This window comes from Salmonella sp. K21076 (genome assembly GCF_039650795.1).
Lineage (GTDB): Bacteria > Pseudomonadota > Gammaproteobacteria > Enterobacterales > Enterobacteriaceae > Salmonella > Salmonella enterica.
Genome location: NZ_JBCLYA010000013.1, coordinates 1 through 56,310, shown reverse-complemented (window position 1 = coordinate 56,310; position 56,310 = coordinate 1). Strand labels below are relative to the sequence as shown.

Here is a 56,310-nt window from a genome sequence, read left to right as displayed (position 1 = left end):
TCCGCCATAAGGTGGGTACGGGCGCGACGGGTGATATCGCCACGGTCCACCTGTTACCGCCAACGTTAATGGCGCAGTGGTACTTCGGCGATTCCAGCAGCAAAGTGCGTCCTTATGTCGGCGTGGGGGTGAACTACACCACCTTCTTCGATAACGACTTTAACGATAATGGTAAAAAGACCGGGCTGTCCGATCTGAGCTTTAAGGATTCCTGGGGCGCGGCAGGGCAAGTTGGGGTAGATTACCTGATTAACCGCGACTGGTTAATTGGCGCCTCTGTCTGGTACATGGATATTGATACTACAGCCAATTATAAAATGGGCGGCGTGCAGCAGCATGACAGCGTGCGTCTGGACCCATGGGTATTTATGTTCTCGGCAGGCTATCGTTTCTAATCGCGTGATGTTGTGACGAAAAAAGACCCCGCCAGGCGGGGTCAAAAAAGGACATGACACACGGATTTTACTTGTCGGAACTCACTTGTCTTCTTTCGGTTCGCCGCAGCCTAGTTCTGCGCCAGTGAGAGGATCAACGGTGGGGTCCGATTTCGTTCTTTCTGCCATCGCTTTGAGCAGCGCCATCTGCTCGCGCGGCAATTTCACTGTCGCCAGGCCATCGCCGCCATCAACAGCAGGCATCGGTTCTGCGACATAGTTGAAGTTCTCATCGCTATTCCAGCTACCTCGCGGATCGTCGCCTTGCGATATGTTGTAGTACACGTCGGTATACTGTTCTACCGGCGGTAATTTACCCGGCGGGAAGTTGTTACGAATCGAATACAGCGCCTTTTCAAAAGAGAGCTGGTGCGCGACTTCACGGGTCATTAAGAAACTGAGCGTGTCTTTTACGCCAGGATCGTCGGTCAGGTTAATCAGGCGTTCATAAATAATCTTCGCTCGCGCCTCTGCCGCGATGTTTGAGCGTAGATCGGCTGTGACTTCGCCGATAGTATCAATATAAGCCGCGGTCCACGGTACGCCGCCGGAGTTTGTCAACGCAGGGCCGCCGCCATACAGCAGAGAGGTGATATGGCTGTCATTACCATTCTGCGTCAGCGAGCGATAAAGTTCCGCTTCGCTTTCGGTGCCTTCCGCCAGCTCGCCTTTAGCGCCTTTATTAAGCATTCCTACCAGTGAGCCGATAATTTCCAGATGACTCAGCTCCTCGGTGGCGATGTCCATTAACATCTCTCTACGACCGGCATCATCATCGCTTAAACCTTGCGTGAAGTAGCGGCAGGCGGCCGCCAGTTCGCCCTGCGGGCCGCCAAACTGTTCCAGCAGCAGGTTCGCTAATCCAGGATTAGGTTCGCTCACTCGCACAGTATATTGAAGTTGTTTTACGTGTCGAAACATATTGCCTCCTGCTTATTATTTATTTTTTGGCTTCAACGCCATCTGCTTCAGATCGCAGTAAAAATTGTTCCGTTGTCTGCGGAATATGTTTGATAAGCCAGTCAGCCATTTGCATTTCTTCTTTCAGAATGGCTTCAATCGTTGGAATTGAGGCAGTGTCGCCAGCTTTTTTTGCCGCCGCCAGCAGGGAGGTATAACAAGCAATTTCGAACTGCTCGAAAACATAACCGCTAATTGAGCCTTTGACAATTTCATCGGAAGGGAACATGCCACCGATAGATTGCCCCATTGCTGCCATTTTACTCATGGAGTCTTTCAACACCGAACGGGAAATGCCATTACGGTCCAACACTTCCTCGAGCATGGTAATTTGATGTTTGGTTTCACTAATATGTTGTTCAATTCTGGCTTTTATATCAGGATAATTTTCAATACGGCTGGCCATAGATTCAAGCATCGATTCTGCCTGTTTTTCCATGGCATGGGCGTCACGAAGCCAGTCATGATAATGTTCAGTATAATTCATTTTACATTCCTCAATGCGTGATAATCTGCTCCGATAATAAAATCGGAATCATGCAAGCTGATAATTAAAAATATTATTTCGATTTGCGTTCAGCACTTTTATTAACATTGCTGACTGCTAAATCGGTAAGTTTTAAATCAGTTTGTTTTTCCTCGTCGAGGGTTTCTTTGAGCAGTTTTAATGCTTTGCTATAGCCGAGCTGCTCGGCCAGGGTGGCTAGCGTGCCGTAGCTGGCGATTTCGTAATGCTCGACTTTTTGCGCCGCGGCGATAAGCGCTGCATCGCGTACTTCGTTTTTCTCCGTACTTTCGATGACTTCATTGGCTTCTTCAATCAGCCCTTCCATAGCGACGCATTTCATTCTTTTCAGTTTAATGCCAGATTCAGATTCGACGATCTGATCAATACGTTCAATCTGACCCTGGGTTTCTTCAAGATGAGATTGAAAGGCCTGGCTTAATTTTTCATTGGACGTGGCTCTGGCAAGTTTAGGAAGAGCCTTGGTTAATTGTTTTTCTGCACTATAGGTATCTGAAAGTAGATGGATAAAAAGGTCTTCAACGGTTTTGATATTCATAAATCTAATTCTCCTGGGCAAAATACTGCGAGCCAGAAGACTCGCAGATTGCTTGATAAAAGCATGTGTTATATTTACATTACAGTAAATCAGGAATTATCGGATTTACGTCCGCCGTGACTATTCTGACCACCTTTTTTACCGGCTTCAGAAGCTCGTTGCGGATCGTTTTTGAAATTCCCGCCGCTATGCTGACCGCCTTTGCGGCCCGCTTCAGATGCTTTTTCACGATTCTCGGCGAAATTTCCTGAACCACCACGATGTTCGGCCATATTATTTCTCCTGTCTCGTTGCTTGCTGAAAAAATCGGTTTTAACCGTGTCGACACCCTATTAAAATTAGTTGGTTAAACCGATTAGTCAAATTGACGGAAATAGTTGTGATTTACCGCGTAAATAATGCACAAAAAATGGTTTAGAGATAATATATTCTATATTTTCTTTTAGAATAAGCGATTTAACAGAAAATGCTTTGCATTGTTATTAATAACAAGAGTCACTATCTGCGGCCCTGGAAACGTTAATGCATTGTTTGTTGACATTTCTTTACATAAAGGCGGGGGAAATTGACGTGAAAACGCTAAATTTTTCGGCGTGATTAGGAGTTTTCTTAGCAAAAATTGACTTCAGACTTTTTGAAAGCTGGACGGGGAATAACACCAAAAAGATTGATGATGTACGCCTGAATCGTGATTCTGGTTTGGCGCCAACCTCTCATTAAGCCGCCAGCGTTATGCTGACGGCTTAACCCGTTATGCGCGGCTGGCGGCTTTCATCGCTGAGACAAAGGACCTGAGCTCCGCCAACATCTGTTCGGGAGACGCGAGGTTTTTCTCGATAATCTTGACAATGGCTGAGCCGGAGATAGCGCCAGCCGCCCCGGCACGCACGGCCGCAGACACCTGTTCCGGCGAGGAGATACCGAAGCCCTGTAACGCAGGCGCGGCGTGGTACTCTTTAAGCTTCTCAATGAGATGATGCAACGGCAATGCGCCACGGTTTTCCGCGCCGGTGACGCCCGAACGCGAAAGCAGGTAGGTATAACCGCGGCCGTAAGATGCGACCTGGCGCAGAAGATCGTCATCCGCATTTGGCGGGCAGATGAAGATCGGCGCGATATTATGCCGTAACGCCGCCTGGCGGAAGGGGGCCGATTCTTCAACCGGGACATCTGCGACCAGCACGGAATCTACGCCAACCTGTTCACAACGGGCATAGAACGCATCTATGCCGTTATTGAACACCAGATTCGCGTACATTAGCAGGCCAATCGGAATGGTCGGGTGTTTTTCACGAATCAGCGCCAGCATTTCAAAACACTGAGCTGGCGTGACGCCAGCGGCGAAGGCGCGTAAGTTCGCATTCTGGATGGTAGGGCCATCGGCCAGAGGATCGGAGAAGGGAACCCCCAGCTCCAGAGCGTCGGCGCCAGCGTCAATCAGTGTGTCAATAATTTTCAGTGACTGTTCAATGCCAGGGTCGCCCAGGGTCACGAAGGGGACAAAAGCGCCTTCCCGGCGATCGTTGAGTTGGGCAAATAAATTTTCGTAGCGTTCCATCAGATTTCCCCTCGCGCTTTCAGGATATCGTGTACGGTAAAGATGTCTTTATCTCCGCGGCCAGAGAGATTGACCACCAGCAGTTGCTCTTTTTCCGGCTGCTCGCGCATCATTTTCAGAGCGTGCGCCAACGCGTGGGAGGACTCCAGCGCCGGGATAATTCCCTCATGGCGGCACAACGTTTTGAAGGCTTCCAGCGCCTCATCATCGGTAATGGAGACATAATCCGCGCGTCCGATGCTGTTCAGGTACGCATGTTGCGGCCCAACGGACGGGAAATCGAGTCCGGCGGAAATGGAATAGGACTCTTCAATTTGCCCGTCTGCTGTTTGCATCATCGGCGCTTTCATCCCGAAATAGATGCCAACGCGACCATGTTTAAGCGGCGCACCATGCTCGCCGGTTTCAATACCGTGACCGCCAGGTTCAACGCCTATTAGCCCGACGCTGGTATCATTAATAAAATCCGCAAACATCCCGATAGCGTTTGAGCCGCCACCGACGCAAGCGATAACGGCATCTGGCAGACGGCCCTCTTTGTCGAGGATTTGCGCTTTCGTCTCTTCGCCAATCATGCGTTGGAACTCGCGAACGATGGTAGGATAGGGATGCGGTCCTGCCGCCGTGCCGAGCATATAGTGCGCGGTTTCGTAACTACCGGACCAGTCGCGCAGCGCCTCGTTACAGGCATCTTTTAGCGTAGCGGAGCCGCTATGAACCGGGATGACCTCAGCGCCCATCAGACGCATACGGAAGACGTTCGGCGACTGGCGCTCAACGTCTTTGGCACCCATATAGATACGGCATTTCAGACCCAGCAGGGCGCTGGCGAGCGCAGAGGCGACGCCGTGCTGACCGGCGCCGGTTTCAGCGATAATCTCGCTTTTACCCATCCGTTTGGCCAGCAGCGCCTGACCCAGTACCTGATTGGTTTTGTGTGCGCCGCCGTGCAGTAAATCTTCGCGCTTTAAATACAACGTGGTACGCGTACCGGCGGTAATGTTCTGGCATTTCGTCAGCGCGGTGGGGCGTCCCGCGTAGTTTTTTAGCAGATCGGCGAATTGCGCCTGAAATTCAGGATCTTTTTGCGCGCTGACGAAGGCCTCTTCAAGCTGGTTCAGCGCAGGCATCAGGATCTGCGGCACATACATGCCGCCGAATTCACCAAAGTAGGGGTTGAGAAGTGTTGTCATGTTTTTTCCTTAATATGCGCGCAGTGTCTGAAAAACCGAGGCCAGAAGACGAGCATCTTTGATGCCCGGCTGTGACTCCACACCTGAATTAAAATCGAGACCGGCACAGCCGACTTGCGCCGCCTGGACGCAGTTATCGGCCGCCAGCCCGCCCGCCAGTAACACATCATCCAGCGGTTGCCCCTGTAGCAGTGACCAGTCGAAGCGCTGCCCGCTGCCGCCTTGCCCATTGTCGAAAATGTATTTATCGACATGGTGATAATCGCGTGCGGGAAGGGCATTGCTAACGCTCAGCGCCTTCCAGATTTGCACATTGCGCGGCAACGCCTCGCGCAGCGCGTTGACATACGCCTGGTCTTCGCTGCCATGTAGCTGTACGGCAGAAAGCGACAGGACGGCGGCTTTCTGGCAAACATCGGCGATATCAGCGTTCTTGAAAACGCCGACATACTGCAATGGCGCGCCGCTTATCACTTCTCGCGCCTGCTCAACGCTAACCGCGCGCGGAGATGAGGGCACAAAAATCAACCCGCCATATATTGCGCCAGCGTCACAGGCCGCTTTAGCGTCCTGGGCGCGGGTCAGGCCGCAGACTTTATTTTCGCCAAGCAGCACGCGACGGACGGCGGCGTTAAGATCGTCATGCGCCATTAACGCGGAGCCAATTAAAAAACCGTTGGCGAAGTGGCTCAGTTCGCGTACCTGACCATAGGTGTTAATCCCGGACTCGCTGATGACAGTCACGCCGTGGCCCAGTTTTGGCGCCAGCTGGCGGGTGCGATTCAAATCAATCGACAGATCGCGCAGATCGCGATTGTTGATACCTACCACTTTTGCGCCTAACGCTATCGCGCGCTCCCGTTCTTCGTCATTACTGATCTCCGTGAGCACGCCCATTTTCAGACTGTGCGCGACGGCGGAGAGTTGGCGATACTGTTCGTCATCCAGAACCGAGAGCATCAGTAAACAGGCATCGGCCTGATAGTAACGGGCAAGGTAGATCTGATAGGGATCGATAATAAAATCCTTACACAGAATCGGCTGCGGCGCGCTTTGGCTAACGACCGGCAGAAAATCGAAGCTCCCCTGAAAATATTTTTCGTCGGTGAGCACCGAGATCGCCGAGGCGTAATGTTGATAAATACTGGCAATACGCGCCGGATCGAAATCGTCGCGAATCACGCCTTTTGATGGCGATGCTTTCTTACACTCCAGAATAAAGGCGGTACGCGCGCCCTGGAGCGCATCATAAAAATGGCGTGTACTTGGCTGGATCTCATTTTGAAAACTGGCCAGCGGCTGTTGCTGTTTGCGGGCTTCTACTCAAATCGCCTTGTCTGCGACGATTTTCGCTAAAACGGTTTGCATTATTTACCCTCTTGCCGCCAGTGCGGTGACTCTGTCATATGCGGTGCCGTTGCGCAGAACATCAAGCACGGTTTGCGCGTTGGCCTTGAGATCTTCCTGACCATGCAGACGCATCAGCATCGCCACGTTGGCGGCGACGGCGGCCTCATGCGCGGCATCGCCTTTACCTTGTAATAACCGCGTCAGAATGTCACGGTTTTCTTCCGGCGTGCCGCCAGCCAACTGATCCTGATGGTAAGGCGTCAGGCCAAAATCCTCCGCCGTAAGTTGATAGCTTTTAATTTCGCCGTCATGCAGCTCCGCGACAATCGTCGGCGCATGGAGCGAAACCTCATCCATGCCGCCGCTATGTACCACCGCCGCGCGCTGATAGCCCAGTACCCGTAAGGTTTCCGCAATCGGCAGCACCAGTTCCGGGCTATAGACGCCAATCAATGCCAGCGGCGGATGCGCTGGGTTGATCAGCGGGCCGAGTACGTTGAACAGGGTTCGCGTTTTTAACTGTTGGCGAACCGGCATCGCGTGACGGAATCCGGTGTGATATTTCGGCGCGAACAGGAAACAGACGCCCAGTTCATCTAACGCCTGACGTGATTTATCGGCGTTCATATCCAGATTAATACCGAACGCCGCCAACAGATCGGATGACCCCGATTTGCTGGATACGCTGCGGTTGCCGTGTTTCGCCACTTTCAGTCCACAGGCCGCCGCGACAAAGGCGCTGGCGGTAGAGATATTGATACTGTTACTGCCATCGCCGCCGGTACCAACGATATCCGCAAACAGATAGTCCGGGCGCGGGAACGGGGCGGCATTTTCCAGCAACGCAGTGGCGGCGCCGGCAATTTCATTGGGATGCTCGCCGCGAATTTTCATGCTCACCAGCGCGGCGGCGAGCTGTTCAGGCTTAAGTTCGCCGCGGACGACCGCCGAAAACAACTGATGGCTCTCTTGTTGCGTCAGAGTTTGCGCCTGATAGAGTTTCTCCAGAATTGGCTGTAGGGTGTTGGTCGGTTCCAGCTTTTGCTGCGCCCAGGCTAATGTTTGCTCCAGTAGACGCGCGCCCTGTGTCGTCAGGATGGACTCAGGATGAAATTGAAAACCGCAAACGCGATCCGCATCATGACGTACCGCCATCACCATGCCGTTGAAATGGGCGTTAATGGTTAGCCCGGCAGGAACATTACTGCCGACCAGCGAATGATAACGCGCGACCGGTAGCGGATTCGCCAGACCGGCGAACATCGCCTGACCGTCATGTTCAATGCTGGAGGCTTTGCCATGCAGGATTTCTCCCGCCTGACCGACATAACCGCCGTAAGCTTCGACAATCGCCTGATGCCCCAGACAAATGCCGATGATCGGTAACTTGCCGCGTAGTCGGGTCAGCAGCTCCGGCATACAGCCTGCCTCGCTGGGAATGCCCGGACCGGGGGAGAGCATTAGCACCGGATTTTTCATTGTCGCCAGGCGATCGATAAGCGTCTGCGCCGGAATATGGTTACGGTAAATCACCACGTTATGACCGTTGGTCCGTAGCTGATCTGCCAGGTTCCAGGTAAACGAGTCGATGTTATCGAGCAGCAGAATATCAGCCATCAGAAGGTCTCCTGTGCATGATGCGCGGTGGCGATAGCACGCAATACGGCGCGCGCTTTATTACGGGTTTCATCGGCTTCAGACTGCGGAACAGAGTCCAGCACGATTCCGGCGCCCGCCTGTACGGTGGCGATACCGTTCTCCACCAGCGCGGAGCGGATAACAATACAGGTGTCCAGATCGCCGTGGGCGGTGAAGTAACCGACCGCGCCGCCATAGCTGCCGCGGCGCTGTCCTTCCGCATCGGCAATCAACTGCATGGCGCGTACTTTCGGCGCGCCGCTCAGGGTGCCCATGTTCATGCAGGCGCGATAGGCGTGCAGCGCGTCGAGATCGTGACGCAGTTCGCCCACTACCCGGGAAACCAGATGCATCACGTACGAATAGCGGTCAACTTTGGTCAGATCGGCAACGTAGCGACTGCCCGGCGTACAGATGCGCGCCAGGCCATTGCGCGCCAGATCGACCAGCATCAGATGTTCGGAAAGCTCTTTCTGGTCGGTACGCATGTCCAGCTCAATACGGCTGTCGAGATCTCTGTCCAGCGTACCATCGGCGCGGCGACCGCGTGGACGGGTACCCGCGATGGGGTAAATCTCAATCTGACGGCTGGCGGCGTCATATTTCAGCGAGCTTTCCGGCGACGCGCCGAAAAGCGTGAAATCATTATCCTGCATAAAGAACATATACGGGCTGGGGTTGCTCTTTTTCAGCACGTAGTAGGCAGCCAACGGCGACGGGCAGGGCAGTGAAAAGCGGCGCGACGGCACCACCTGAAATATCTCGCCCGCGCGGATGGCTTTTTGCAACTGGCGTACCACCGCGCCGAACGCGTCATCGCTCTGATTGCATTCACAGCGCATGTCCGGCACCGGCGTCACCGGCAACGGCGGCGCAGGCTGGGTTAACTGTTGGCTAAGGTACGCCAGGCGGGCGTTGAGGCGCTGTTTTTCCAGGTCGCTGGCGGTGAACAGACTGGCCTGAATACGGGTGCTTTTTTTCTGATGATCTATCACCATCAGCGTTTCCGCTAAATAAAAGCAGTAGTCCGGGCAGTTATTGCCAGCCTCAAGGTGTGGCAGCGCTTCAAAGCCAGCGACCAGGTCGTAGGCAAACAGACCGCCGAAAAACATAGCCTCCCGCTCTTGCGTCGGTATGTTCACCACTCCCTGTAACAGGCGGAACGCATCAAATACCGACAGAGAGCATAAACGGGCGTCTTCATCTAATAATGGGCTGACGGGCGGAAAGCGTAGAATGCGACCGGCAGGCAGGACTTCGTTCTCCACGCCAGCGGGCAGGGCGGTATCCAGTAGCGGCAATAACGAGGCGCCATTATCAGATAACGCCTGAATAGTGACAGTGTCACCTAAAGCGGTAATGCGCAGCGCGCTATCTACCAGCAGCAGGCTTTTTAAATCGTCTTTACTGTCGATATCCGCGGATTCCAGCAGCAGCGTTGCCGGGCGATCGCCGCAGACCTGGTGAAAAAGCGCCGTTGGGTTTTCCCGGTAGGCGGCATCGCAGGTCAATAGTTCGAGCGTGGGTTTTGGTGTTTGCATGGTTATTCTCATTATTTTGTTCAAAAAAAAGCCCGCTTAACAGGCGGGCCGGGTATCGTTTGGCTGATTACAGCTGTTCATACACCGCCCGCTATCAGGAAGTGCGCCACCAACCGTGTAATGCAAATGTCGCTGCCATTTTAGATACCCTCTTCATGTGAACTTTCGTACTAGTTAACTGGTTCAATGGAATAATGTCAACACCTATTTCAGTATATTTGCCGGAACCGTTATGATGTACATGACATACCTTTATCTCTATGGGAGCCGCCTTGAGCGACACGAATTACGCAGTGATTTACGATCTGCACAGTCATACCACGGCGTCCGATGGACTGTTGACGCCAGAAACATTAGTACACCGTGCGGTAGAGATGCGAGTCGGCACGCTGGCGATTACCGATCATGACACCACAGCTGCGATTCCTGCGGCAAGAGAAGAAATTTCACGTTGCGGGCTGGCCCTGAATCTGATTCCCGGCGTGGAGATTTCAACGGTCTGGGAGAATCATGAGATTCACATTGTGGGTCTGAATATTGATATTGCGCACCCGGCAATGCGCGATTTTCTAGCGCAGCAGACACATCGGCGTCAGGCGCGTGGTCGGCTCATTGCGGAGCGTCTGGAAAAAGCCCATATTCCCGGCGCGTGGGAAGGGGCATTGAGACTGGCCAATGGCGGCGCGGTGACGCGCGGCCACTTCGCCCGCTTTCTGGTGGAGTGCGGCAAAGCCACGACCATGGCGGAGGTTTTTAAAAAATATCTCGCGCGTGGGAAAACCGGTTACGTTCCGCCGCAGTGGTGTACAATAGAACAAGCTATTGATGTCATTCATCATTCTGGCGGTAAGGCGGTGTTGGCCCACCCGGGACGCTACGACCTTAGCGCTAAGTGGCTGAAAAGATTAGTGGCGCATTTTGCCGACCATCACGGCGACGCGATGGAAGTGGCGCAGTGCCAACAATCACCCAATGAACGCACCCAACTGGCGACGCTTGCGCGTCAGCATCATTTATGGGCATCGCTTGGATCTGATTTCCATCAGCCCTGCCCGTGGATTGAGTTGGGGCGTAAACTCTGGCTGCCCGCTGGCGTTGAAGGCGTATGGCAGGCATGGGAACAGCCGCAAATATCACAGTGAGGGAAGTATGAGCCAGTTTTTTTATATCCATCCGGATAACCCACAGCAACGGCTGATTAATCAGGCCGTCGACATTGTGCGTAAAGGCGGTGTTATTGTTTATCCAACCGATTCCGGCTATGCCCTTGGTTGTAAAATTGAAGACAAAGGCGCAATGGAGCGCATTTGCCGCATCCGTCATCTGCCGGACGGCCACAACTTCACGCTGATGTGCCGCGATTTGTCCGAGTTGTCGACCTACTCCTACGTCGACAACGTGGCATTTCGTCTGATGAAAAACAATACGCCGGGTAATTACACCTTTATCCTGAAGGGGACAAAAGAGGTGCCGCGCCGTCTGTTGCAGGAAAAGCGTAAAACTATCGGCCTGCGCGTACCGTCAAACCCGATTGCGCTGGCGTTATTGGATACGCTGGGCGAACCGATGCTCTCGACGTCGTTGATGCTGCCTGGCAGCGATTTTACCGAGTCGGACCCGGAGGAGATTAAAGATCGGCTGGAGAAGCAGGTGGATCTGATCATCCACGGTGGTTACCTCGGTCAACAGCCTACCACGGTAATCGATTTGACCAATGACTCCCCGGTGGTGCTGCGCGAAGGCGTCGGCGACGTTACACCTTTCTTATAAGGGCGTAAGCCTGTATACTACGCGGCCTTAAAATGGCGCGGCAACGCGCCGTTCATTCTCCTGTTCGACGCCTGTGAAGGCGACACCTGAAGGAAGCTCTATGAGCGAAAAGTTACAAAAAGTGCTGGCGCGCGCTGGCCACGGCTCTCGCCGTGAAATCGAATCCATTATTGAAGCGGGACGTGTCAGCGTTGACGGTAAAATCGCCACGCTTGGCGATCGTGTTGAAGTCACTCCCGGTTTGAAAATCCGTATCGACGGTCACCTGATTTCGGTGAAAGAGTCGGCGGAACAAATTTGCCGCGTTCTGGCCTATTACAAACCAGAAGGTGAACTGTGTACCCGCAATGACCCTGAAGGGCGGCCAACCGTTTTTGATCGCTTACCGAAACTGCGCGGCGCGCGGTGGATTGCGGTAGGACGTCTGGATGTCAACACCTGCGGGCTATTGTTGTTTACCACCGACGGTGAACTGGCGAACCGCCTGATGCATCCTAGTCGCGAAGTTGAACGTGAATATGCCGTGCGCGTGTTCGGTCAGGTGGATGAATCGAAACTGCGTGATTTAAGCCGTGGCGTACAGTTGGAAGATGGTCCGGCGGCATTTAAGACCATTAAATTCAGCGGCGGCGAAGGCATTAACCAGTGGTATAACGTGACGCTGACGGAAGGGCGCAACCGCGAAGTTCGCCGACTGTGGGAAGCGGTAGGCGTTCAGGTCAGCCGTCTGATCCGCGTTCGTTACGGCGATATCCCGCTGCCGAAAGGCCTGCCGCGCGGCGGCTGGACTGAGCTCGACCTCGCGCAAACGAACTATCTGCGTGGTCTGGTAGAGCTCCCGCCGGAAACCTCGTCGAAGGTTGCCGTCGAAAAAGACCGTCGTCGTATGAAAGCGAACCAGATCCGTCGGGCGGTAAAACGCCACAGCCAGATAGCTGGCGGACGCCGCTCCGGTGGGCGTAATAACAACGGGTAATCTCTACCGTGGTTTATAGGCCGAGAGTCATCAGACAAGAGGGTTTGTGCCGGATGGCGGCGCAAACGCCTTAATCCGGCCTACGGTTAATAATCAATTCCCATCTGGGCTTTTACGCCCGCGTCGAAAGCATGTTTAACCGGACGCAGTTCGCTGACGGTATCCGCAAAATCAAGAATATCCCGGTGACAGCCGCGACCTGTAATAATCACCGTCTGGTGACCAGGGCGCGCGTTTAGCGCGCTTATGACCTCTTCCAGCGGTAAATAGTCATACGCCACCATATAGGTCAGCTCATCCAGCACTACCATATCAAGCAGCGGATCGGCCAGCATTCGTTTCCCATGCTGCCAAACGGCCATACATGCTGCGGTGTCTGCCTCGCGATTTTGCGTCTCCCAGGTAAATCCCGTTGCCATCACCTGAAATTCGACGCCATGCGGTTCCAGCAGATTACGCTCGCCGTTGGGCCAGGTGCCTTTAATAAATTGCACCACGCCTACGTTTTTACCGTGTCCTACGGCGCGGGCGGCAGTTCCGAAAGCCGCCGTGGTTTTGCCCTTACCATTGCCAGTAAACACGATAATAATACCGCGCTCTTCCTGTGCCTGGGCGACACGGGCGTCAACCCGATCTTTTACCTTCTGCTGGCGCTGCTGATAACGTTCATCACTCATTGGGCGATTCCTGGTTTACGGCCCGGTTGGGCGTCAAAGGTCATACCGGTTTTACGGCGACTGTCGTCGCCCATAAGCCACAGGTAAAGCGGCATAATATCGGCAGGCGTTTTTAATTTCTGTGGATCTTCCGTCGGAAAGGCGCTGGCGCGCATACTGGTGCGCGTGCCGCCCGGGTTAATGCAGTTAACACGCAGAGAACGGTTCTGGTATTCGTCCGCCAGCACCTGCATCATTCCTTCAGTAGCAAACTTCGAGGTGGCATAGGCGCCCCAGTTGGCGCGTCCCTGACGGCCAACGCTTGATGACGTAAAGACCAGCGAGCCGGCATCGGACTTCAATAATAACGGTAACAGCGCCTGGGTGAGCATAAAGGTGGCGTTAACGTTTACCTGCATGACATCCTGCCAGATCTGCGGATCTTGTTCGCTCATTGGGCCGATTTCCCCCAGTAACCCGGCATTGTGCAGGACGCCATCCAGGCGGGGATAGTGCGCGGCGATGCGGTCGGCCACTTGCCGGCACTCTTCAGCGGTGCAGGTCAGCAGATCGAGCGTAAACCACTGTGGTTGAACATGTTGCTCGTCAGCAATGTGCTGCGCGACCCGACGCAGTTTCTCTTCGTTGCGTCCCAGCAGAATCACCGTTGCGCCGTAACGCGCATACGTGAGCGCGGCTTCCCGCCCAATGCCATCGCTGGCACCAGTGACCAGAATAATGCGGTTTTGCAATAGATCTTGTTTCGGTTGGTAATGCATGGCTACTCCTCAACGGTGTGGTGCACCGTCCTGCCAGGTTGTCTTATCTTCGCGTTAACTTTTCGGGTTTATGCCTGAAAGCGCCTTTTTTTTCAATCAGACAGGGGCGATAACGCCGTAAAATGAACGTCTTGTCATACTTTTTCTTCCTCAACAGGCATACGGATGAAGAGAGACTGACTTCGATGCCTGTTGTACACTGAGCGCAAGTCGCGTTATTTAATCAAGGTGGGAGTCGTGGAATTGTTGTCTGAATATGGCTTATTTTTGGCAAAAATCGTCACCGTTGTGGTGGCCATTGCCGTCATTGTGCTGCTGATCGTGAATGCTACGCAACGCAAACGTCAGCGCGGCGAGCTGCGCGTGACCAATTTGAGTGAGCAGTATCAGGAGATGAAGGATGACCTTGCTGCGGCGTTGATGGATGGCCATCAGCAAAAACTGTGGCATAAAGCGCAGAAAAAAAAGCATAAGCAGGAGGCGAAAGCCGCCAAAGCGAAAGCGAAGCTGGGGGACATTGCGACATCGGACAAACCGCGCGTATGGGTGATAGATTTCAAAGGCAGTATGGACGCTCACGAAGTTAATGCGTTACGCGAAGAGGTCACGGCGGTGCTGGCAGTGGCGAAACCCGGCGATCGGGCGGTTGTGCGTCTGGAAAGCCCCGGTGGCGTTGTGCACGGCTATGGCCTGGCGGCATCGCAATTGCAGCGCCTGCGCGATAAAAATATTCCGCTGACCGTGACGGTGGATAAAGTCGCGGCAAGCGGAGGCTACATGATGGCCTGCGTGGCGGAAAAAATTATCGCGGCGCCGTTCGCTATTGTGGGGTCAATTGGTGTTGTCGCGCAAATCCCGAACTTTAACCGCTTTCTCAAAAGTAAAGACATTGATATTGAACTGCATACCGCAGGGCAGTACAAACGTACCCTGACTTTGTTAGGCGAGAATACGGAAGAAGGGCGGCAGAAGTTTCGTGAAGATCTCAACGAAACGCACCATCTGTTCAAAGAGTTTGTGCAGCGGATGCGTCCGGCTCTGGACATTGAACAGGTCGCCACGGGCGAACACTGGTACGGTCAGCAGGCGCTGGAGAAGGGACTGGTTGATGAGATTAACACCAGCGATGAGGTTATCCTCGGCCTGATGGAAGGGCGCGAGGTGCTGAATGTGCGCTATATGCAGCGTAAAAAACTGATCGATCGTGTTACCGGCAGCGCGGCGGAAAGCGCGGATCGGCTGCTGCTGCGCTGGTGGCAGCGTGGACAAAAGCCGTTGATGTAAACCGCTATTGCCGGATGGCATTCAGCGCCATCCGGCATGGATTAATCAACCAGGTGATACTTCTCAGACAGCACATGCGCCAGGTGTTTAAACATGTTAAACACCGCGGTGCTTTTAGGGGTCGGTAACCCTTGCTCGTCTAAAAAGTAATCGCCGCTGAAAACCAGCACGCCATTTCTCTGCGTTACGCCGGTGGCGACAATACCTGCCATCGTGTCTTCATGTTCCCGAATAATTTTGTTGGCTTCAAGCAACAGTGTTTCGCGATCGATAGGTTGCGTCTCTTTATGCATTTTTTACTCCTTAAACAAGGAGATTAGTCTACGCTGAGCACTTCTGATGGGCAAATATTCTCACAGGAAATTGATGGATTTGTCATGTTGCGTTCACTGGCAAGATTTGTTTTTGCATGCTAATAAAGTTGCGTATCGAATTTTATCAGGTACAGTGTGACGCTTTCGTCAATCTGGCAACAGAATTGCTTGACATTCGACCAAAATTCCGTCGTGCTATAGCGCGTGTGTGCAAAAAAGCCTGTTAACTCAGTCACCTGAGGGTTACATTTCGTACACAAAGCCAGTACAAGGGGTTGATATCCGCAGACGCAGAGACCATATATCGTTGTCTCGTCGCCAGTGGAAGGTGAATCAACGTGCGACGCATTCCTGGAAGAATCAACTTAGGTAAAGGTGAATATGGGTAAAGCTCTTGTCATCGTTGAGTCCCCGGCAAAAGCCAAAACGATCAACAAGTATCTGGGTAATGACTACGTGGTGAAATCCAGCGTGGGTCATATCCGTGATTTGCCGACCAGTGGCTCAGCAGCTAAAAAGAGCGCCGACTCTACCTCCACCAAAACGGCTAAAAAGCCCAAAAAGGATGAACGTGGCGCTCTCGTCAACCGTATGGGGGTTGACCCGTGGCACAACTGGGATGCGCACTATGAAGTGCTGCCCGGTAAAGAGAAGGTCGTCTCTGAACTGAAACAGTTGGCGGAAAAAGCCGACCACATCTATCTCGCAACCGACCTTGACCGCGAAGGGGAAGCCATTGCATGGCACCTGCGGGAAGTGATCGGCGGCGATGACGCGCGCTACAGTCGCGTAGTCTTTAACGAAATAACCAAAAATGCCATTCGCCAGGCGTTTGAACAGCCGGGCGAGCTGAACATTAACAGGGTCAACGCCCAGCAAGCGCGCCGCTTTATGGACCGCGTGGTAGGCTATATGGTCTCGCCGCTGCTGTGGAAAAAGATCGCCCGTGGTTTGTCGGCAGGTCGCGTTCAGTCTGTCGCGGTCCGTCTGGTCGTTGAGCGCGAGCGCGAGATTAAAGCGTTTGTTCCGGAAGAGTTCTGGGAGATTGACGCTAATACGACGACGCCGTCTGGCGAGGCACTACCGCTACAGGTCACGCATCAGAACGACAAGCCATTCCGGCCGGTAAATCGCGAGCAGACGCTTGCCGCCGTCAGCTTGTTGGAAAAAGCGCGCTATAGCGTACTGGAGCGTGAAGACAAACCGACCAGCAGCAAACCTGGCGCGCCGTTTATCACCTCCACGCTACAACAGGCGGCCAGCACCCGGCTGGGCTTTGGCGTGAAGAAAACCATGATGATGGCGCAGCGTCTGTATGAGGCGGGCTACATCACCTATATGCGTACCGACTCCACCAACCTGAGTCAGGATGCGGTCAACATGGTGCGCGGCTATATTGGCGATAATTTCGGCAAGAAATACCTGCCGGATAACCCGAACCAATACGCCAGCAAAGAAAACTCTCAGGAAGCGCACGAAGCGATCCGTCCTTCCGACGTTGCTGTCATGGCGGAGTCGCTGAAAGACATGGAGGCTGACGCGCAGAAGTTGTATCAGCTAATTTGGCGTCAGTTTGTCGCCTGTCAGATGACGCCAGCACAATATGACTCCACTACGCTTACCGTTGGCGCAGGCGAATTCCGTCTGAAAGCGCGTGGGCGTATTTTGCGCTTTGACGGCTGGACAAAAGTGATGCCGGCGCTGCGTAAAGGCGATGAAGATCGCACATTGCCTGCCGTGAATAAGGGCGATGCGCTGACGCTACTTGAATTGACGCCTGCTCAGCACTTTACTAAACCGCCAGCCCGTTTCAGCGAGGCTTCTCTGGTTAAAGAGCTTGAGAAGCGCGGTATTGGTCGTCCGTCTACCTATGCGTCGATTATCTCGACCATTCAGGATCGCGGCTATGTTCGCGTTGAAAACCGTCGCTTCTATGCGGAAAAAATGGGTGAAATCGTCACCGACCGGCTGGAAGAAAACTTCCGCGAATTGATGAACTACGATTTTACCGCGCAGATGGAAGATAGTCTGGATCAGGTTGCGAATCACCAGGCCGAGTGGAAAGCGGTGCTGGATAACTTCTTCAGCGATTTTACTCAGCAGCTCGATAAAGCCGAGAAAGATCCGGAAGAAGGGGGGATGCGTCCTAACCAGATGGTGCTGACCAGCATCGACTGTCCAACCTGTGGCCGTAAAATGGGAATTCGTACTGCCAGTACGGGGGTTTTCCTTGGTTGTTCAGGTTATGCGCTTTCGCCGAAAGAGCGTTGTAAAACGACCATTAACCTGGTGCCGGAAAATGAAGTTCTGAACGTGCTGGAAGGCGACGACGCCGAAACCAACGCCCTGCGCGCCAAACGTCGCTGTCAGAAGTGCGGTACGGCGATGGACAGCTATCTGATCGATCCGAAGCGTAAATTGCATGTGTGTGGTAATAACCCGACCTGTGACGGCTACGAGATTGAAGAAGGCGAGTTCCGCATCAAAGGGTATGACGGCCCGATCGTTGAGTGTGAGAAATGTGGTTCCGAAATGCACCTGAAAATGGGGCGTTTTGGTAAGTACATGGCCTGTACTAACGACGAATGTAAAAATACCCGTAAGATCTTGCGTAACGGCGAAGTTGCGCCGCCGAAGGAAGATCCTGTTCCATTGCCGGAACTGCCGTGTGAAAAATCGGACGCGTACTTTGTGCTGCGCGATGGCGCCGCAGGGATATTCCTGGCGGCCAATACGTTCCCGAAATCACGTGAAACGCGCGCGCCATTAGTCGAGGAGCTTTACCGGTTCCGCGATCGCCTGCCGGAAAAACTGCGTTATCTGGCGGATGCGCCGCAGCAGGATCCAGAAGGCAATAAAACCGTTGTTCGCTTTAGCCGCAAAACAAAACAGCAGTACGTTGCGGCGGAAAAAGACGGGAAGGCGACGGGATGGTCAGCGTTCTTCGTCGACGGCAAGTGGGTTGAAGGTAAGAAATAACCCCGGCCTGTCGCCACTGTAGTCAAGCGGGCCGCGTAAGCGGCCCTTTTTTATATCCCCTTCATATTTCAAGTGGCTTATGTGTTGGCTACGGATTACTCGGCCCATCTATGGGCCTCGCCCTGACGGGCCGTCGCACGCGACGTTCAAATCTGCTCCCGGCTGATTTGTCGCTCACCCCAGTCCCCTGGTTATCTATGCTCCAGGGAACTCACTCGCTTGTTGCCTTTAATCACTCGAATTATTTTGGGTATAGCGGGCTTATTATTTTATCGCGCTGGCTATACAGTTCAGATATAAATGATATAGTGGTTATAGTTAACATCTTTTTTATTATTAAATCGTATTAGCAGCCCAATGATGTCTGCAGATAAACGATGGCCTGATGGCGCTAATCTGGATGATGTATTATGAAATTGCAGCAGCTTCGTTACATTGTTGAAGTGGTTAATCATAACCTTAACGTCTCCTCTACCGCTGAGGGGTTGTATACTTCCCAGCCGGGGATCAGCAAGCAGGTTAGGATGCTGGAAGATGAGCTTGGCATCCAGATTTTCGCCCGCAGTGGTAAGCATCTGACTCAGGTGACGCCCGCAGGTCAGGAGATTATTCGTATTGCGCGTGAGGTGCTTTCCAAAGTCGATGCCATTAAGTCGGTCGCCGGCGAGCACACCTGGCCGGATAAAGGCTCGCTCTATATTGCCACTACCCATACTCAGGCGCGTTACGCATTGCCAGGCGTGATTAAAGGCTTCATCGAGCGTTACCCGCGCGTTTCGCTGCATATGCACCAGGGGTCGCCAACGCAGATTGCGGAAGCGGTATCGAAAGGGAACGCCGATTTCGCGATTGCCACGGAAGCGCTGCATTTATATGACGATCTGGTGATGTTGCCATGCTATCACTGGAACCGTTCGATAGTGGTGACGCCGGATCATCCATTGGCGGCAACGTCTTCCATAACGATCGAAGCGCTGGCGCAGTATCCGCTGGTGACGTATACCTTCGGCTTTACCGGGCGTTCCGAACTGGATACCGCTTTTAATCGCGCAGGGTTAACGCCGCGGATCGTCTTTACTGCAACCGATGCGGATGTGATTAAAACGTATGTCAGGTTGGGGCTGGGCGTTGGCGTCATTGCCAGCATGGCGGTCGATCCGCTTACCGATCCTGATTTAGTGCGGATTGACGCGCACGATATTTTTAGCCACAGCACCACAAAAATTGGTTTTCGCCGTAGTACTTTTTTACGCAGCTATATGTATGATTTTATCCAGCGTTTTGCGCCACATCTGACGCGTGATGTGGTGGATACGGCGGTGGCGTTGCGTTCTAATGAAGAAATTGAAGCGATGTTTCAGGATATAAAGCTGCCTGAAAAGTAATATCACCGTGGGTTTGTGTCGTAGTGGCATGGCAGACAAAGCCGCCTTTTGCAATATCCCTCGAAGTATTACGGGTAATGATCAGCAAAATAGTGTTGAATTACCCGTCCCGCCAGTTTCTTTTTCCAAATAGTTATCTTGAGTCAAAAGATTGATTTATTCACTGGCAACGATTCGTAAATTGACTGGATTTTTGACTAAAGTTTATTTAGGATTTGTCTCATCTGATGATTAATTGTACCGATTGTTTGGTGCTGAAATGATAAGTGATACCGATAGCATGAGGTTAGTAATGCCTTCTGAAAACCAGGAACCGCGCCGCGACCCTGAGCTCAAACGTAAAGCATGGCTGGCGGTTTTTGTGGGTTCTGCGTTGTTCTGGGTAGTGGTAGCGCTTGTTATCTGGCATTGGTGGGGCTAAGTGAGCATTACGTCGGAACGCGAGCGCGTGGTCGCGCCCCCGATTCAATCTGGTGACGATGATAACACCCCGGATACGACCGTTTTTCGGTCTGTTCCGCAACACTGGACGCTCACACCGCAGCAGCGGGCATTTATTGATGCTTTTGCTGACGAGGTGTCACAAAAATAATATTCGTCTTTTTATTGGCGTTACTGTTTTATTAACGCTGTCTTATTACACCGCAGCAACCGTGTGCTGAGCGCTTCTCAGTATTGATTAAACACAGTTGGTGTTGCCTATGTTAACGTCAAATATAAAGTATTGGTCATGGACTGGCGCGTTTATATTATCGCTACTGTTCTGGGCCGAGTTAATCTGGATTGCCGTCTAATCTCGTCAAAGCCCGATAATGCGTTATTTATCGGGCTTTTTCATCTTCGTTCCTCGCCTGTTAGGTTTCTCCTCTTTTAGCAATTTGGGTTGTTATCAAAACGTTACATTTTGTTTGTGTTATCTTTAATACAACCCTGTGGAGAATCAGGGTAACGCAACCCTGTCATTAAAGGAGGAGCTATGTCGTCAACCCTACGAGAAGCCAGTAAGGATACATTGCAGGCCAAAGATAAAACGTATCATTACTACAGTCTGCCGCTGGCTGCCAAATCCCTGGGCGATATCGCCCGTTTGCCCAAATCACTTAAAGTGTTACTGGAAAACCTGTTGCGCTGGCAGGACGGCGAATCTGTGACTGATGAAGATATTCAGGCGCTGGCCGGTTGGCTTAAAAATGCCCATGCCGATCGTGAAATTGCTTGGCGGCCCGCCCGTGTCCTGATGCAGGACTTTACCGGCGTGCCTGCCGTTGTCGACCTGGCGGCGATGCGTGAAGCCGTTAAACGCCTCGGCGGCGATACGTCGAAAGTGAACCCGTTATCGCCGGTTGATCTGGTTATTGACCACTCTGTGACGGTCGATCATTTCGGCGATGATGATGCGTTTGAAGAAAACGTGCGGCTGGAAATGGAACGTAACCATGAGCGTTATATGTTCCTGAAATGGGGAAAGCAGGCATTCAGCCGTTTCAGCGTGGTGCCGCCCGGCACCGGCATTTGCCATCAGGTTAACCTGGAATACCTGGGTAAAGCCATCTGGAGCGAATTACAGGACGGGGAGTGGATTGCTTACCCGGACTCGCTGGTGGGGACTGACTCCCATACGACCATGATTAATGGTCTGGGCGTATTGGGGTGGGGCGTGGGTGGTATTGAAGCGGAAGCGGCGATGCTTGGTCAGCCCGTGTCGATGCTTATCCCGGATGTCGTCGGCTTTAAGTTAACCGGTAAACTTCGGGAGGGGATCACTGCCACTGACCTGGTGCTAACCGTCACGCAAATGCTGCGTAAGCATGGCGTCGTGGGTAAATTTGTTGAATTTTATGGTGACGGTCTGGATTCGCTGCCGTTGGCGGATCGCGCGACTATCGCTAATATGTCGCCGGAATATGGCGCCACCTGTGGTTTCTTCCCCATTGACGCCATCACCTTGGAATATATGCGATTAAGCGGACGTAGCGACGATCTGATCGAGCTGGTTGAAACCTACGCGAAGGCGCAGGGAATGTGGCGTAATCCCGGTGACGAACCGGTATTTACCAGTACGCTGGAACTGGATATGGGCGATGTCGAGGCCAGCCTGGCCGGGCCGAAACGCCCGCAGGATCGCGTGGCGTTAGGCGATGTGCCGAAAGCCTTTGCCGCCAGCGCCGAGCTGGAGCTGAATACCGCGCAAAGAGATCGCCAGCCGGTTGACTATACGATGAACGGACAGCCATATCAGCTTCCGGATGGCGCTGTCGTCATTGCCGCCATCACCTCCTGTACGAATACCTCGAATCCCAGCGTGCTGATGGCGGCGGGATTACTGGCGAAAAAGGCAGTAACGCTGGGGTTGAAGCGTCAACCGTGGGTCAAGGCTTCTCTGGCGCCGGGGTCAAAAGTGGTATCTGACTATCTGGCGCAGGCCAAACTTACGCCTTATCTGGATGAGCTCGGTTTTAACCTGGTCGGCTATGGCTGTACGACCTGTATCGGGAACTCCGGTCCGTTGCCGGAGCCTATTGAGACCGCGATTAAAAAAGGCGATCTGACGGTAGGGGCCGTGCTTTCCGGTAACCGAAATTTTGAAGGGCGTATCCATCCGCTGGTGAAAACGAACTGGCTGGTGTCGCCGCCGCTGGTGGTCGCGTATGCGCTGGCCGGAAACATGAATATTAACCTCGCGACAGACCCGCTGGGGTACGATCGTAAAGGCGATCCGGTATACCTGAAGGATATCTGGCCTTCGGCGCAGGAAATTGCCCGCGCCGTTGAACTGGTATCATCGGATATGTTCCGTAAAGAGTATGCGGAAGTGTTTGAGGGCACGGAAGAATGGAAATCGATTCAGGTTGAATCGTCCGATACCTACGGCTGGCAGTCGGATTCAACCTATATCCGCCTGTCGCCTTTCTTTGATGAAATGCAGGCCCAGCCTGCACCCGTCAAAGATATCCACGGCGCGCGTATCCTGGCGATGCTGGGCGATTCGGTGACGACCGACCATATTTCCCCGGCCGGCAGTATCAAGCCGGACAGTCCCGCCGGACGCTATCTGCAAAACCACGGCGTTGAGCGGAAGGATTTTAACTCCTATGGATCACGGCGCGGCAACCATGAAGTGATGATGCGCGGTACGTTCGCCAATATTCGTATTCGCAACGAAATGCTGCCCGGCGTCGAAGGTGGGATGACGCGGCATTTGCCGGGTACGGAAGCGATGTCGATTTATGATGCCGCGATGCTCTACCAGCAGGAAAAAACGCCGCTGGCGGTAATTGCCGGGAAAGAGTATGGGTCGGGATCGAGCCGTGACTGGGCGGCAAAAGGTCCGCGGCTGTTAGGTATTCGCGTGGTGATCGCCGAGTCGTTCGAACGTATCCATCGCTCAAGCCTGATTGGGATGGGGATCCTGCCGCTGGAGTTTCCACAGGGCGTAACGCGTAAAACGCTGGGACTGACCGGGGAAGAGGTGATTGATATCGCGGATCTGCAAAATCTGCGCCCTGGCGCGACCATTCCGGTTATGTTAACGAGAGCGGACGGCAGCAAAGAAACGGTGCCTTGTCGCTGTCGCATTGATACCGCCACCGAGCTGACTTACTACCAGAATGACGGCATATTGCACTATGTCATTAGAAATATGCTGAACTAAAGCCGTTTATCGGGCCTGCCGTAAACAGGCAGGCCCGCGCTTTAATACCGGTGGCTTACTTGCTTAGCAGGTGGCCCATTTTGGCCGCTTTAGTATCGAGATAATGCTCATTATTTGGATTACGACCCACAATGAGCGGAACGCGTTCCACGATATTAATTCCCGCCTCGGTCAGTATTTCGACTTTCTTCGGATTATTGGTCAGTAGGCGAACTTCATCCACGCCGAGTAATTTGAACATATCCGCGCACAGGGTGAAATCACGCTCATCGGCGGCAAAGCCGAGCTGATGATTGGCCTCCACCGTGTCATAGCCTTGATCCTGTAACGCATAAGCGCGAATTTTATTAAGCAGGCCGATATTGCGGCCTTCCTGACGGTGGTAAATCAGAATACCGCGTCCTTCTTCCGCAATATGCGTCAGCGCGGCTTCCAGTTGAAAACCACAATCACAGCGCAGACTAAAAAGCGCGTCCCCGGTAAGACATTCGGAATGAACGCGAGCCAGTACTGGCGTTTTACCTGAAATATCGCCAAAAACCAGCGCGGCATGGTCGTGTCCGGTTGCCAGTTCTTCAAATCCCACCATCAGAAAGTCACCCAATGGGGTTGGCAGTTTGGCTTCTGCCACACGTTTAAGCTGCATGTATTTCTCCAGATTATGCTGACGCCTGCGGTGTCGTCGCCTGTTGGCCTGTATCCCGCTATTTTGCCATAAGGCGGCGGTCATCACCTAATCACTACCACGTAATTGCTCAGGAATGGCACAAATTTGTCAATTTTCCAGTCCGGCGAGAATTTTCAGTTATGATTGTGATACTTACTTATAAAAGGAGCATCCATGCTTTCAATTGCGAGGCGCACCGCGGCAGGCGCCGCCCTGTTGCTTATCATGCCGCTTGCCGTATGGGTATCAGGCTGGCAGTGGCAGCCAGGACATCAGGTCTGGTGGCTAAAAACGCTATTCTGGATAACGGAAACCGTGACCAAACCCTGGGGCGTTATCACGCATGTGATTCTTTGTGGATGGTTCTTATGGTGCCTGCGATTTCGCCTGCGCGCCGCCATTATGCTGTTTGCGATTCTCGGTGGGGCGATTATCGTCGGGCAGGGCGTGAAGTCATGGGTAAAGGAGCGCGTACAGGAGCCGCGGCCATTTGTGGTCTGGCTTGAAAAAACGCACCATATTCCCGTCGATGAGTTCTACACTTTAAAGCGTACAGAACGCGGACATTTAGTGAAAGAGCAGTTGGCCGGGCAACAGAACATCCCCGTTTTCCTGCGTCAGCACTGGCAAAAAGAGACGGGCTTTGCGTTTCCCTCCGGACACACCATGTTTGCAGCGAGCTGGGCGCTTTTGGCCGTGGGTCTGTTATGGCCGCGCAGACGGACTTTCACCATCGCGTTTTTGTTAGTCTGGGCGACCGGCGTAATGGGCAGCCGTTTGCTTCTGGGAATGCACTGGCCGCGAGATTTAGTGGTCGCCACGCTCATCTCCTGGCTATTAGTTACCCTGGCGACCTGGCTGGCGCAGCGAATTTGCGGGCCGCTTATGCCGCCTCGCGAAGAAGCGCAAGAAATTGCTGAACGCGAGCAGGAAAGCTGACAACGGTTGATTTTCTGACTATTGCCCTTAAATCATCTGATGGTGGGCGCATTTCCATTTCGCGCGAGGCGGGAAAATGGTAATTTAGAAGGCTGGATGCGGTAAGTTGGACACGATTTATTCGCGCAAACCACATAACGGGAAGTAATGTGAAATATTTACTCATTTTCTTACTGGTATTGGCGATTTTTGTTATTTCGGTGACGCTGGGCGCGCAGAATGATCAACAGGTGACGTTTAACTACCTGCTGGCGCAAGGGGAGTATCGTATCTCCACGTTGCTTGCTGTGCTGTTCGCCGTCGGTTTTGCGATTGGCTGGCTGATTTGCGGCCTGTTCTGGCTGCGGATCCGCGTTTCCCTTGCCCGCGCTGAACGTAAAATTAAACGACTGGAAAACAAGCTCTCGCCAGCAACCGACGTTGCGGTCCCTGCCGATTCGTCGGTTGTAAAGGAATAATCATTTATGTTGGAGTTGTTATTTCTGCTGTTGCCTGTAGCCGCTGCCTATGGGTGGTATATGGGTCGCAGAAGTGCGCAACAAACAAAACAGGATGAAGCTAACCGCCTGTCGCGCGATTATGTCGCAGGGGTTAACTTCCTGCTGAGTAACCAACAAGATAAAGCGGTGGATCTGTTCCTCGATATGCTTAAAGAGGATACCGGCACCGTTGAGGCTCATCTCACTCTCGGTAATTTGTTTCGCTCTCGCGGCGAAGTCGATCGCGCCATTCGTATTCATCAAACGCTCATGGAAAGCGCTTCATTGACCTATGAACAGCGTTTACTGGCTGTTCAGCAACTGGGGCGCGACTATATGGCCGCCGGTTTATATGACCGCGCGGAAGATATGTTTAACCAACTTACCGACGAAACGGAATTTCGCGTAGGCGCGTTACAGCAGCTCTTGCAAATCTATCAGCTAACCAGCGACTGGCAAAAGGCGATCGAAGTAGCAGAACGGCTGGTGAAACTGGGCAAAGATAAACAGCGTATCGAAATCGCCCACTTTTACTGTGAGTTAGCGTTACAGCAGATGGGCAACGACGACATGGATCGCGCGATGGCGTTGCTGAAAAAAGGTGCCGCCGCAGATAAAAATAGCGCCCGGGTGTCTATCATGATGGGGCGCGTTTATATGGCGAGAGGGGATTACGCCAAAGCGGTCGAAAGCCTGCAACGTGTGATCGTTCAGGATAAAGAGCTGGTCAGCGAAACGCTGGAGATGTTGCAAACCTGTTATCAACAGCTCGGTAAAAATGCCGAGTGGGCGGAGTTTTTACGTCGCGCCGTTGAGGAGAATACCGGTGCTGGCGCTGAGTTAATGCTTGCCGATATTCTGGAAGCGCGTGAAGGTAGTGACGCAGCTCAAGTCTATATCACGCGTCAGCTACAGCGACATCCTACCATGCGGGTGTTCCATAAGCTGATGGATTACCATCTCAATGAGGCGGAAGAAGGGCGAGCGAAAGAAAGCCTGATGGTACTGCGTGATATGGTTGGCGAGCAGGTGCGCAGTAAACCGCGGTATCGTTGTCAGAAATGCGGTTTTACCGCCTATACCTTGTACTGGCACTGTCCGTCCTGCCGGGCATGGTCGACCATTAAACCTATTCGCGGACTTGATGGGCAGTAGTATATAAAAAAAACCTCACTTTAGTTACAACATACTTAATGACATAAGACAAGAAACGACGCTGGCATCGGCGGCCAGGGCTTATCAGGTTGTCAATCGAACCTGTTAATTTCCCTGCGCCGCAGGTAGAATGCACGCCGTTTATCCAATTTGCGCCACTTCCGGTGCCCATCATCAAGAAGGTCTGGTCATGACGTTTACTGCTTCATCTTCTTCCTGCGCTATTACTGAATCGCCTGTCGTTGTGGCGTTGGATTACCATGAACGCGATAAAGCCCTGGCGTTTGTCGATAAAATCGATCCTCGCGATTGTCGCTTAAAAGTGGGCAAAGAGATGTTCACGCTGTTTGGTCCACAACTCGTTCGGGATCTCCAGCAACGTGGGTTTGATGTCTTTCTTGATCTAAAATTTCATGATATTCCCAACACCACGGCCCGGGCAGTCGCCGCAGCGGCAGACCTGGGCGTTTGGATGGTAAACGTTCACGCGTCTGGTGGGGCGAGAATGATGGCCGCAGCGCGCGACGCGCTGGCGCCATTCAGTAAAGATGCGCCGTTGCTCATTGCCGTGACCGTGTTGACCAGTATGGGAACCAGCGATCTACACGATCTGGGCGTGACGTTGTCACCGGCGGAACATGCGGAGCGGCTGGCGCGCCTGACGCAGCAATGCGGGCTGGATGGCGTGGTCTGTTCCGCTCAGGAAGCTGTCAGATTTAAACAGGCCTTTGGCGCTGCATTTAAGCTGGTGACGCCGGGCATTCGGCCCGCAGGCAGCGAGGCAGGCGACCAGCGACGCATTATGACGCCCGAACAGGCATTATCCGCTGGCGTCGACTATATGGTGATTGGCCGCCCGGTTACGCAATCGGTAGATCCGGCGCAAACGCTGAAGGATATTAACGCGTCACTGAAACGGGAGGCATAATGAGCGATTCCAATAGTCGTCTGGTTTATTCAACACAGACGGGGCGCATTGAAGAACCTAAAACGGCGCCGGTTCGTCCCAAAGGGGATGGTATCGTTCGCATTCAGCGTCAAACCAGTGGCCGTAAGGGTAAAGGCGTATGTTTGATTACCGGTATCGAGATGAATGATGCGGAATTAACCAAACTGGCGGCTGAACTGAAGAAAAAATGCGGCTGTGGCGGGGCAGTAAAAGAAGGGATTATTGAAATTCAGGGTGATAAACGCGACTTGATAAAATCATTGCTGGAAGCTAAAGGAATGAAAGTAAAATTAGCTGGCGGCTAATGAAAACGCCACGGTTGTAAATTGCCGTGGCGTAAAAGTCAACTTTGTCTATTTTTGTAATCCAGACCTGAAAAGAATAAACGTATTATTTTGAGCCGTTCAATATTTAAACGTCTGGATTATTTTCCAACCTGGTGACCAATCACGCCGCCGACCGCCGCGCCGCCCAGGGTGCCTAATGTACTGCCGTCCGTTAACACTGCGCCGCCTAACGCCCCCGCACCTGCGCCAATAGCCGTGTTGCGATCGCGCTTGGACCAGTTTGAGCAGGCGCTCAGAGACATTGCTACGGTGATTGCCAGCACAGCAGCGGCCATTTTTTTGCTCATCATAAACATAATACTCTCTCCTGAATTAACGATTCACGGAATTAAGCTCACTATAACTATAGTTAAAATAAAACATGTTAAGAGATTTTCCGTAAAACCTGATTGCGCAGGGGTATATCACGCAGGTGATAGTCACTTCCTGTTATTTCGCTAATATTAATTTTACGACGTTACGCTCGTTACAACAGGTAAATAGTCTTAATTGGGATGTCAGAAAAGTCTTAGAGAGAGGATGATTTGCCATAGAGGGCAAACCATCGGGAAATATTTTAAACGGATGAGCCAATAACATTGACTAGCAGCCCTGCATGCTCTAACTGCATTTGATCGCTGGCGGAAATTTTGGAATCCGTAATGACACGATGGAAGCGAGAGAGCGGGCCCAGGGGATAGGGATGCACACAGCCAAATTTGGAGCTGTCGGTGAGGACAATCGCTTCTGAGCCTTTTTCCAGAACAGCGTTAACCACATCCGATCGCATCATATCGCGTCCGGTAAAGCCGGTATCAGCCTGCCAGCCATCAATACCGATAAATGCTTTGCTGAAATGCACTTGATGGATAAACTGTCGCGTCAACGGCCCTACCATGCTTTCACTTTTTTTCTGATAGATTCCACCGAGGAGAATGACTTCGCAAGGGGTTTCTTTGAGCAGATGCGCGATATAACTGCTCACGGTGATGATCGTGACATCTTTTTGTTCCGCCAGCGTCCGGGCCAATAGCGCATTGCTACTGCCATTTTCAATAAAAACGGATTCCCCAGGACTGACCAGCGAGGCGGCGAACTCCGCCAGTCGGCGTTTTAGCGTGTAGTTCGTCATCATGCGAGTCTCTACGTCATCGCTCTCAAGCGAAACGGCGAAACCGTGCGCACGGCGTAAATAGCTCTGTTTTTCCAGGGTATTCAGATCCTGACGAATCGTGACTTCAGATACGCCGGTAATTTTCGCCAGTTCAGCAACGCTCATCTGGCCTTTATCAACCACCATTTGCAAAATTGATTGTTGTCGGGAGTTCATAGTATTAATTTTATTCGTTAAGAGGAGTCAACAGACAGTCAGAGAGCCGGGAAGGGCTAACGGCCATCCCGGACAAATAATCGCTATCAGATTTCCCAGGGCGACCCGGGAGCCTGGGATGGCGAGATACCGTCTTTAACCTGATCTAACAGCTCTGCTCTCAATATTTCAAGGTTATTGATGGCCGAGTGGTAATCGCCAGCAACAAGGATATCCAGCACGGTATCAATGCGTGCGGCAATTCGTTGTGCTTCGATATCAGACATGTTTGTCATCCTTAATGTCAGAAAAGGTTTCAATTCATGATGCAGAAATTAATCTGAAAAGAGAAGGGAAAAATAGGGCTATGCCTGTCTGCACAGGCTGTTCTCCCTATTATCGCCGCCATTAACGCATTTTTTTCGTCTGATAACGTTTGTACCAGCGTTCAAAAGAAACGGCGGGCATAGGTTTGGCGAATAAAAAGCCCTGTCGTTCATTGACGCCGTTTTTTGTCAGGAAGGCATCTTCTTTAGCATTTTCCACGCCTTCGGCAATCACTTGTAAATTTAGCGCCTGAGCCACCGCGACAATCGCCCGAACCAGAGATTGCGACAGCGGTTGCTTATGGATATCTCTGACGAAAGCCTGATCCAGTTTAACGGCATCAATAGGGAACCGGGCGAGTTGAGAAAGCGAAGAATACCCTGTGCCAAAATCATCCAGATGAATCTGGGCGCCGAGCTGACTAAATTGCTGGATAACCGATAGCGCCAGCGTGTCGTTTTCGATCAGGCAGCTTTCCGTTAGCTCGACATCGATTGGGCAATACTCAAAATTCAGATCGTACAAAGCCTGTTTAAGCGCAGTAAAAAGCGTCTGGTCGGCCAGTTGTCGCGCCGAAAAGTTAACGGCTACGCGCAAGTTAATCCCCTTATCGCGCCATTTCGCAATCTGGCGAACTACATCCAGAATCACCCAGCGGCCCAGCGGGACGATGAGTCCTGACTCTTCGGCGTATGAGATGAACTCCAGCGGCGGAATTAATCCGCGTTCCGGCGATTGCCAGCGTACCAGCGCTTCCAGGCTACGTACTTCGCCGCGCCAGGTAATTTTGGGCTGATAGTGAATAAGTAACTGGTCGTTTTCCAGCGCTTTTCGCAGGTTTGTATCCAGCCAGTGATAGTCAAATACGCGCTGATTCATTTCCGGCGAAAAAACGCAGAACTGACCGCGGCCGCCTTCTTTGGCGTTATACATTGCGGTGTCGGCAGTGCGAATGAGACTTTCGCTGTCCTGTCCGTGCCGGGGGGCCAACGAAATGCCAATGGCGCATCCCGTGTAAACTTCAATGAGTCCAATGCGAAACGGTTGCCGCAGCCGGGTAAGGATTCGTGAGGCTACTGCTTCCAGCGCGGCCTGAGACGTATGGGCAACGAGGACAATGAATTCATCTCCCCCCAGTCTGGCCAGCAATTGATCTTCCTCCAGACAACTCAACAGCGCCAGTGAAACGGCCTGTAAGAGCTGATCGCCAAACATATGCCCATAGGCGTCATTAATTTTCTTGAAGTTATCCAGATCGAGATAAACGATACCCACCTGCGACTCGCCAGCCGAGGCAATAGCATGATTAATAAATTCATGAATAGCATTGCGATTGGGCAGGCCGGTGACGGTGTCTGTATTCGCCAGTATGCGTAAACGCTCCTGAGCCCGCCTTTCTTCGGTGATATCCGTGCCTGCGCAGATCAGAAAGATTTCGTTTTTTCCGCTACCGTTATGGACGAATTTATTACGAAATAAGAACAGACGTTGGCCTTTACGAGTCTTTATCCAGCGTTCGATTTCATAGGCATTGCCATTGCGAAAAAAATTCTCAATGTAGTGTCGGGAGGCAACCGCCTCCCGGCGACTCATAAATAATTTAAATACGCTTTGACCAATTACATCTCGCTCTTTTAAGCCCGTGTACTCTTCGCATAACCGATTAAATCGACAGATTTTTCCCCGACTATCCAGTATCGCAATGACTGAGTTGGCTTCTGATACGATTTGCTCGGCAAAAGAGAGTTCCTGCGCCTGCGTTGGCGCGACGGCAGGCGTATCAGGCCAGGTTGCCAGGCTGCCAGCCCATTCACGGTTATTAATCTTACGGCCTACCAGGTGCACAGCGGTAACCTGTTTTTCTATCAACAACGTTATCAGCAGACTGGACGTAATCGCCGTTATTTCCCGGATACGCCCGGCTTGCTCCGGCGATAGCTCAACCGTTTTTTCTGCATCCGTTTCACCTGTCGGGGAGAGATACAGCACGTTGCGGTCATCAGCCAGACGCCAGTGAGAGTGAAGGGGATTTAGCGCCGTTTGTTCCTGAATCTGTTTCATCATGCGTACCATCCCATTTAAGCGCCAGGTGCCCGAAAAGAAAGGTTAGCCATGTTATAAATAAGGGTAATTATGGCTGAACATATTGTTTTATCTATGTATTCATATGTAATCCAGATTCTGGAAAAAGCATAGTCGCCAGCTAAAAATAACAAGAAATGGGGCGCTTGAATAAGATTAAACTTAGAGCATGACGGAAGGGAGAAGAAGAAAAGAAACGGCCTTTGCCTTCTCAGCAAAGGCCGTTGAGCGAGCTAAGCGTGGTTACGCTGCCGGTCGGGCAATAATGCTGCGGGTTTCCATGCGAACTTCCGCAATAGTGACATCAATGACATCCGTCACTTTATAAACCGTCTCACCTTTAATCTGTACCGTACCGTTTTCCTGGCTGCATACCAGTTCATCGCGAACGGCGTGCAGGAACGGGGCAGGGATAAAGGCGATAGCGCCGTTATCGACCAGTCGCACACGCATACCACCGCGGCTGACGTCAATAATTTCTGCCGCGAAACGGGTATTTGTCCCCGCCTTATCGTTAAGGAAGCGTGCATATAACCAGTCGCCGACATCGCGCTCCGCCATGCGGTTCAGGCGACGGCGTTCCGCCATTTGCTGGGTGATATCTTCCTGCGGACGCGCAATAGCTTCCCCCTTGATGACCGCTTTCAGCAGGCGATGGTTAATCATATCGCCATACTTACGGATGGGAGAGGTCCAGGTGGCATAAGCCTCAAGACCAAGACCGAAATGCGGCCCCGGCTCGGTGCTGATTTCCGCAAAAGACTGGAAGCGACGAATGCGGCTGTCAAGGAAACCGGAGGGCTGCGCATCCAGTTCGCGACGCAGTTTACAGAAGCCTTCCAGCGTCAGCACCTCTTCGGCATCGACATGCAGACCATGCGTTTTCAGCAGCGCGGCCAGCGCGTCGGCATTCGCGGGATCGAAGCCCGTATGTACGTTGTAAATACCGAAACCGAGCTTATCGCGCAGTACGCGCGCGGCGCAAAGGTTAGCGGCGATCATCGACTCTTCTACGATACGGTTAGCGATACGGCGCGGTTCCGCCACAATATCCAGTACTTCGCCTTTTTCGCCAAGCACAAAGCGGTAATCCGGGCGGTCTTTAAAGACTAACGCATGATGATGACGCCACTCACTGCGGCTTAGACAAATACGGTGCAACAGACGAATCTGCTGGGCAATGCCTTCGTTCTCCGGCTGCCAGGTGCTGTTATTTTCCAGCCAGTCGGAGACATTGTCGTACACCAGCTTGGCCTTCGATTCGATGGTGGCCGCAAAAAAGGCAATATCATCGTCAATGGTGCCGTCCGCGGCGATGATCATGCGACAGGCGAGCGCCGGACGCACTTCGTTGGCGCGCAGCGAACACAGATCGTCAGACAGCTCACGTGGCAGCATAGGAATATTGAAGCCCGGCAGGTAGTTGGTGAAGGCGCGAATTTTCGCGGCGTTATCCAGCTTACTGCCTTCGGCAATCCAGGCGGTAGGATCGGCGATAGCCACCGTAAGCTGGAGTCTGCCGTCCGCTAATTCCTCAGCATAAAGCGCGTCATCCATATCTTCAGTGCTGGCGCTATCGATAGTGACGAAATTCAGCGCGGTAAGATCCTGGCGCTCCAGCCCTTCGTCCAGCATCTCCGTCGCTACGCCGTTCGGCGCTTCTTTTTCCAGGTTATGGCGGGCAAGCGTAACCCACCAGGGAACAAAGTGATCGTCGGCAAAGGTGATGTACTGCGTTAAATCGGCGTAAAACGAACGGTCGCCTTTAAGCGGATGGCGGCGCATTTCGGCAACCGCCCAGTCACCTTCTTTGAACTCATGCTGAACGCCGCGCGCGGCGCGGCAGGGAATCGCGTCTTTCAGCAACGGATGATCTGGCACGATGGACAGGCGGTCATTTTTACCCTGAACTTTTCCCACAAAGCGCGTCAGGAACGGTTCGATCAGTTCTTCCGGCTCGGCAGACTCACGTTCTTTTTCCGTGTGGATGACCGCGACGATACGATCGCCATGCATCACTTTTTTCATCTGCGGCGGAGGAATGAAGTAGCTTTTTTGCGCGTCAACCTCAAGGAAGCCAAAGCCTTTTTCCGTGGCTTTTACGACCCCTTCAGCGCGCGGCGTCTGGGAATGCAGTTGCTGTTTAAGCTGCGCTAGCAGCGGGTTGTCCTGAAACATATTCGTCTATTTTCGTAGCCAAAAGAGCGGCTGACAGTTTTACGCGATTCTGCCTGGCGCAGCAAGCGCTCTTTCAGTAATGGATGAGTTAATAGGTTTCGCCCAACGCGATTTTTAAACGATTTAACCATCCGCACACGCCACACCAGCCTAACATATTAATGGCCTGCTCCGATGAAACTCCCCTGGTGAGTAGCGGGAAAAAATGCGCGGCGCTAAAGCGATCGGGCGCTCTGGTGAGCCATTGTATCGCCTGTGTCAGCGCGGGCTCAAGTTCCCAACGAGCGATGTCGTCGTCTTCCTAGCGTAACGTGATGACAGCACGGCGCCACGCGCCAGGTTGGGTTGCCTGTTCGTTAAAGCAGGCGGCGCTGCCGTTGATACGTGATGTGAGGAGCGTGATAAGTGGAAGTAAAGAAGGGGGCGACGCAGTGTGTAATGTGCTGGTCAGTATGCGTTCGAGTAACGCGAATGAAGACGGATCGCGCATGAGTACCGGCGCCATTATTTGGCATTGTGAAGACGAATATTGCCGCCGAACTTTGGTATGGGCGAGAGGATATTCTACCAGACTGGCGGCGGGCCGCCATGTCGTCTGGGGGTTTTGAAACCGCGCGGCCCTGGCAAAGCGCTGCATCTCCTGGCCGGGCAGCTCGCGCACGGGCAGACGGCAAAACGCCTGAAATATCGCCGCTACTCGCGCCTGAAAACCGATAAACCCAATGATCTGATTGATGAGTACGGTATCCCGGGCGGTTAATCCCACCTCTGCAAGCTGTTCGCGGGCTCGCGTATTGATAACGGAGGGGGAGCCGGCAAGCTGACGAGCGTATTGCGTAATTTGCGCCAGCCGTTGATTGCTTTCTCTTGAGGCGTCAGGGCCGGGTAGCGGCGCCAGACGTGCGGCATAATGGCGGCACAAACGCTGAACCCCAAATACCTGAGCGGCGGTAAGGGCGGTGCTCATACGTTCATAGGCGCTAAACGTATGAAGCCGGTCGTTGAGAACCGTGCGGGGAAATAAGACATCCGCCAACTGGCGAGCTGGCTTTAACCATGACTCAAAAGGCGTCAACGCGGTTTCTGCTACCGCTAAATCCAGTAAAAATCGATCGTTAACATACGCGGCTTCCGGCATCAGCGAAAGCGGAGTTTGTGACGACATAGTGGATTGTGTTTCATGATACCAGTGGCTTTTACCCGCTTTTCGGCATTGTTCCATAGGGTTTCCCGAGGATGAAATGGCGATCGATAATGATTCGGCGTCGGATCGTTTATGCTGGATTATCCTGGCGTATGCGGGAAAGGGATGAAAGATTGTTAGGTGATAACAAATATCAGAACGCTATATAACGAGATGAGCGGTGAGTGAGGGGAATGGGGCAGCACAGCCGTGCCGCCCGCTAATAAACTTAATGCGCTTACTTCAGTTCCAGTTCATTCATTGCCGCAATGCTGAACCCGCCGTCAACATGGACGACTTCGCCAGAAATGCCTGCCGAGAGATCGGAACACAGAAACGCCGCTGAGTTACCCACATCTTCAATGGTCACGGTGCGACGAATTGGCGTAACGGCTTCACAATGCGCCAGCATTTTACGGAAGTCTTTAATACCGGACGCCGCCAGCGTGCGGATCGGGCCCGCAGAGATGGCGTTGACGCGAACCCCTTCCGGTCCCATAGCGTTTGCCATATAACGCACGTTGGCTTCCAGAGAGGCTTTCGCCAGACCCATGACATTGTAGTTCGGGATGGCGCGCTCCGCTCCCAGATAAGACAAGGTCAACAGCGCAGAACCCGGATTCAGCATGGTGCGGCAGGCTTTCGCCATGGCAACAAAACTGTAAGAGCTAATATCGTGAGCGATTTTAAAGCCTTCGCGGGTAACCGCATTAACATAATCGCCGTCCAGCTGATCGCCAGGCGCGAAACCGATCGAGTGAACGAAACCGTCAAATTTCGGCCAAACGTTACCCAGCTCCGCAAACATAGCGTCAATGCTGGCATCTTCAGCGACATCACACGGTAAAACGATGCTGGAACCCAGCTGGGCAGCAAATTCTTCTACGCGGCCTTTCAGTTTGTCGTTCTGGTAGGTGAACGCCAGTTCAGCTCCTTCGCGGTGCATCGCCTGTGCGATACCGTAGGCGATGGACAGTTTACTGGCCACGCCAGTGACCAGAATGCGCTTACCGGAAAGAAAACCCATAGCTTTAATCCTTATAGTCATTGCTTATTTTTTGCTTTTACGAACAATGGTTAACAGCAACTTTTCAACATTATTCGAAATTAGTCTGAAATTATATCCCACTCCTGGCCCCGTGTGTCACGCTATTTTTCCGCCGCTATCTCCGGCAGGTGACGTTCTAAAACCACACGGTAACGAAGTCCCTGAGGATTTTGAGCACTCCCCAGGGCCAAACTGGCAAATCAAAGAGTCTAATGGGACAGGCCCTACGGTGCAGTATACCAGCTGGTGTAAGGTTCGCCTCATCCAACCAGAGACACCGGGACGGACAGCAAGTACGATAGCGATGCGCCTTCCACCAGACAAATAAAGGTTCTGTAGGAAGCCTGAATATTCATCCAAATGGTTTACCTCACCTATTAGCGATGTTATGGACATGTAATTTTAACCAGCAAATGCTTAACAAAAATAATTTCTTTTTTAGGCGCTGAAGGTTTTCTCTATTTATTGATGCAGAGTAATACTGAATATGAAAAATTTTGGAAAGCAGGTGATTACAGTAGTTACAAATCAGGTTTTTATATGTTTGCATGTATATTATAATAAATTTTCAGAGGATGAGACATATGCCGTTTACATTTCAGATCGGAAATCATAGTTGCCAGATATCAGAAAGACATTTAAGAGATATCATTGATCATAAAAGAGAGCATGTTTTTTCAACGTATGAGAAGTTCATAGATTTTTTCAGGAATATATTTACCAGTCGAAGTTTAATCTCTGATTATAGAGAAATCTATAATCTACTGTGCCAAAAAAACGAGCGTCCAGATATTACGAAGCCTTTCTCGCTACGACCATTTTCGAAGCGAGATGAAGACTGTACACGATGGCGCCCCCTTCTTGGATATATTAAACTTATTGATGCCTCCAGGCCTGAAACAAGAGATAAATACACTGTAGAGGTATTAGCACATCAAGAAAATATGTTACTACTACAGATGTTTTATGATGGAATGTTAGTGACCGAGACGGAGTGCTCTGAGCGTTGCGTCGATTTTTTAAAAGAAACGATGTTTAATTATAATTCCGGGGAAATTACGCTTGCCGCTTTAGATAATGATCACCTGACGCCGAGCGAAGCAGGTAGTAATGGGATCTATGAGGCTTTTGAGCATCGTTTGATAGACTTCCTGACCACGCCCGCCACGCCCGCCACGGCGTCTGGTGATGAGAGCGGCGCTATTGATCAGACAGATACATCACAACCAGCGGCAATAGAGGCGTTTATTAACTCGCCGGAGTTTCAGAAAAATATTCGCATGCGTGATATTGAAAAAAATAAAATAGGTAGCGGAAGTTATGGGACAGTCTATCGGTTACATGATGACTTTGTTGTTAAGATTCCAATTAATGAGCGGGGAATAAAAGTGGATGTTAACTCTCCGGAGCATCGTAATTGTCATCCTGATCGTGTCAGTAAGTATTTGAATATGGCCAATGACGACAAGAATTTTTCTCGTTCGGCCTCCATGAATATTAATGGTAAAGACGTTACAGTTTTAGTTTCAAAATATATTCAAGGTCAGGAGTTCGATATTGAAGATGAAGATAACTATCGAATGGCGGAGGCGCTTCTTGAATCCCGGGGGGTTTATATGCATGATATAGATAACGTAGGTAATATTCTGATTAAAGAGGGGGTACTTTTCTTTGTCGATGGCGATCAAATCGTGCTGTCACAAGAATCCCGGCAACAGCGAAGCGTTTCTCTTGCAACAAGGCAACTGGAAGAGCAAATTAAGGCCCGTTACCTGGTAAAATTAAAGCAGTCCGAGACCGAAGGAAATACTGAAGATATTGAATATTATAAGTCACTTATTACAGAACTTGATGAGTTAATCGGAGAGGAAGAACAGGCACCTGCGCCAGGAAGACGTTTTAAACTAGCCGCGCCGGAGGAAGGGACTCTTGTGGCTAAGGTATTAAAGGATGAATTAAAAAAATAGCATTTAGTTCCGTTCTTTTCTGCGAATCGCCGGGGGCACATTCGCTACAGATTTACCAATCAATTATTGAGAGTTGCTATTCGCTTAAAGGTCGTTCGGGGGATCTGGACAGCCTGTAGCGGAGATGCAACTCGCCACTAGGGTTGGCGATGCCGCGCTGCCATAGTGGGTGAAATGCCACGCGATGGTGCAACACTATTAACTCGCCTTGATTTTTCCCCTCTTCCTGACAAGAAAAACCTGGCTTTACGGATGGTCTCATGCCGTCGTATTAGCGTTGTTCGGCGTAGTATGTAAATTTACTTATAGCAATAGAAGAACATTCTCAAAACATAAAATTAGCAAGTTATCATGAAGTTAATATATATTGTTTTTTTCGATCATTTTTTAGATATTGATCGTTTTTACTGATTGATTTGCGTTAAAAGCGCATTATCAGGGAGTTAAGATCAAGTGGAGTGGTCACATGCGCTATTTTTTTATGGCAGAGCCGATAAGGGCAATGGAGGGGGATTTACTGGGTGTCGAAATCACTACCCATTTTGCATCGTCGCCCGCTCGTCCGCTACACCCTGAGTTTGTTATCTCGTCATGGGACAATTCGCAGAAGCGCCGTTTTCTGCTTGATCTGTTGCGGACAATCGCGGCCAAACATGGCTGGTTTCTACGCCACGGCCTGTTCTGTATCGTAAATATCGATCGGGGTATGGCGCAGCTTGTCCTTCAGGACAAAGATATTCGCGCATTACTACACGCCATGCTATTTGTGGAGTTGCAGGTCGCTGAACATTTTTCATGTCAAGATAACGCCTTAATCGATCCTTTAATACACGCGCTTCATAAGCAACCTAATCCATTATGGCTGGGCGACCTGGGCGTAGGGAACGCAACCGCTGCGCCATTAGTTTGCGGGTGTTTTAGCGGCGTAAAACTTGATCGCAGCTTTTTTATCTCACAAATTGAAAAAATGACGTTTCCGCTGCTTGTCAAACATATCCGGCGTTATTGTGACAAGATCGTGGTGGGTGGCCAGGAAAACACACGCTATTTGCCGGCGTTAAAAACGGCAGGCATTTGGGCAACCCAGGGCACGTTATTTCCTTCCGTTGCGTTAGAAGAGGTTGAAACATTGCTGTTGGGCCGTCGCGTGAACACCCTCAGAGAATCGAACTGAGGGTATTTGTGTCGCTTAGCGATCCTTTCGCCATGCGTCAGCGGTCAGCGCCTCGCCAAAATGGCCTGCGATTAAACGGCGGGTAAGCTCATGTAGCGGAGAGGCGAGCACATCGGCGGTGCTGCCGCGTTCAACCACTACCCCCTGATGCATCACTAATACCTGATCGCTAATATGTTTCATCATGCCGATATGCTGCGTGACGTAGATATAGGAGATGCCTTGTTTTTCCTGCAATTCAAGCATCAGATTGATGAGCTGCGAGCGCATGGACATATCAAGCGAAGCCAGCGCTTCGTCCGCGATAATGACTTTTGGGCGTAAAATCAGCGCGCGGGCCAGACCCAGACGTTGTTTCTGTCCCGGCGCCAGCATATGCGGGTAGTAGCTCACGTGATCGGGCAATAGCCCCACCATACGCATCGTCTCGACAATCTGTTTGCGCCGCTGTTCCGGCTCCAGAACGGTATTAAGGCGCAGGGGGAAGTCAAGAATCTGTGAAATACGTTGACGTGGATTCAGTGACGTTGAAGGGTCCTGAAAAATCATTCGAATACGTTGGCTTCGAAACGAATAGTCGCCGTAATGCAGGGGATGATCGTCAATAAGAAGCTCGCCGCTGGTGGGTTCAATCATGCCGGCCAGCATCTTTGCCAACGTGGATTTGCCGGAACCGTTTTCGCCGATAATGGCCAGGGTCTGACGCTCACGAAGCGTAAAGCTTAATGGTTTCACGGCGTCGACGGTCTGGCGGCGAAACCATCCTGTTCGGTAGCGAAAGGTTTTACTCAGGTTGCGCACTTCAAGCAGAGTTTCCACCATATCACTCTCTCTCCATATTCAGCGGAAAATGACAGGCATAGAGATGATTTTTCGCGCCGGTTAAGCGTGGCGTGATAATGCATTCTCGTTGCGCGTAAGGGCAGCGCGGCCCCAGACGACAACCTATCGGTAACTGCTCCAGTAGCGGGATCGCGCCCGGCAGCGTATTCAGACGGCTTTTATGCGGCATCGCGCTGCCAAAATCCGGAATCGCACGGATAAGCGCCTGCGTATAAGGATGATGTGGTGTCGTCACCAGATCTTTACTTGGCGCGGTTTCTACCGTCTGGCCGCAGTATAAGACGTTGATTTTGTCAGCCCACTGACTCAGCATTTGCAGGTCGTGGCTAATCAACAGAATGGTGGTATTACTGTTTTGATTCAGTCGCGTCAACAGGCGAAAAATTTGCGCCTGCGTCGTCGGTTCCATTGAGTTGGTGGGTTCATCAGCGATCAGGAGTCGCGGTTGATTCGCCAGCGCGATAGCGATCATAACTTTCTGACACTCGCCATCGGTTAGTTCATAGGGAAAACTGCGCATCGCGTCTTTATGATCTTTAATTCCCACCCGGTGCAGTAATTCAATTGCACGCCGTTTACGCCAGCCTAAACGCTGCCACCAGCGGCCTTTATAGGTCCAGGCGGGAATATTTTGCATTAACTGGCGGCCGACGCGTTCGGAAGGATCAAGGCACGACTGCGGCTCCTGGAAGATCATCGACACATTATGCCCGACCAGCTTACGCCGTTCACGAGAGGAGAGGCGCAGCAGATCGATATCATCAAAACGCATACGGTCGGCAGTGACTCGCCAGTTGTCTTTCGCGACGCCGCAAATAGCTTTAGCAATCAAGCTCTTTCCGGAACCCGATTCACCTACCAGGCCGCGAATTTCACCTTCGCTTAATGTCATACTGACGCGATCGACCGCTTTTACCCAACCTTCGCTGGTTTTAAATTCAATGGTGAGATTGCGGATATCCAGTAACGGCATTATTCCACCCCCGCAATAATCGCACGACGAATCCCATCTCCGAGCAGGTTTACCAGTAAAACACTGAGCGTTATCGCCGCGCCGGGTAGCATAACGGTCCACGGCGCGACATAGATTAACTCCAGCGCATCCCCCAACATGGCGCCCCATTCAGGAGAGGGAAGCTGCGCGCCGAGATCTAAAAATCCCAGCGCGGCGATGTCCAGAATCGCCATCGACAGCGCCCGGGTAATTTCGGTGACCAGACCGGCGGTAATATTCGGTAAAATGGCGAACCACAGAATATTCAGTGTTGTCGCGCCATCCAGACGGGCAGCAATGACGTACTCTTTTTCCAGTTCATCATGCACCATGCTATAGACGGAACGTACCATTCGCGGCAACAGGGCCAGCCAGACGGCAAACATCGCGTGTGACAGATGTGGGCCGGCAAATGCCACAACGATAATCGCCAGCAAGAGCGAAGGGATGGAAAGCAGCGTGTCCAGAATATGGTTCAGTACGGCAGAGCGTAAACCGTGGGTCGCGCCTGCCACTACGCCGAGGACTAATCCACATAGCGTAGCCGCCAGCGTTACGATAAACGCGCCGCCGACCGTGGGCGCCGCGCCGCTTAACAGGCGGCTCAGCACATCGCGCCCCAGATCGTCAGTCCCCAGAAAAAAGGAGACTTCGCCATAGCGTGACCAGGAGGGTGGCAGTAGCTGATAGCCCAGAAATTGCTGATCGATACCATAGGGCGCGATCCAGCCGCCAAAAATACACAGCAACGCCAGACCGGCGCATCCATACAGACCCACCATCGCAGGCGCGTCGCTATAAAATTTACGCCAGGCAGTGCGCAGGGTGCCTGGCGGGCGCTTTTCGCTGTAGACGCTATCGTAAGGCATATTTACTCGTTTTATTTTTGTTTACCATGCTTTATGTCTTTTGAAATTTTCAAGCACTATCAATTGGTTATGGATTGTAAGCGTCTCAATTTTGTGTACTTTGCATTAATGTGAAGGTTATCAATTTATGCAAAATGTATACACAGATGTGTATATCCTCTTATGGAGTGTACACATTGCTTGCCGATACAAAATTAAGAAAGGCTCCTGGCAAAAAAAGAGACCAAATCAAGGTCATCTCAGACGCTCATGGTCTCAATGTCAGGCTCTCTACATCCGGCAGTATAACATTCTTTTACCGATACAGATGGAACGGGAACGCTGCTCAACTGACGATTGGCGATTATCCAACCATATCACTATCTCATGCCAGGGAACGCCGTCAGTACTTTAGATCATGGTTAACTGAGGGACTCGATCCTCGTCGCCAGATGGTGCTGGAGAAGAAGAAAAAAACAGAAGCGTTAACCGTAAAAGAACATACGACTACTGGGAGAAGTTTTAGCACTGTACGGAATTTGGGCCAGGGTCATTAAGACCGACAGTGGCGTCTGGCACTAGTTTGAAGTATGGCGCGATCAGGATGTTGCAGTATTTGTAGAAGCGGCGCGCGGCGGCATCCGGGGAATAGTCCGGCTTAAAGTATCTGGCGGAGTTTGTGTTCAGTTGCGGCATTAGTCTTTGGGAGGTTCACAATAAGACAGATCGGAATACTCCGGCATGAGGTGTTGCGTCTTAAACTGCTGCAGCGGGTCAGCAGGGGGAATGATATTTATTAGCTCAGATGTGAGCTGACAGTTACCGATTATTTATACAGTAACTGTCAGTTTACAATATCGTAAAAACCTAACATAGACCTTTTTAAACGTACTTAATGTGATCTCATCTAGTATGAGGTTTTCTTGCTGCCGTGCAACAATACCTACAGCTGCTCCGCAATTTACATCATTAGTGTATTGTTGCAGATCAATGTGACCCGAAAGAGTTTTATAATGAGTGCTGATTGTTTTTTCAAATTCGGACGCTGCGTCTTTACTTATAAAAACACCAGGATATAAGTGCTTCCCAGAAAAAACTCTGGATATTTGTTGTCCCAGCATATGCAGGCAAGCAGATTTGTTGAAGCCTTTCTCTCCCGTTACTAACAAGAAACCACTTTTTTGCTCAACCTGTGAAATATTATAAGCAATATTAGCTACCCTAATAATATCTTTGGCTAGGTTAGTTGCGCCATTTCCGATAGTGGCAGTGCCGGGGGCTGCCCCTCTAATATTGAGGATCGCGGCAGAAATAGGTTTCATCATATTCACCTCTCATGTAGTGATAATGGTTATTATGTGATATTTACTTTTTAATATTTATTTGTTATCACTTACCTGCTGTCCAGTCAATATTAATACATGATTACGCCTGTTTTTACATTAATTTTACTGGTGCGGGATTGTATGATCTTGTTATTACTCAACGTAAGCCTCTGTTTATATATAATAAAATTGGAGAAATCTGTTGACTGTATTTTATTTGCATTAATATAGATATGCTATGAATTATTACTCTTCCGTATTCTCGCCTAACAATGTCAGGCATGCATAATCTAACGTTATTAGATGCTATATCCGTAACCGGGTCTGAGGTGAGCATGGCTAAATTACCGCGCCGTAAATGCAAAGTTTGTCGGGAATGGTTTCCTCCTGCTTACAGCAACGTTGTCTGGTGCTGTCCTGAACATGGTGCTATCTACGCGCTGGAACTGCGTGCCAAAGAAAAGAGTAAAGCCGCAGCCAGGTGTATCAGAGGTAAACACCAGGCGGATAAAGCCGAACGCCAGGCGAACGGTTGCATGCTTAGAGAGCGTCAGGCAGTGTTGTATACACTCAGCAGGAAGATGTTCCGCAAACATCTGCGCTGAAGGCGGTGGCATAAGGGGATGGTCGCTGAAATCGAGCAGGTCATTGAGAAGTGACATAACAAAACGGCTCCCTGTAGGGGAAGCCGTTATAGTGCCGCAGTTTAAGGATCGGCATTGCGCAATTACCGGGATTTTCGTGCCCGTAAACCGGGGAGGTTTGTTTTTCTAATTTTATCCAGCGAGACGTAAAGTATGACTGAGCTATGGTTAGCACTCGGTTTAACACATTAGGTGGTTTGCCTGATAGTTTCTGTAGGAGAGAGTATGATAAAAAAGTAATATTATTTTTAGTATTTTTTTGGTCATTCAGGTGCCGTTGATTTTGTATATCGTGTTGACTCGAGACCTTCAGATGTGATTTTTCGGGATGGTTTTGCTTCTCACGGAAATAACAGGAATCTTCAGCAACATATAAGAGATGACTCCTGTGTATCCGGTAGTCGAGACAGTACTATATTGCGACTATCTCAGATATTAATGAGGCTTATAATATAGCACGATTATATTACTCCAGAGCAACATTTAGCGGCAGGTTGTACAGATACAGAATCCGTGCAGACAATAGTTTCTACAGCCTTCCGCCGTCTGTTGCTTATATTGAGTTATGTGGTATCCAGTTTGGTCATTTTGAGCGAGTGATGATGCGGTTACAAAGTGAGTATGTATCTGTAAATTCTATCCCAATTGAAAATATCCATGAAGCAGTTGAGCTTGTTTACGATAGAAATACAAGTATGGTAAATATTGTTGGAGTGGATTATGAAAAAGAAATTAAAGGTTCTGACTCTTGCTCTTGCGTCAATATCCAGTGTTTGTTATGCAGCTATGGCTGATTATGATACGTATGTGAGTAATGTTCAGATTAACAACCTGTCTTATGGTGTGTATACGTCAGGGGGTAAGGAAACTCAGTTTTTTTGTATCGGACTGAAGCACGGGAGTGAAGCTATTAGTATCAATGCCATGTGTAAAGTGGATGTGTACGGGAATCATAAACAGGGGTTTGATAACATGCTAAATACAGCAAAGTATTATTATACAACAGGGGGGGATGTAAGGATATATTATAAAGAGAATGTTTGGCGCGACCCCGATTTCAAAAGTGCATTCTCTTCCAGGGAATTAATTGCGATAACTACTTGTAGCTCATCAAGTTATTGTATGGGGCCTACGGTGACAAATTAAATGTTGCTGGGTATTAAACGCTCTAAAGAACAGGCTTAATCTTGTTGGTGAGACGATTATGTCTGAACCTTTATCAGGTTCCTGTATGGCTGTAGCGATCTGTGGGGCAACGATATTCAGACCGTTTACTGGAGCGGATTTTGGGATTGTATTTTGAGCATTTGCGGGAACGTTGTTCGTGGCAACAATGCCGCAGATACTGTCACCCCAAAGCACTCCTTCAAGCTTCTGACAACTGTGGGTGGTTTGTTTGATGGAGTGCCTCTTAAGATTAGAACTCTCACCATAAAGGCTGCGCATTTACGTGGCCTTTTTCGTATTCAGGCTAACGGGAAGCACTCACTACGCGCTTTGTTGGATAAATCCAGCCCGTGAAGCCTGTTCCTTTTAGTCAGGACGTTATCATAAGGGGACATACTGGTTGTATGGAAGCGTGATCGCCTGGGTCGCAGTATGCGTCATCTGGTCGTTCTGGTAGAAGAATTGCGCGAACGCGGCGTTAATGTCCGCAGCCTGACCGACAGCATAGACACGTCGACGCCAATGGGGCGATTCTTCTTTCATGTCATGGGCGCACTCGCTGAAATGGAACGTGAATTGATTGTGGAAAGAACCCGCGCTGGACTGGAAGCGGCAAGGGCGAGGGGGCGTAATGGTGGCCGACGACCGAAACTAACATTGGAACAATAGGCGCAGGCCCGGCGTCTGATTGGGTCAGAAGTACCGCGACAGCAGGTAACGATTATTTATGGGGGCTGTCGACGCTGTACAGAAAACTTCCTGCAGCATCACGCAGTGAAACCCGGAGGCGCTGATAGAGAAGATAAATCTCCGGCAATCATCATCGAAGCATGGACTGCCGGAGAAAATAGAAAACAATATGTATATATTTACGTACTAAAAAACGAACTTATCACAAAAATAAAAGCATAACTTTTTGATTTAATGATATTTTTATTGCTTCTTATCGTAAGGCATACCATTCCTTATGTTTCAGAGGGTTAGCCATAGCACCCAAAATATCGGAAATCACATTGACCACAATAACCAGCGACCCAATGACCATCACGCCAGCGGAAATAGCGGCATAGTCCTGCTGACGAATGGCGTGAATTAACCATCGTCCCAGCCCTGGCCAGCTGAAAACCATTTCGGTAATCATCGCCAGCGTTAACATGGTTGAAAACTGCAGACCAAGACGGGGAATGACCGGCGGCAGCGCATTATGCAACACGTGACGGCGTAAAATCGTAAAGCGCGACAAGCCGCGCGTGGCCGCCGCTTTAACGTAGTTCTGATCGTAGACCTCAATAGTGCTGATTCGCATCAGGCGGATCACCTCTGTGGTCGGCGCGACGGAAAGCGTGAGCACCGGTAAAACCATATGTCGTATGGCGCTCATTACCATTTCATCACGCCACGGCGAATCTGAAATCCAGGCGTCAATGATGGCGAAACCGGTAACCGGTTTAACTTCATAAAGCAGGTCAAATCGCCCGGATACCGGCAGCCACCCCAGTGTGAGCGAAAAGAACAGTGTGAGCAGAAGCGCCAGCCAGAAAACCGGAATTGAGAAACCTAATAGCGCCAGCGCGCTGATAAAACGATCCGGCCATTTGCTACGCGTCACGCCAGCCAGCATCCCGACCGGGATGCCGACCATCAGCGCAAAACCAAAGGCGAGAATGCACAGCTCCATCGTGGCGGGAAACACCTCTTTAAGCTGTTCGGAGATCAGCTGGCCGTTAATGCTGGACACGCCAAAGTCCCAGTGCAGCAGACCGTTGAACCAGAAAACCCAGGCATTCCATAATGATGCGCCTTGTAGCGGCGCGTGCGGCGTAAAATAGCTCAGGCTAAAGCCGATAAAGGTCAGGAAGAATAGCGTCACCAGCAACAGCAATAACCGACGCAGGGTGAAGATAATCATGGTTTTTTCACCTCTTCGTGTTTTTCGCGGGAGACGCCGGCAAAAGACGCATTGCCGAACGGGCTTAACACCAGTCCTTTAATATCGTAGCGGTAAGCCTGTAAGCGTAGTGATGATGCCAGCGGCAGTATCGGCAGCTCTTTCTCCAGGATATTCTGCGCTTCGTCATACGCTTCTATGCGCGAAGCCAACTGCTGCGACGACAGTGCCTTACGCAGCACGCTGTCAAATTCAGGGTTACACCAGTGGGCGAAATTGGTTTGCGAATTGATGGCCGCACAGCTTAACAGCGGTCTGAAAAAGCTATCCGGATCGTTGCTGTCCGTGGCCCAGCCGGATAAGGTCAGATCGTGATTCATATCCATCAGGCGCGCCTCCTGAAAACGACCTTCAACCGGCACAATGACCACTTTTACGCCAACTTGCGCCATATCCGCCTGAATAAGCTCCGCCGTTTTTAGCGGGCTTGGGTTCCAGGCCTGAGAACTGGTCGGCACCCAGAGATGCAGCGTAAGATTCTCAATGCCCAGCGCTTTTAGTTGTTCGCGCGATTTTTGCGGATTGTACTCCGTAATTTTGGCATCGTTATCGTAAGCCCATGAGGCTCTCGGTAAAATGGAGGCTGCGGTTTCCGCCGTGCCGTAATAAATCGACTGCATCAGGCGCTGGTTGTTGATCGATAAGGCCAGCGCATGGCGCACTGCGGGATTATTCAACGGCGGCTTGTCGGTGTTAAAGGCCAGATAGGCGATATTCATCCCCGGGCGCAACGTCAGACGCAAACGCGGATCGTCGCGTAAAATAGTTAGCTGGCTGGCGGCGGGCCAGGCCAGAACATCGCATTCACCGGTCAGTAATTTCGATAAACGCCCAATACCCCCGGAGCCTAAATCCACCACCACTTGCGGCATTAGCGGTTTGCCGCGCCAAAACCCATCGTGGCGCTGGAGACGAATAAACTGCCCGGCACGGTACTCCGAAAGCTGGAAAGGCCCGGTGCCGACCGGTTGCCGATCAAGCAGTTCCTGACGATCTTTTCGGCTAAGCTGCGCGGCGTACTCAGCAGACATGACGGAAGCGTAGTGCGTGGCCAGATGCCATAAAAAGGAGGCGTCTGGCTGCGTCAGGCGAAACTCAACGGTGTTATTGTCCAGCTTACGCACGCTTTTTACATTGTCGGCGAACTGTAGGCTATCAAAGTAGGGGAAGCTACTGCCGTTGATGTTATGCCACGGATGTCGACGATCGAAAATCCGCTGAAAGGTAAAGACGACATCATCAGCATTGAGTTTTCGGGTCGGCGTAAACCAGGCGGTTTTTTGAAAGGAAACGTCGCGGCGCAGGTGAAAATGGTACGTTGCCCCGTTATCCAGCACTTCCCAGCTTTCTGCCAGCTCTGGGACTAAACGATAAGTATAGGGATCGACATCCAACAGGCGGTCATATAACTGGGCGGCCAGGGTATCGACGATGAGGCCGCTACTCGCTTTTTGCGGATTAAAGGTGTTGACCTGCCCGCTGACACAATACACAAAGCCGCTATCGCGAATATCTGCACTCGCAGTTTGTTCGGGCGCAGTCGCAGCCGTAGCCTGACTACTCAGTAGACCCGCTATCACGATCAGAGATGATAAAACCAGGCGCATAATAGTTAAGTTTTTGAAGTTCAATTTGCAAAGTGTATCGCACTTCGGCCCGCCACGTAAAAATGTCGGTGGATAACTGGCGTAAATGTCGTCAATTAGCCGGAGAAATAGCTAAAGCTGATGCTTTTTAAGCAAGGCGCGAAACTGGTGGTAGGTGAGCGCCAGCAAATCGGCGGCTCGTTTCTGGTTAAATTTCGCCTGCTGTAAGCTACGTTGCAGCAGCGCTTTTTCCTGTTGCAGTTGAAACTCCCGCAAGTTGAGCGGCAGGTCAGGCGTGGCGGATGCCGCTGGCAGGGCGGGCGCGGGCGGTTCGGCGGGATAGCGTTGAAAAGGATCGATAACAATTTCATCCAAAGGATGTTCGCTGCTGCCGTGGCGATACACTGAACGTTCGACTACGTTTTTCAGCTCGCGGACATTACCCGGCCAGGCGTAATGCAACAACGTTTCTTTTGCCCGATCGGTAAAACCAGGAAATAAGGGCAGACGTAGCTCACGACACATCTGAATAGCAAAATGCTCGGCCATCAGCATGATATCGCTCTGGCGTTCGCGCAGCGGCGGCAGTTGTACAACGTCAAAAGCCAGCCTGTCGAGCAGATCGGCACGAAATGTCCCTTCCTTCACCATGGCGGGTAAATCGGCATTAGTGGCGCATACTAATCGCACATTAACCTGTAACGGTTGGCTGCCGCCGACGCGCTCTAGCTCGCCATATTCAATCACCCGCAGTAGCTTTTCCTGTACCAGCATTGGCGCTGTCGCCAGTTCATCCAAAAACAGCGTGCCGCCATCGGCGCGTTCAAAACGACCGGGATGGCGTTTTTGCGCCCCGGTAAAAGCGCCCGCTTCATGGCCAAACAGTTCGGAGTCCAGCAGATTTTCGTTAAGCGCCGCGCAGTTAAGCGAGATAAGCGGCCCCTGCCAGCGTGAAGAGAGATAGTGCAGGCGATTGGCGATAAGTTCTTTACCCGTACCGCGTTCGCCAATAATCAGCACTGGCTTATCCAGCGGCGCGAGCCGGGAGACTTGTTCCAGTACTTCAAGAAAACAGTTTGCCTCGCCGAGCAGGTTATCTTTAAATTCAGCCATGATGAAAATCGCCACTTGTTAGTGTTTTTCACCACTTTATCCTTTTTGGCTGGCGAGGTAAAACGAAATAATTCCTTAACTATCAATAATATAAAAAGTTGGCACGCAAATTGTATTAATCATGTAGCAGGGCATCGCCCGTTATCAGAACATTATGTGAGGATTGAATTATGGGTATTTTTTCTCGTTTTGCCGACATCGTGAACGCCAATATCAATGCGTTGTTGGAAAAAGCGGAAGATCCGCAGAAGCTGGTGCGCCTGATGATTCAGGAGATGGAAGATACGCTAGTGGAGGTTCGCTCGAACTCCGCGCGAGCTTTAGCGGAAAAGAAACAGTTATCCCGTCGTATTGAACAGGCTACGGCTCAGCAGACCGAGTGGCAGGAAAAAGCGGAACTGGCTCTGCGCAAAGATAAAGACGATCTGGCGCGCGCCGCATTGATTGAAAAACAAAAGCTGACCGATTTAATTGCTACGCTTGAACAGGAAGTCACGCTGGTGGATGACACGCTGGCGCGCATGAAGAAAGAGATTGGCGAGCTGGAAAACAAACTCAGCGAAACACGCGCTCGCCAGCAGGCGCTGATGCTGCGTCATCAGGCGGCAAGTTCTTCCCGCGATGTCCGTCGTCAGCTTGACAGCGGCAAACTGGATGAAGCCATGGCGCGGTTTGAATCCTTTGAACGTCGTATCGATCAAATGGAAGCGGAAGCGGAAAGCCATCGTTTTGGTAAGCAGCAATCGCTGGACCAACAGTTTGCCAACCTGAAAGCCGATGATGAAATCAGCGAGCAGCTGGCGCAGTTGAAAGCCAAAATGAAGCAAGATAATCAATAATGACAATGGCGGCGCCGGTACGCGCCGTCGCTCATCAGCTTTAGGTGTAAGGAGAACGCATGAGCGCGCTATTTCTGGCCATCCCGTTAACCATTTTTGTGTTGTTTGTGTTACCGATTTGGCTGTGGCTGCATTACAGCAACCGCGCCGGTCGGGGAGAACTGTCGCAAAGCGAGCAGCAACGCTTACTGCAACTCACAGACGACGCGCAACGTATGCGCGAGCGCATTCAGGCGCTGGAAGATATTCTTGATGCAGAGCATCCGAACTGGAGAGAGCGCTAATGAGTGGAATCAATCTGAATAAAAAACTATGGCGTATGCCGCAAAAGGGCATGGTGCGTGGCGTTTGCGCCGGGATCGCCGACTACCTTGATGTACCGGTAAAACTGGTGCGTATTCTGGTCGTGCTGTCGATTTTCTTTGGGCTGGCGTTTTTTACCGTAGTGGCCTATATCGTCCTGTCTTTTGTACTGGACCCTATGCCGGATAATCTGGCCGCAGGGAAACCGCAGCCGACCAGCGGCGAACTGCTGGATACCGTAGACAGAGAGCTTGCCGCAGGCGAAAAGCGTTTGCGAGAAATGGAACGCTACGTCACGTCAGATACGTTCACACTGCGTAGTCGTTTCCGTCAACTGTAACTGATATATCGGGAAGGTGAAGATGAATACTCGCTGGCAACGCGCCGGGCAGAAGGTGAAGCCCGGCTTCAAAATAGCAGGTAAGCTGGTTCTGTTGACCGCGTTACGCTACGGGCCTGCCGGCGTGGCGGGATGGGCGGTAAAATCCGTCGCCCGTCGTCCGCTAAAAATGTTGCTGGCGTTTGCGCTGGAGCCAGTACTTCGTAAGGCGGCGAATAAAATTTCGCAGCGTTACAAATAGCGAGTCTGGTCATAATATTTCGTTAAGCTCTGGCGTATAGTGTGTGCGAAATACATTACGTGTCAGGACGGGAGTATGTTGAAAAAAGGAATATTTGCGTTAGCGTTATTCGTAGCCATGCCGCTTTATGCCGCAGAATACTGGATAGATGTCCGCATTCCGGAACAATATCAACGAGAGCATATTCAGGGCGCGATTAATATCCCATTGAAGGAGATTAAATCTCATATCGAAACGGTAGTTCCAGACAGGAACGATACGGTAAAGTTATATTGCAACTCCGGGCGACAGTCGGGCATGGCAAAACAAATGTTGCTTGATATGGGGTATACGCACGCGATGAATATGGGCGGCATCAGTCGTCTTGATATGCCGAAAGTAAAAAAATAGATAATCTATTGCTCAATACTCATACTAACCGCGGCGCTTAATGCGCCGTTGTTGATCTCTCCGGGTAGTTGATAATAACGTTTTTGCACATATCTATAACGCAGGCTCGTTATTATTTTTTCTTCTCTTCAGGCTCAACAGGATGTCAATGAAGCGACTTAAAACTGAACTCAACGCGCTGGTCAATCGTGGGGTAGACAGGCATTTGCGTCTTGCCGTAACCGGGTTGAGCCGCAGCGGTAAAACAGCGTTTATCACGGCGATGGTTAACCAGTTGCTTAATGTCCACGCGGGCGCGCGCTTACCGTTGCTCAGCGCGGTACGCGAAGAACGCCTGCTTGGCGTAAAGCGCGTGCCTCAACGTGATTTTGGTATTCCCCGTTTTACCTACGACGAGGGGATACTTCAGCTTTATGGCAATCCTCCCGCCTGGCCCACACCGACGCGCGGCGTCAGTGAGATTCGGCTGGCGTTGCGCTATCGCTCAAACGACTCGCTGCTGCGCCATTTTAAAGATACCTCGACATTGTATCTGGAGATTGTGGACTATCCAGGGGAATGGTTACTCGATCTGCCCATGCTGGCTCAGGATTATTTAAGCTGGTCCCGTCAGATGAACGGCTTGTTACAAGGGCAACGCGCTGAGTGGGCCGCAAAATGGCGGCAACTTTGCGACGGGCTCGATCCGCTGGCGCCCGCCGATGAAAATCGGCTGGCGGAGATTGCCGCCGCCTGGACGGATTATTTGCATCAGTGTAAATCGCAGGGATTGCATTTTATTCAGCCTGGACGGTTTGTTTTGCCGGGCGATATGGCGGGCGCGCCAGCGTTGCAGTTTTTCCCGTGGCCGGATGTGGACGCCTTCGGCGAGTCAAAACTGGCGCAGGCGGATAAACAGACCAACGCTGGAATGCTGCGCGAACGCTTTAACTACTATTGCGAAAAGGTGGTCAAAGGGTTCTACAAAAATCATTTTCTACGCTTTGATCGCCAGATTGTGCTGGTCGACTGTCTGCAACCGCTTAATAGCGGGCCGCAGGCGTTTAATGATATGCGTCTCGCTTTAACGCAGCTGATGCAAAGTTTTCACTATGGTCAGCGAACTCTGTTTCGCCGCTTGTTTTCGCCGGTGATTGATAAATTGCTGTTCGCCGCGACGAAAGCCGACCATGTCACCCTCGACCAACATGCCAATATGGTGGCCTTGCTCCAGCAGCTTATTCAGGATGCCTGGCAAAATGCCGCGTTTGAAGGCATTAGTATGGATTGCCTGGGGCTGGCGTCGGTACAGGCGACCACCAGCGGCGTGATTGAGGTCAACGGTGAAAAAATCCCGGCTTTACGTGGAAACCGTTTGAGTGACGGCGCGCCGTTAACCGTGTACCCCGGCGAAGTGCCTTCGCGTTTGCCGGGACAAGCGTTTTGGGATAAGCAGGGCTTTCAGTTCGAAGCCTTTCGTCCGCAGGTAATGGATGTTGATAAACCATTACCACACATTCGTCTGGACGCTGCGCTGGAGTTTTTAATAGGAGATAAGCTGCGATGAGCGAACCGTTAAAACCGCGTATTGATTTTGCAGAACCGCTAAAGGAGGAACCTACATCGGCCTTCAAAGCGCAGCAAACTTTCAGCGAAGCGGAGTCGCATACATTTGCGCCTGCGGCTATCGATGAGCGCCCGGAAGACGAAGGCGTGGCAGAAGCGGCGGTCGATGCCGCGCTGCGCCCCAAACGCAGCCTGTGGCGTAAAATGGTGATGGGAGGGCTGGCGCTGTTTGGCGCGAGCGTGGTCGGGCAAGGCGTACAGTGGACAATGAATGCCTGGCAAACTCAGGACTGGGTCGCTTTAGGCGGCTGTGCCGCAGGCGCGCTGATCGTTGGCGCTGGCGTGGGATCGGTGGTCACGGAGTGGTGGCGATTATGGCGCTTGCGCCAGCGGGCGCATGAGCGCGATGAGGCGCGTGAACTGTTACATAGCCATAGCGTCGTGAAAGGTCGCGCATTTTGCGAAAAACTGGCGCAGCAGGCGGGGATTGATCAATCACATCCGGCATTACAACGTTGGTATGCCGCTATTCACGAAACGCAAAACGACAGGGAAATCGTCGGCTTGTATGCGCATCTGGTACAGCCGGTACTTGACGCGCAGGCGCGACGTGAGATTAGCCGTTTCGCCGCGGAATCGACTCTGATGATCGCTGTCAGTCCGTTAGCGTTGGTGGATATGGCGTTTATTGCCTGGCGTAATTTACGCCTGATTAACCGCATCGCAACGCTGTATGGCATTGAACTTGGTTATTACAGCCGCCTTCGTCTGTTCCGTCTGGTGTTGCTGAATATCGCGTTTGCGGGGGCCAGTGAGCTGGTGCGTGAAGTCGGTATGGACTGGATGTCTCAGGATCTGGCCGCACGCCTGTCTACGCGCGCGGCGCAGGGGATTGGCGCAGGCCTCCTTACCGCTCGACTGGGAATAAAAGCGATGGAGCTATGTCGACCATTGCCGTGGGCCGATAACGATAAACCACGTCTCGGTGATTTTCGTCGTCAGCTTATCGGTCAGCTAAAAGAGACGCTGCAAAAGAGTAAGTCGTCGCCTGAGAAATGACCTTCCACAGGGCGCTGATTGCCTGGCTTTACGCCGCAGCGCCCGTTTTTCCGCCATGCTGTCAATATTTGTTGACAGAATCCTTCCTGCCAGCCGAATAGTGGCTTATCATCTATTTAATGGTTCATTATTCAGGTGAAGGTTCCCATGCGTCTGGAAGTCTTTTGTGAAGACCGACTTGGTCTGACCCGCGAATTACTTGATTTACTGGTGTTACGTAGCATTGATTTACGCGGAATCGAGATTGATCCCATTGGGCGAATTTATCTTAATTTTGCTGAGCTGGAATTCACCGACTTCAGCAGCCTGATGGCCGAAATCCGCCGTATTTCCGGCGTAACGGATGTCCGTACCGTTCCCTGGATGCCGTCCGAACGTGAACATCTGGCCCTGAGCGCGCTGCTTGAGGCGTTGCCGGAGCCGGTGCTCTCATTGGATATGAAGAGTAAAGTGGAGATGGCGAACCCGGCGAGTTGTCAACTTTTTGCCCAGAGCCAGGAGCGAATGCGGCACCATACCGCCGCACAATTAATCAACGGCTTCAATTTTCAGCGCTGGCTGGACGGTAACCCGCAAAGCTCCCATAACGAACATGTCGTGATCAACGGGCAAAACTTCCTGATGGAGATTACGCCGGTACATTTACAAAACGAAAATGACGAATACGTGTTGACCGGGGCGGTCGTGATGTTGCGTTCCACGATTCGTATGGGACAGCAGCTACAGAATTTGTCCACGCAGGATCTGAGCGCGTTTAGTCAGATTATTGCCGTGAGCGCAAAGATGAAGCACGTCGTTGAGCAGGCGCGCAAACTGGCGATGCTCAGCGCGCCGCTGCTGATTACCGGCGATACGGGAACCGGCAAAGATCTTTTCGCCTATGCCTGTCATCAGGCAAGCCCTCGTTCAGCGAAACCGTATCTGGCGCTCAACTGCGCTTCAATCCCGGAAGATGCGGTAGAAAGCGAACTATTTGGCCATGCGCCGGAAGGTAAAAAAGGCTTTTTTGAACAGGCGAATGGCGGCTCGGTGCTGCTGGATGAAATTGGCGAAATGTCACCGCGTATGCAGGCGAAGCTGCTGCGTTTTCTCAATGATGGTACGTTCCGTCGTGTCGGCGAAGATCACGAAATTCATGTTGATGTCCGCGTTATCTGCGCCACGCAGAAAAATCTGGTGGAGCTGGTGCAAAAAGGACTGTTCCGCGAAGATCTCTATTATCGACTTAACGTTCTGACGCTTAATTTGCCGCCGTTGCGCGATTGTCCGCAGGATATTATGCCGTTGACCGAACTGTTCGTGGCGCGTTTTGCCGACGAACAGGGCGTTCCACGACCGAAACTGTCTGCCGATCTGAGTACGGTCCTCACTCGTTACGGCTGGCCGGGTAACGTTCGCCAGCTTAAAAATGCGATTTATCGGGCGCTGACGCAACTGGAAGGGTATGAGCTGCGTCCGCAGGACATCCTGTTGCCTGACTACGATGCCGCGACGGTGGCAGTCGGCGAGGATGCGATGGAAGGTTCGCTGGATGACATTACCAGTCGTTTCGAACGTTCTGTCCTTACTCAGCTTTATCGTAGCTATCCGAGTACGCGTAAACTGGCGAAACGGTTGGGGGTATCGCATACCGCGATTGCCAATAAGCTGCGTGAATATGGTCTGAGCCAGAAGAAGGGTGAAGAGTAGAAAAATAAATATCCTCCGGCATAGCCGGAGGTTTTTCTGATGCGCCTGTAAGGCTCTCTTACCAGCCGCGCCCTAACAGGCGCATACGATCTGACATTTGCATCAAACTTCGTTACTTAC

General features: G+C 51.5%; 55 protein-coding genes, 8 pseudogenes and 1 other annotated feature (1 of these 64 only partly in view). Of the genes and pseudogenes, 32 read left to right on the top strand and 31 right to left on the bottom strand.

Features of this window, described 5'->3' with window-relative positions; translation table 11 throughout:
* Positions 1–395: the 3' portion of an outer membrane protein OmpW gene (gene ompW, locus AAYN39_RS06380; RefSeq protein WP_000714798.1), read on the top strand. It extends 244 nt beyond the left edge of the window; only the last 395 of its 639 coding nucleotides appear in the window; its start codon lies off the left edge, out of view; it ends in the stop codon at positions 393–395.
* Between the two features lie 81 nt (positions 396–476).
* Here the strand turns inward: ompW and AAYN39_RS06375 are convergent, their stop codons facing one another.
* The 10 genes and pseudogenes from AAYN39_RS06375 to trpL form a co-directional block, all read right to left on the bottom strand.
* Positions 477–1,355: a manganese catalase family protein gene (locus AAYN39_RS06375; RefSeq protein WP_000488351.1), complete on the bottom strand. Its 879-nt coding sequence runs from the start codon at positions 1,353–1,355 to the stop codon at positions 477–479.
* Between the two features lie 19 nt (positions 1,356–1,374).
* Complete coding sequence (locus AAYN39_RS06370; RefSeq protein ID WP_001109977.1) at positions 1,375–1,881, bottom strand: ferritin-like domain-containing protein; 507 nt, start codon at positions 1,879–1,881, stop codon at positions 1,375–1,377.
* A gap of 73 nt (positions 1,882–1,954) precedes the next feature.
* A complete protein-coding gene (locus AAYN39_RS06365) occupies positions 1,955–2,458 on the bottom strand; it encodes a ferritin-like domain-containing protein (protein ID WP_001022822.1) in 504 nt (167 codons plus the stop codon).
* A gap of 89 nt (positions 2,459–2,547) precedes the next feature.
* The gene (locus tag AAYN39_RS06360) at positions 2,548–2,730 is read right to left on the bottom strand and encodes a general stress protein (protein ID WP_000807657.1); all 183 of its coding nucleotides are present in this window, start codon (positions 2,728–2,730) and stop codon (positions 2,548–2,550) included.
* A 479-nt stretch (positions 2,731–3,209) separates the two neighbouring features.
* Positions 3,210–4,016 carry a tryptophan synthase subunit alpha gene (gene trpA / locus AAYN39_RS06355; RefSeq protein WP_000443029.1) on the bottom strand — a complete coding sequence of 269 codons (807 nt, stop codon included), beginning with the start codon at positions 4,014–4,016 and terminating at the stop codon, positions 3,210–3,212.
* A complete protein-coding gene (gene trpB, locus AAYN39_RS06350; RefSeq protein ID WP_000209485.1) occupies positions 4,016–5,209 on the bottom strand; it encodes a tryptophan synthase subunit beta in 1,194 nt (397 codons plus the stop codon). The genes trpA and trpB overlap by 1 nt, the downstream gene beginning before the upstream one ends.
* A 9-nt stretch (positions 5,210–5,218) precedes the next feature.
* Positions 5,219–6,577: pseudogene (trpCF, locus tag AAYN39_RS06345) on the bottom strand (bifunctional indole-3-glycerol-phosphate synthase TrpC/phosphoribosylanthranilate isomerase TrpF).
* A gap of 3 nt (positions 6,578–6,580) precedes the next feature.
* Positions 6,581–8,176 (bottom strand): bifunctional anthranilate synthase glutamate amidotransferase component TrpG/anthranilate phosphoribosyltransferase TrpD, encoded by a 1,596-nt coding sequence (gene trpD / locus AAYN39_RS06340; RefSeq protein ID WP_000763483.1) that lies wholly within the window; start codon positions 8,174–8,176, stop codon positions 6,581–6,583.
* Entirely contained in the window at positions 8,176–9,738 is a 1,563-nt protein-coding gene (locus AAYN39_RS06335) for an anthranilate synthase component I (RefSeq protein ID WP_044790059.1), read from the bottom strand. Before AAYN39_RS06335 ends, trpD begins: the two co-directional genes overlap by 1 nt.
* 22 nt (positions 9,739–9,760) lie before the next feature.
* Positions 9,761–9,856, bottom strand: a sequence feature (Trp leader region).
* On the bottom strand, positions 9,833–9,877 hold the full coding sequence (trpL, locus tag AAYN39_RS06330) for a trp operon leader peptide (RefSeq protein WP_010989026.1): 45 nt from the start codon (positions 9,875–9,877) through the stop codon (positions 9,833–9,835). Its footprint overlaps the feature before it by 24 nt.
* A gap of 121 nt (positions 9,878–9,998) precedes the next feature.
* On the opposite strand from trpL, the gene rnm reads away from it, so the two are divergent.
* The 3 genes from rnm to rluB all read left to right on the top strand — a co-directional run bounded on the left by rnm (position 9,999) and on the right by rluB (position 12,484).
* Entirely contained in the window at positions 9,999–10,880 is an 882-nt protein-coding gene (gene rnm / locus AAYN39_RS06325) for an RNase AM (RefSeq protein ID WP_000500433.1), read from the top strand.
* Positions 10,881–10,887: 7 nt separating this feature from the next.
* A complete protein-coding gene (locus tag AAYN39_RS06320; RefSeq protein ID WP_000077250.1) occupies positions 10,888–11,508 on the top strand; it encodes an L-threonylcarbamoyladenylate synthase in 621 nt (206 codons plus the stop codon).
* Between the two features lie 100 nt (positions 11,509–11,608).
* A complete protein-coding gene (rluB, locus tag AAYN39_RS06315; RefSeq protein WP_001291233.1) occupies positions 11,609–12,484 on the top strand; it encodes a 23S rRNA pseudouridine(2605) synthase RluB in 876 nt (291 codons plus the stop codon).
* 86 nt (positions 12,485–12,570) lie between these two features.
* Here the strand turns inward: rluB and cobO are convergent, their stop codons facing one another.
* Both cobO and AAYN39_RS06305 read right to left on the bottom strand, forming a co-directional pair.
* Positions 12,571–13,161 carry a cob(I)yrinic acid a,c-diamide adenosyltransferase gene (gene cobO / locus AAYN39_RS06310; protein ID WP_001278854.1) on the bottom strand — a complete coding sequence of 197 codons (591 nt, stop codon included), beginning with the start codon at positions 13,159–13,161 and terminating at the stop codon, positions 12,571–12,573.
* Complete coding sequence (locus AAYN39_RS06305) at positions 13,158–13,919, bottom strand: YciK family oxidoreductase (protein WP_000559310.1); 762 nt, start codon at positions 13,917–13,919, stop codon at positions 13,158–13,160. Before AAYN39_RS06305 ends, cobO begins: the two co-directional genes overlap by 4 nt.
* A 237-nt stretch (positions 13,920–14,156) precedes the next feature.
* Between AAYN39_RS06305 and sohB the strand changes: the two genes are divergently transcribed.
* Positions 14,157–15,203, top strand: a complete 1,047-nt coding sequence (gene sohB / locus AAYN39_RS06300) for a protease SohB (protein ID WP_000422082.1) — start codon at positions 14,157–14,159, stop codon at positions 15,201–15,203.
* A 41-nt stretch (positions 15,204–15,244) separates the two neighbouring features.
* Here sohB and AAYN39_RS06295 read toward each other — a convergent pair whose 3' ends face one another.
* Entirely contained in the window at positions 15,245–15,496 is a 252-nt protein-coding gene (locus tag AAYN39_RS06295; RefSeq protein ID WP_000548616.1) for a YciN family protein, read from the bottom strand.
* Between the two features lie 402 nt (positions 15,497–15,898).
* Between AAYN39_RS06295 and topA the strand changes: the two genes are divergently transcribed.
* The 6 genes from topA to acnA all read left to right on the top strand — a co-directional run bounded on the left by topA (position 15,899) and on the right by acnA (position 23,533).
* Positions 15,899–18,496 (top strand): type I DNA topoisomerase, encoded by a 2,598-nt coding sequence (gene topA / locus AAYN39_RS06290; protein WP_000513593.1) that lies wholly within the window; start codon positions 15,899–15,901, stop codon positions 18,494–18,496.
* A 410-nt stretch (positions 18,497–18,906) separates the two neighbouring features.
* Positions 18,907–19,881, top strand: coding sequence for an HTH-type transcriptional regulator CysB (gene cysB / locus AAYN39_RS06285; protein ID WP_000776231.1), 975 nt, complete (start codon positions 18,907–18,909; stop codon positions 19,879–19,881).
* A 280-nt stretch (positions 19,882–20,161) separates the two neighbouring features.
* On the top strand, positions 20,162–20,302 hold the full coding sequence (locus AAYN39_RS06280; protein ID WP_213083417.1) for a YmiA family putative membrane protein: 141 nt from the start codon (positions 20,162–20,164) through the stop codon (positions 20,300–20,302).
* Positions 20,303–20,473, top strand: a complete 171-nt coding sequence (locus tag AAYN39_RS06275; RefSeq protein WP_000029027.1) for a hypothetical protein — start codon at positions 20,303–20,305, stop codon at positions 20,471–20,473.
* Positions 20,474–20,582: 109 nt separating this feature from the next.
* Positions 20,583–20,675 carry a small membrane protein YmiC gene (gene ymiC / locus AAYN39_RS06270; protein WP_223148964.1) on the top strand — a complete coding sequence of 31 codons (93 nt, stop codon included), beginning with the start codon at positions 20,583–20,585 and terminating at the stop codon, positions 20,673–20,675.
* Between the two features lie 182 nt (positions 20,676–20,857).
* On the top strand, positions 20,858–23,533 hold the full coding sequence (acnA, locus tag AAYN39_RS06265) for an aconitate hydratase AcnA (RefSeq protein ID WP_000099459.1): 2,676 nt from the start codon (positions 20,858–20,860) through the stop codon (positions 23,531–23,533).
* 55 nt (positions 23,534–23,588) lie between these two features.
* Here the strand turns inward: acnA and ribA are convergent, their stop codons facing one another.
* Positions 23,589–24,179, bottom strand: a complete 591-nt coding sequence (gene ribA, locus AAYN39_RS06260; protein WP_001176284.1) for a GTP cyclohydrolase II — start codon at positions 24,177–24,179, stop codon at positions 23,589–23,591.
* A 195-nt stretch (positions 24,180–24,374) separates the two neighbouring features.
* Between ribA and pgpB the strand changes: the two genes are divergently transcribed.
* The 5 genes from pgpB to yciH all read left to right on the top strand — a co-directional run bounded on the left by pgpB (position 24,375) and on the right by yciH (position 28,027).
* Positions 24,375–25,139 (top strand): phosphatidylglycerophosphatase B, encoded by a 765-nt coding sequence (gene pgpB, locus AAYN39_RS06255; protein WP_000948651.1) that lies wholly within the window; start codon positions 24,375–24,377, stop codon positions 25,137–25,139.
* A 149-nt stretch (positions 25,140–25,288) separates the two neighbouring features.
* Positions 25,289–25,597 (top strand): LapA family protein, encoded by a 309-nt coding sequence (locus AAYN39_RS06250; RefSeq protein WP_000876300.1) that lies wholly within the window; start codon positions 25,289–25,291, stop codon positions 25,595–25,597.
* A gap of 6 nt (positions 25,598–25,603) precedes the next feature.
* On the top strand, positions 25,604–26,773 hold the full coding sequence (gene lapB, locus AAYN39_RS06245; RefSeq protein ID WP_000891378.1) for a lipopolysaccharide assembly protein LapB: 1,170 nt from the start codon (positions 25,604–25,606) through the stop codon (positions 26,771–26,773).
* Between the two features lie 190 nt (positions 26,774–26,963).
* The gene (gene pyrF / locus AAYN39_RS06240) at positions 26,964–27,701 is read left to right on the top strand and encodes an orotidine-5'-phosphate decarboxylase (protein ID WP_001763993.1); all 738 of its coding nucleotides are present in this window, start codon (positions 26,964–26,966) and stop codon (positions 27,699–27,701) included.
* Positions 27,701–28,027, top strand: coding sequence for a stress response translation initiation inhibitor YciH (gene yciH / locus AAYN39_RS06235; protein WP_001285199.1), 327 nt, complete (start codon positions 27,701–27,703; stop codon positions 28,025–28,027). The genes pyrF and yciH overlap by 1 nt, the downstream gene beginning before the upstream one ends.
* 119 nt (positions 28,028–28,146) lie before the next feature.
* On the opposite strand, the gene osmB is transcribed toward yciH, so the two are convergent.
* The 9 genes and pseudogenes from osmB to AAYN39_RS06190 all read right to left on the bottom strand — a co-directional run bounded on the left by osmB (position 28,147) and on the right by AAYN39_RS06190 (position 36,725).
* Positions 28,147–28,365, bottom strand: coding sequence for an osmotically-inducible lipoprotein OsmB (gene osmB / locus AAYN39_RS06230; protein ID WP_000480930.1), 219 nt, complete (start codon positions 28,363–28,365; stop codon positions 28,147–28,149).
* Between the two features lie 260 nt (positions 28,366–28,625).
* Positions 28,626–29,378 (bottom strand): DNA-binding transcriptional regulator YciT, encoded by a 753-nt coding sequence (locus AAYN39_RS06225; protein WP_001088593.1) that lies wholly within the window; start codon positions 29,376–29,378, stop codon positions 28,626–28,628.
* A gap of 86 nt (positions 29,379–29,464) precedes the next feature.
* Entirely contained in the window at positions 29,465–29,644 is a 180-nt protein-coding gene (locus AAYN39_RS06220; RefSeq protein WP_001279854.1) for a hypothetical protein, read from the bottom strand.
* A gap of 121 nt (positions 29,645–29,765) precedes the next feature.
* Positions 29,766–31,748 (bottom strand): cyclic di-GMP phosphodiesterase, encoded by a 1,983-nt coding sequence (gene pdeR / locus AAYN39_RS06215; RefSeq protein WP_001772471.1) that lies wholly within the window; start codon positions 31,746–31,748, stop codon positions 29,766–29,768.
* A gap of 261 nt (positions 31,749–32,009) precedes the next feature.
* Complete coding sequence (locus AAYN39_RS06210) at positions 32,010–33,944, bottom strand: exoribonuclease II (protein ID WP_000485046.1); 1,935 nt, start codon at positions 33,942–33,944, stop codon at positions 32,010–32,012.
* Positions 33,945–34,248: 304 nt separating this feature from the next.
* Positions 34,249–35,166, bottom strand: a pseudogene (locus tag AAYN39_RS06205) (CMD domain-containing protein); the annotation flags it as partial.
* 199 nt (positions 35,167–35,365) lie between these two features.
* Positions 35,366–36,154, bottom strand: coding sequence for an enoyl-ACP reductase FabI (gene fabI, locus AAYN39_RS06200; RefSeq protein ID WP_000506501.1), 789 nt, complete (start codon positions 36,152–36,154; stop codon positions 35,366–35,368).
* 117 nt (positions 36,155–36,271) lie between these two features.
* The gene (locus AAYN39_RS06195; protein WP_031610532.1) at positions 36,272–36,571 is read right to left on the bottom strand and encodes a hypothetical protein; all 300 of its coding nucleotides are present in this window, start codon (positions 36,569–36,571) and stop codon (positions 36,272–36,274) included.
* Entirely contained in the window at positions 36,546–36,725 is a 180-nt protein-coding gene (locus AAYN39_RS06190) for a hypothetical protein (protein ID WP_031624296.1), read from the bottom strand. Before AAYN39_RS06190 ends, AAYN39_RS06195 begins: the two co-directional genes overlap by 26 nt.
* A 34-nt stretch (positions 36,726–36,759) precedes the next feature.
* Between AAYN39_RS06190 and steC the strand changes: the two genes are divergently transcribed.
* Both steC and AAYN39_RS06180 read left to right on the top strand, forming a co-directional pair.
* Positions 36,760–38,142: an SPI-2 type III secretion system effector kinase SteC gene (gene steC / locus AAYN39_RS06185; RefSeq protein WP_001116915.1), complete on the top strand. Its 1,383-nt coding sequence runs from the start codon at positions 36,760–36,762 to the stop codon at positions 38,140–38,142.
* Positions 38,143–38,608: 466 nt separating this feature from the next.
* Complete coding sequence (locus tag AAYN39_RS06180; RefSeq protein ID WP_001268399.1) at positions 38,609–39,316, top strand: EAL domain-containing protein; 708 nt, start codon at positions 38,609–38,611, stop codon at positions 39,314–39,316.
* Positions 39,317–39,331: 15 nt separating this feature from the next.
* On the opposite strand, the gene sapF is transcribed toward AAYN39_RS06180, so the two are convergent.
* From sapF to sapC, 3 genes are read right to left on the bottom strand one after another with little or no spacing between them, the layout of a single operon-like run.
* Entirely contained in the window at positions 39,332–40,138 is an 807-nt protein-coding gene (sapF, locus tag AAYN39_RS06175; RefSeq protein WP_000230463.1) for a peptide ABC transporter ATP-binding protein SapF, read from the bottom strand.
* A gap of 1 nt (position 40,139) precedes the next feature.
* On the bottom strand, positions 40,140–41,132 hold the full coding sequence (gene sapD / locus AAYN39_RS06170; RefSeq protein ID WP_001128869.1) for a peptide ABC transporter ATP-binding protein SapD: 993 nt from the start codon (positions 41,130–41,132) through the stop codon (positions 40,140–40,142).
* Positions 41,132–42,022, bottom strand: coding sequence for a peptide ABC transporter permease SapC (gene sapC / locus AAYN39_RS06165; protein ID WP_001146150.1), 891 nt, complete (start codon positions 42,020–42,022; stop codon positions 41,132–41,134). Before sapC ends, sapD begins: the two co-directional genes overlap by 1 nt.
* A gap of 146 nt (positions 42,023–42,168) precedes the next feature.
* On the opposite strand from sapC, the pseudogene AAYN39_RS06160 reads away from it, so the two are divergent.
* Positions 42,169–42,524, top strand: a pseudogene (locus AAYN39_RS06160) (Arm DNA-binding domain-containing protein); the annotation flags it as partial.
* 307 nt (positions 42,525–42,831) lie between these two features.
* Here AAYN39_RS06160 and AAYN39_RS06155 read toward each other — a convergent pair.
* Entirely contained in the window at positions 42,832–43,326 is a 495-nt protein-coding gene (locus tag AAYN39_RS06155; protein ID WP_000977502.1) for a hypothetical protein, read from the bottom strand.
* Between the two features lie 335 nt (positions 43,327–43,661).
* Here AAYN39_RS06155 and AAYN39_RS06150 point away from each other — a divergent pair.
* Positions 43,662–43,850: pseudogene (locus tag AAYN39_RS06150) on the top strand (recombination protein NinG); the annotation flags it as partial.
* Here the strand turns inward: AAYN39_RS06150 and AAYN39_RS06145 are convergent.
* Positions 43,851–43,988: pseudogene (locus tag AAYN39_RS06145) on the bottom strand (IS4 family transposase); the annotation flags it as partial.
* A 207-nt stretch (positions 43,989–44,195) separates the two neighbouring features.
* On the opposite strand from AAYN39_RS06145, the pseudogene AAYN39_RS06140 reads away from it, so the two are divergent.
* The 4 genes and pseudogenes from AAYN39_RS06140 to AAYN39_RS06125 form a co-directional block, all read left to right on the top strand.
* Positions 44,196–44,665, top strand: a pseudogene (locus AAYN39_RS06140) (pertussis toxin-like subunit ArtA); the annotation flags it as partial.
* A 25-nt stretch (positions 44,666–44,690) separates the two neighbouring features.
* On the top strand, positions 44,691–45,116 hold the full coding sequence (locus AAYN39_RS06135) for a subtilase family AB5 toxin binding subunit (RefSeq protein ID WP_000727926.1): 426 nt from the start codon (positions 44,691–44,693) through the stop codon (positions 45,114–45,116).
* A 58-nt stretch (positions 45,117–45,174) separates the two neighbouring features.
* Positions 45,175–45,270, top strand: a pseudogene (locus tag AAYN39_RS06130) (holin); the annotation flags it as partial.
* A gap of 233 nt (positions 45,271–45,503) precedes the next feature.
* Positions 45,504–45,931, top strand: a pseudogene (locus tag AAYN39_RS06125) (recombinase family protein); the annotation flags it as partial.
* Positions 45,932–46,080: 149 nt separating this feature from the next.
* On the opposite strand, the gene sapB reads toward AAYN39_RS06125, so the two are convergent.
* From sapB to pspF, 3 genes are all read right to left on the bottom strand, one after another.
* Positions 46,081–47,046 carry a peptide ABC transporter permease SapB gene (sapB, locus tag AAYN39_RS06120; protein ID WP_000583298.1) on the bottom strand — a complete coding sequence of 322 codons (966 nt, stop codon included), beginning with the start codon at positions 47,044–47,046 and terminating at the stop codon, positions 46,081–46,083.
* Positions 47,043–48,692, bottom strand: a complete 1,650-nt coding sequence (gene sapA / locus AAYN39_RS06115; RefSeq protein ID WP_001241626.1) for a peptide ABC transporter substrate-binding protein SapA — start codon at positions 48,690–48,692, stop codon at positions 47,043–47,045. The genes sapB and sapA overlap by 4 nt, the downstream gene beginning before the upstream one ends.
* Before the next feature lie 111 nt (positions 48,693–48,803).
* Positions 48,804–49,784, bottom strand: a complete 981-nt coding sequence (pspF, locus tag AAYN39_RS06110) for a phage shock protein operon transcriptional activator (RefSeq protein ID WP_001764157.1) — start codon at positions 49,782–49,784, stop codon at positions 48,804–48,806.
* Between the two features lie 170 nt (positions 49,785–49,954).
* Here pspF and pspA point away from each other — a divergent pair, with 170 nt between their 5' ends.
* The 8 genes from pspA (at position 49,955) to tyrR (ending at position 56,190) form a co-directional block, all read left to right on the top strand.
* Positions 49,955–50,623: a phage shock protein PspA gene (gene pspA / locus AAYN39_RS06105; protein WP_000511000.1), complete on the top strand. Its 669-nt coding sequence runs from the start codon at positions 49,955–49,957 to the stop codon at positions 50,621–50,623.
* A 59-nt stretch (positions 50,624–50,682) separates the two neighbouring features.
* Positions 50,683–50,907 (top strand): envelope stress response membrane protein PspB, encoded by a 225-nt coding sequence (gene pspB / locus AAYN39_RS06100; RefSeq protein ID WP_001274953.1) that lies wholly within the window; start codon positions 50,683–50,685, stop codon positions 50,905–50,907.
* On the top strand, positions 50,907–51,266 hold the full coding sequence (gene pspC / locus AAYN39_RS06095) for an envelope stress response membrane protein PspC (protein ID WP_000014347.1): 360 nt from the start codon (positions 50,907–50,909) through the stop codon (positions 51,264–51,266). Before pspB ends, pspC begins: the two co-directional genes overlap by 1 nt.
* Before the next feature lie 22 nt (positions 51,267–51,288).
* Complete coding sequence (gene pspD / locus AAYN39_RS06090) at positions 51,289–51,507, top strand: phage shock protein PspD (protein ID WP_001097607.1); 219 nt, start codon at positions 51,289–51,291, stop codon at positions 51,505–51,507.
* Between the two features lie 75 nt (positions 51,508–51,582).
* Positions 51,583–51,897, top strand: a complete 315-nt coding sequence (gene pspE, locus AAYN39_RS06085; RefSeq protein ID WP_000913432.1) for a thiosulfate sulfurtransferase PspE — start codon at positions 51,583–51,585, stop codon at positions 51,895–51,897.
* Positions 51,898–52,045: 148 nt separating this feature from the next.
* Positions 52,046–53,443, top strand: coding sequence for a YcjX family protein (locus AAYN39_RS06080; RefSeq protein ID WP_000825858.1), 1,398 nt, complete (start codon positions 52,046–52,048; stop codon positions 53,441–53,443).
* Positions 53,440–54,501: a YcjF family protein gene (locus AAYN39_RS06075; protein ID WP_001294457.1), complete on the top strand. Its 1,062-nt coding sequence runs from the start codon at positions 53,440–53,442 to the stop codon at positions 54,499–54,501. The genes AAYN39_RS06080 and AAYN39_RS06075 overlap by 4 nt, the downstream gene beginning before the upstream one ends.
* A gap of 147 nt (positions 54,502–54,648) precedes the next feature.
* Positions 54,649–56,190 (top strand): transcriptional regulator TyrR, encoded by a 1,542-nt coding sequence (gene tyrR / locus AAYN39_RS06070; protein WP_001235493.1) that lies wholly within the window; start codon positions 54,649–54,651, stop codon positions 56,188–56,190.
* Positions 56,191–56,310 lie beyond the last annotated feature (120 nt).

Excerpts from the sequence above, each read along its gene's own strand:
- pspA (WP_000511000.1), top strand. The coding sequence starts at position 49,955 with ATGGGTATTTTTTCTCGTTTTGCCGACATCGTGAACGCCAATATCAAT.
- pspB (WP_001274953.1), top strand. The coding sequence starts at position 50,683 with ATGAGCGCGCTATTTCTGGCCATCCCGTTAACCATTTTTGTGTTGTTT.
- yciH (WP_001285199.1), top strand. The coding sequence starts at position 27,701 with ATGAGCGATTCCAATAGTCGTCTGGTTTATTCAACACAGACGGGGCGC.
- AAYN39_RS06220 (WP_001279854.1), bottom strand. The coding sequence starts at position 29,644 with ATGTCTGATATCGAAGCACAACGAATTGCCGCACGCATTGATACCGTG.
- sapD (WP_001128869.1), bottom strand. The coding sequence starts at position 41,132 with ATGCCGTTACTGGATATCCGCAATCTCACCATTGAATTTAAAACCAGC.
- tyrR (WP_001235493.1), top strand. The coding sequence starts at position 54,649 with ATGCGTCTGGAAGTCTTTTGTGAAGACCGACTTGGTCTGACCCGCGAA.
- pspE (WP_000913432.1), top strand. The coding sequence starts at position 51,583 with ATGTTGAAAAAAGGAATATTTGCGTTAGCGTTATTCGTAGCCATGCCG.
- AAYN39_RS06280 (WP_213083417.1), top strand. The coding sequence starts at position 20,162 with ATGAGGTTAGTAATGCCTTCTGAAAACCAGGAACCGCGCCGCGACCCT.
- fabI (WP_000506501.1), bottom strand. The coding sequence starts at position 36,154 with ATGGGTTTTCTTTCCGGTAAGCGCATTCTGGTCACTGGCGTGGCCAGT.
- pyrF (WP_001763993.1), top strand. The coding sequence starts at position 26,964 with ATGACGTTTACTGCTTCATCTTCTTCCTGCGCTATTACTGAATCGCCT.
- acnA (WP_000099459.1), top strand. The coding sequence starts at position 20,858 with ATGTCGTCAACCCTACGAGAAGCCAGTAAGGATACATTGCAGGCCAAA.
- AAYN39_RS06370 (WP_001109977.1), bottom strand. The coding sequence starts at position 1,881 with ATGAATTATACTGAACATTATCATGACTGGCTTCGTGACGCCCATGCC.
- AAYN39_RS06375 (WP_000488351.1), bottom strand. The coding sequence starts at position 1,355 with ATGTTTCGACACGTAAAACAACTTCAATATACTGTGCGAGTGAGCGAA.
- cysB (WP_000776231.1), top strand. The coding sequence starts at position 18,907 with ATGAAATTGCAGCAGCTTCGTTACATTGTTGAAGTGGTTAATCATAAC.
- AAYN39_RS06180 (WP_001268399.1), top strand. The coding sequence starts at position 38,609 with ATGCGCTATTTTTTTATGGCAGAGCCGATAAGGGCAATGGAGGGGGAT.
- AAYN39_RS06195 (WP_031610532.1), bottom strand. The coding sequence starts at position 36,571 with ATGTCCATAACATCGCTAATAGGTGAGGTAAACCATTTGGATGAATAT.
- steC (WP_001116915.1), top strand. The coding sequence starts at position 36,760 with ATGCCGTTTACATTTCAGATCGGAAATCATAGTTGCCAGATATCAGAA.
- sapA (WP_001241626.1), bottom strand. The coding sequence starts at position 48,692 with ATGCGCCTGGTTTTATCATCTCTGATCGTGATAGCGGGTCTACTGAGT.
- sapC (WP_001146150.1), bottom strand. The coding sequence starts at position 42,022 with ATGCCTTACGATAGCGTCTACAGCGAAAAGCGCCCGCCAGGCACCCTG.
- AAYN39_RS06320 (WP_000077250.1), top strand. The coding sequence starts at position 10,888 with ATGAGCCAGTTTTTTTATATCCATCCGGATAACCCACAGCAACGGCTG.
- AAYN39_RS06075 (WP_001294457.1), top strand. The coding sequence starts at position 53,440 with ATGAGCGAACCGTTAAAACCGCGTATTGATTTTGCAGAACCGCTAAAG.
- topA (WP_000513593.1), top strand. The coding sequence starts at position 15,899 with ATGGGTAAAGCTCTTGTCATCGTTGAGTCCCCGGCAAAAGCCAAAACG.
- osmB (WP_000480930.1), bottom strand. The coding sequence starts at position 28,365 with ATGTTTATGATGAGCAAAAAAATGGCCGCTGCTGTGCTGGCAATCACC.
- AAYN39_RS06080 (WP_000825858.1), top strand. The coding sequence starts at position 52,046 with ATGAAGCGACTTAAAACTGAACTCAACGCGCTGGTCAATCGTGGGGTA.
- trpA (WP_000443029.1), bottom strand. The coding sequence starts at position 4,016 with ATGGAACGCTACGAAAATTTATTTGCCCAACTCAACGATCGCCGGGAA.
- AAYN39_RS06365 (WP_001022822.1), bottom strand. The coding sequence starts at position 2,458 with ATGAATATCAAAACCGTTGAAGACCTTTTTATCCATCTACTTTCAGAT.
- AAYN39_RS06305 (WP_000559310.1), bottom strand. The coding sequence starts at position 13,919 with ATGCATTACCAACCGAAACAAGATCTATTGCAAAACCGCATTATTCTG.
- trpD (WP_000763483.1), bottom strand. The coding sequence starts at position 8,176 with ATGGCTGATATTCTGCTGCTCGATAACATCGACTCGTTTACCTGGAAC.
- pspF (WP_001764157.1), bottom strand. The coding sequence starts at position 49,784 with ATGGCTGAATTTAAAGATAACCTGCTCGGCGAGGCAAACTGTTTTCTT.
- pspC (WP_000014347.1), top strand. The coding sequence starts at position 50,907 with ATGAGTGGAATCAATCTGAATAAAAAACTATGGCGTATGCCGCAAAAG.
- pdeR (WP_001772471.1), bottom strand. The coding sequence starts at position 31,748 with ATGATGAAACAGATTCAGGAACAAACGGCGCTAAATCCCCTTCACTCT.
- AAYN39_RS06190 (WP_031624296.1), bottom strand. The coding sequence starts at position 36,725 with ATGCAAACATATAAAAACCTGATTTGTAACTACTGTAATCACCTGCTT.
- AAYN39_RS06335 (WP_044790059.1), bottom strand. The coding sequence starts at position 9,738 with ATGCAAACACCAAAACCCACGCTCGAACTATTGACCTGCGATGCCGCC.
- sapB (WP_000583298.1), bottom strand. The coding sequence starts at position 47,046 with ATGATTATCTTCACCCTGCGTCGGTTATTGCTGTTGCTGGTGACGCTA.
- rluB (WP_001291233.1), top strand. The coding sequence starts at position 11,609 with ATGAGCGAAAAGTTACAAAAAGTGCTGGCGCGCGCTGGCCACGGCTCT.
- cobO (WP_001278854.1), bottom strand. The coding sequence starts at position 13,161 with ATGAGTGATGAACGTTATCAGCAGCGCCAGCAGAAGGTAAAAGATCGG.
- pgpB (WP_000948651.1), top strand. The coding sequence starts at position 24,375 with ATGCTTTCAATTGCGAGGCGCACCGCGGCAGGCGCCGCCCTGTTGCTT.
- AAYN39_RS06210 (WP_000485046.1), bottom strand. The coding sequence starts at position 33,944 with ATGTTTCAGGACAACCCGCTGCTAGCGCAGCTTAAACAGCAACTGCAT.
- ymiC (WP_223148964.1), top strand. The coding sequence starts at position 20,583 with ATGTTAACGTCAAATATAAAGTATTGGTCATGGACTGGCGCGTTTATA.
- sapF (WP_000230463.1), bottom strand. The coding sequence starts at position 40,138 with ATGGTGGAAACTCTGCTTGAAGTGCGCAACCTGAGTAAAACCTTTCGC.
- AAYN39_RS06225 (WP_001088593.1), bottom strand. The coding sequence starts at position 29,378 with ATGAACTCCCGACAACAATCAATTTTGCAAATGGTGGTTGATAAAGGC.
- ribA (WP_001176284.1), bottom strand. The coding sequence starts at position 24,179 with ATGCAGCTTAAACGTGTGGCAGAAGCCAAACTGCCAACCCCATTGGGT.
- lapB (WP_000891378.1), top strand. The coding sequence starts at position 25,604 with ATGTTGGAGTTGTTATTTCTGCTGTTGCCTGTAGCCGCTGCCTATGGG.
- AAYN39_RS06135 (WP_000727926.1), top strand. The coding sequence starts at position 44,691 with ATGAAAAAGAAATTAAAGGTTCTGACTCTTGCTCTTGCGTCAATATCC.
- pspD (WP_001097607.1), top strand. The coding sequence starts at position 51,289 with ATGAATACTCGCTGGCAACGCGCCGGGCAGAAGGTGAAGCCCGGCTTC.
- AAYN39_RS06155 (WP_000977502.1), bottom strand. The coding sequence starts at position 43,326 with ATGATGAAACCTATTTCTGCCGCGATCCTCAATATTAGAGGGGCAGCC.
- AAYN39_RS06360 (WP_000807657.1), bottom strand. The coding sequence starts at position 2,730 with ATGGCCGAACATCGTGGTGGTTCAGGAAATTTCGCCGAGAATCGTGAA.
- rnm (WP_000500433.1), top strand. The coding sequence starts at position 9,999 with ATGGGAGCCGCCTTGAGCGACACGAATTACGCAGTGATTTACGATCTG.
- AAYN39_RS06295 (WP_000548616.1), bottom strand. The coding sequence starts at position 15,496 with ATGCATAAAGAGACGCAACCTATCGATCGCGAAACACTGTTGCTTGAA.
- trpB (WP_000209485.1), bottom strand. The coding sequence starts at position 5,209 with ATGACAACACTTCTCAACCCCTACTTTGGTGAATTCGGCGGCATGTAT.